At 51.1% G+C, this 57,671-nt stretch carries 52 protein-coding genes, 1 tRNA gene, 2 other RNA genes and 1 pseudogene (2 of these 56 running past the window's edge); 36 read left to right on the top strand and 20 right to left on the bottom strand.

Annotated elements, in window-relative coordinates; genetic code table 11:
• The 12 genes from SK36_RS20950 to SK36_RS20895 form a co-directional block, all read left to right on the top strand.
• Positions 1 to 1,166: the 3' portion of a PTS transporter subunit EIIC gene (locus tag SK36_RS20950; protein ID WP_045448763.1), read on the top strand. 373 nt of this gene lie to the left of the window's left edge; only the last 1,166 of its 1,539 coding nucleotides appear in the window; the start codon falls outside the window, past its left edge; it ends in the stop codon at positions 1,164 to 1,166.
• A 13-nt stretch (positions 1,167 to 1,179) separates the two neighbouring features.
• Positions 1,180 to 2,907, top strand: coding sequence for a sulfatase (locus SK36_RS20945; RefSeq protein ID WP_048223081.1), 1,728 nt, complete (start codon positions 1,180 to 1,182; stop codon positions 2,905 to 2,907).
• A 10-nt stretch (positions 2,908 to 2,917) separates the two neighbouring features.
• Entirely contained in the window at positions 2,918 to 3,781 is an 864-nt protein-coding gene (locus SK36_RS20940; protein WP_075261818.1) for an aldose epimerase family protein, read from the top strand.
• A 45-nt stretch (positions 3,782 to 3,826) separates the two neighbouring features.
• Positions 3,827 to 4,708: a MurR/RpiR family transcriptional regulator gene (locus SK36_RS20935; RefSeq protein ID WP_045448758.1), complete on the top strand. Its 882-nt coding sequence runs from the start codon at positions 3,827 to 3,829 to the stop codon at positions 4,706 to 4,708.
• Positions 4,692 to 5,072, top strand: coding sequence for a YidH family protein (locus tag SK36_RS20930; protein ID WP_045448756.1), 381 nt, complete (start codon positions 4,692 to 4,694; stop codon positions 5,070 to 5,072). The genes SK36_RS20935 and SK36_RS20930 overlap by 17 nt, the downstream gene beginning before the upstream one ends.
• Positions 5,063 to 5,350, top strand: a complete 288-nt coding sequence (locus SK36_RS20925) for a DUF202 domain-containing protein (protein WP_053069251.1) — start codon at positions 5,063 to 5,065, stop codon at positions 5,348 to 5,350. Before SK36_RS20930 ends, SK36_RS20925 begins: the two co-directional genes overlap by 10 nt.
• An 84-nt stretch (positions 5,351 to 5,434) precedes the next feature.
• On the top strand, positions 5,435 to 6,043 hold the full coding sequence (locus SK36_RS20920; protein ID WP_045448754.1) for a glutathione S-transferase: 609 nt from the start codon (positions 5,435 to 5,437) through the stop codon (positions 6,041 to 6,043).
• 201 nt (positions 6,044 to 6,244) lie between these two features.
• On the top strand, positions 6,245 to 7,636 hold the full coding sequence (gene selA, locus SK36_RS20915; protein WP_048223077.1) for an L-seryl-tRNA(Sec) selenium transferase: 1,392 nt from the start codon (positions 6,245 to 6,247) through the stop codon (positions 7,634 to 7,636).
• Entirely contained in the window at positions 7,633 to 9,480 is a 1,848-nt protein-coding gene (gene selB / locus SK36_RS20910) for a selenocysteine-specific translation elongation factor (protein ID WP_048223074.1), read from the top strand. Before selA ends, selB begins: the two co-directional genes overlap by 4 nt.
• A gap of 102 nt (positions 9,481 to 9,582) precedes the next feature.
• A complete protein-coding gene (gene aldB / locus SK36_RS20905; RefSeq protein ID WP_045448751.1) occupies positions 9,583 to 11,121 on the top strand; it encodes an aldehyde dehydrogenase AldB in 1,539 nt (512 codons plus the stop codon).
• Positions 11,122 to 11,341: 220 nt separating this feature from the next.
• The gene (locus SK36_RS20900; RefSeq protein ID WP_045448749.1) at positions 11,342 to 11,665 is read left to right on the top strand and encodes a DUF3302 domain-containing protein; all 324 of its coding nucleotides are present in this window, start codon (positions 11,342 to 11,344) and stop codon (positions 11,663 to 11,665) included.
• A gap of 5 nt (positions 11,666 to 11,670) precedes the next feature.
• Entirely contained in the window at positions 11,671 to 12,807 is a 1,137-nt protein-coding gene (locus SK36_RS20895; RefSeq protein WP_045448747.1) for an HlyD family secretion protein, read from the top strand.
• Between the two features lie 29 nt (positions 12,808 to 12,836).
• Here the strand turns inward: SK36_RS20895 and SK36_RS20890 are convergent, their stop codons facing one another.
• The gene (locus tag SK36_RS20890) at positions 12,837 to 13,790 is read right to left on the bottom strand and encodes a LysR family transcriptional regulator (RefSeq protein WP_045448746.1); all 954 of its coding nucleotides are present in this window, start codon (positions 13,788 to 13,790) and stop codon (positions 12,837 to 12,839) included.
• A gap of 121 nt (positions 13,791 to 13,911) precedes the next feature.
• Here SK36_RS20890 and SK36_RS20885 point away from each other — a divergent pair, with 121 nt between their 5' ends.
• Complete coding sequence (locus SK36_RS20885; protein ID WP_045448744.1) at positions 13,912 to 14,652, top strand: MipA/OmpV family protein; 741 nt, start codon at positions 13,912 to 13,914, stop codon at positions 14,650 to 14,652.
• Between the two features lie 108 nt (positions 14,653 to 14,760).
• Here SK36_RS20885 and SK36_RS24120 read toward each other — a convergent pair.
• A pseudogene (locus SK36_RS24120) lies at positions 14,761 to 14,859 on the bottom strand (class II aldolase/adducin family protein); the annotation flags it as partial.
• Positions 14,860 to 15,066: 207 nt separating this feature from the next.
• On the opposite strand from SK36_RS24120, the gene SK36_RS20880 reads away from it, so the two are divergent.
• Entirely contained in the window at positions 15,067 to 15,540 is a 474-nt protein-coding gene (locus SK36_RS20880; protein WP_048223070.1) for a 4Fe-4S binding protein, read from the top strand.
• Positions 15,541 to 15,576: 36 nt separating this feature from the next.
• On the opposite strand, the gene avtA is transcribed toward SK36_RS20880, so the two are convergent.
• Both avtA and malS read right to left on the bottom strand, forming a co-directional pair.
• A complete protein-coding gene (gene avtA / locus SK36_RS20875) occupies positions 15,577 to 16,827 on the bottom strand; it encodes a valine--pyruvate transaminase (RefSeq protein ID WP_048223067.1) in 1,251 nt (416 codons plus the stop codon).
• 176 nt (positions 16,828 to 17,003) lie between these two features.
• Positions 17,004 to 19,034 (bottom strand): alpha-amylase, encoded by a 2,031-nt coding sequence (gene malS / locus SK36_RS20870; protein WP_045449828.1) that lies wholly within the window; start codon positions 19,032 to 19,034, stop codon positions 17,004 to 17,006.
• 316 nt (positions 19,035 to 19,350) lie between these two features.
• Between malS and SK36_RS20865 the strand changes: the two genes are divergently transcribed.
• Positions 19,351 to 20,175 carry a protein bax gene (locus SK36_RS20865; protein WP_045448721.1) on the top strand — a complete coding sequence of 275 codons (825 nt, stop codon included), beginning with the start codon at positions 19,351 to 19,353 and terminating at the stop codon, positions 20,173 to 20,175.
• Between the two features lie 69 nt (positions 20,176 to 20,244).
• On the opposite strand, the gene xylR is transcribed toward SK36_RS20865, so the two are convergent.
• From xylR to xylF, 4 genes are all read right to left on the bottom strand, one after another.
• A complete protein-coding gene (gene xylR / locus SK36_RS20860; protein WP_045448719.1) occupies positions 20,245 to 21,423 on the bottom strand; it encodes a D-xylose utilization transcriptional activator XylR in 1,179 nt (392 codons plus the stop codon).
• A gap of 80 nt (positions 21,424 to 21,503) precedes the next feature.
• The gene (xylH, locus tag SK36_RS20855; RefSeq protein ID WP_048223065.1) at positions 21,504 to 22,685 is read right to left on the bottom strand and encodes a xylose ABC transporter permease XylH; all 1,182 of its coding nucleotides are present in this window, start codon (positions 22,683 to 22,685) and stop codon (positions 21,504 to 21,506) included.
• Positions 22,663 to 24,204: a xylose ABC transporter ATP-binding protein gene (locus tag SK36_RS20850; protein WP_048223063.1), complete on the bottom strand. Its 1,542-nt coding sequence runs from the start codon at positions 24,202 to 24,204 to the stop codon at positions 22,663 to 22,665. The genes xylH and SK36_RS20850 overlap by 23 nt, the downstream gene beginning before the upstream one ends.
• A gap of 109 nt (positions 24,205 to 24,313) precedes the next feature.
• Positions 24,314 to 25,306 (bottom strand): D-xylose ABC transporter substrate-binding protein, encoded by a 993-nt coding sequence (gene xylF, locus SK36_RS20845; RefSeq protein WP_045448714.1) that lies wholly within the window; start codon positions 25,304 to 25,306, stop codon positions 24,314 to 24,316.
• Between the two features lie 364 nt (positions 25,307 to 25,670).
• Between xylF and xylA the strand changes: the two genes are divergently transcribed.
• The 3 genes from xylA to yiaB all read left to right on the top strand — a co-directional run bounded on the left by xylA (position 25,671) and on the right by yiaB (position 29,054).
• The gene (gene xylA, locus SK36_RS20840) at positions 25,671 to 26,993 is read left to right on the top strand and encodes a xylose isomerase (protein ID WP_045448712.1); all 1,323 of its coding nucleotides are present in this window, start codon (positions 25,671 to 25,673) and stop codon (positions 26,991 to 26,993) included.
• A 72-nt stretch (positions 26,994 to 27,065) separates the two neighbouring features.
• Positions 27,066 to 28,520 (top strand): xylulokinase, encoded by a 1,455-nt coding sequence (gene xylB / locus SK36_RS20835; RefSeq protein WP_048223059.1) that lies wholly within the window; start codon positions 27,066 to 27,068, stop codon positions 28,518 to 28,520.
• Positions 28,521 to 28,688: 168 nt separating this feature from the next.
• Positions 28,689 to 29,054 carry an inner membrane protein YiaB gene (yiaB, locus tag SK36_RS20830; protein WP_045448707.1) on the top strand — a complete coding sequence of 122 codons (366 nt, stop codon included), beginning with the start codon at positions 28,689 to 28,691 and terminating at the stop codon, positions 29,052 to 29,054.
• Here yiaB and SK36_RS20825 read toward each other — a convergent pair.
• The gene (locus tag SK36_RS20825) at positions 29,051 to 30,046 is read right to left on the bottom strand and encodes an acyltransferase (protein ID WP_048223486.1); all 996 of its coding nucleotides are present in this window, start codon (positions 30,044 to 30,046) and stop codon (positions 29,051 to 29,053) included. The two genes, yiaB and SK36_RS20825, sit on opposite strands and share 4 nt — an antisense overlap.
• 177 nt (positions 30,047 to 30,223) lie before the next feature.
• Between SK36_RS20825 and SK36_RS20820 the strand changes: the two genes are divergently transcribed.
• The 3 genes from SK36_RS20820 (at position 30,224) to glyS (ending at position 33,621) form a co-directional block, all read left to right on the top strand.
• A complete protein-coding gene (locus SK36_RS20820) occupies positions 30,224 to 30,535 on the top strand; it encodes a YsaB family lipoprotein (RefSeq protein WP_048223056.1) in 312 nt (103 codons plus the stop codon).
• A 95-nt stretch (positions 30,536 to 30,630) separates the two neighbouring features.
• On the top strand, positions 30,631 to 31,542 hold the full coding sequence (gene glyQ, locus SK36_RS20815; RefSeq protein WP_048223052.1) for a glycine--tRNA ligase subunit alpha: 912 nt from the start codon (positions 30,631 to 30,633) through the stop codon (positions 31,540 to 31,542).
• Positions 31,543 to 31,551: 9 nt separating this feature from the next.
• Positions 31,552 to 33,621 (top strand): glycine--tRNA ligase subunit beta, encoded by a 2,070-nt coding sequence (gene glyS, locus SK36_RS20810; protein ID WP_045448701.1) that lies wholly within the window; start codon positions 31,552 to 31,554, stop codon positions 33,619 to 33,621.
• Between the two features lie 66 nt (positions 33,622 to 33,687).
• On the opposite strand, the gene cueP is transcribed toward glyS, so the two are convergent.
• From cueP to SK36_RS20795, 3 genes are all read right to left on the bottom strand, one after another.
• Complete coding sequence (cueP, locus tag SK36_RS20805) at positions 33,688 to 34,227, bottom strand: copper-binding periplasmic metallochaperone CueP (RefSeq protein WP_045448698.1); 540 nt, start codon at positions 34,225 to 34,227, stop codon at positions 33,688 to 33,690.
• 186 nt (positions 34,228 to 34,413) lie between these two features.
• Positions 34,414 to 34,626, bottom strand: coding sequence for a transcription antiterminator/RNA stability regulator CspE (gene cspE, locus SK36_RS20800; protein WP_000014594.1), 213 nt, complete (start codon positions 34,624 to 34,626; stop codon positions 34,414 to 34,416).
• A gap of 281 nt (positions 34,627 to 34,907) precedes the next feature.
• Positions 34,908 to 35,198 (bottom strand): HTH-type transcriptional regulator, encoded by a 291-nt coding sequence (locus SK36_RS20795; RefSeq protein ID WP_045448692.1) that lies wholly within the window; start codon positions 35,196 to 35,198, stop codon positions 34,908 to 34,910.
• 378 nt (positions 35,199 to 35,576) lie between these two features.
• Here SK36_RS20795 and SK36_RS20790 point away from each other — a divergent pair, with 378 nt between their 5' ends.
• Positions 35,577 to 36,287, top strand: a complete 711-nt coding sequence (locus SK36_RS20790; protein ID WP_045448690.1) for a DUF3053 domain-containing protein — start codon at positions 35,577 to 35,579, stop codon at positions 36,285 to 36,287.
• 88 nt (positions 36,288 to 36,375) lie between these two features.
• On the opposite strand, the gene ghrB is transcribed toward SK36_RS20790, so the two are convergent.
• From ghrB to SK36_RS20760, 6 genes are all read right to left on the bottom strand, one after another.
• Positions 36,376 to 37,350: a glyoxylate/hydroxypyruvate reductase GhrB gene (gene ghrB / locus SK36_RS20785; protein ID WP_048223048.1), complete on the bottom strand. Its 975-nt coding sequence runs from the start codon at positions 37,348 to 37,350 to the stop codon at positions 36,376 to 36,378.
• A gap of 22 nt (positions 37,351 to 37,372) precedes the next feature.
• Positions 37,373 to 38,659 (bottom strand): MFS transporter, encoded by a 1,287-nt coding sequence (locus SK36_RS20780; RefSeq protein WP_048223045.1) that lies wholly within the window; start codon positions 38,657 to 38,659, stop codon positions 37,373 to 37,375.
• 64 nt (positions 38,660 to 38,723) lie between these two features.
• Positions 38,724 to 39,662 carry a sugar kinase gene (locus SK36_RS20775; RefSeq protein WP_048223042.1) on the bottom strand — a complete coding sequence of 313 codons (939 nt, stop codon included), beginning with the start codon at positions 39,660 to 39,662 and terminating at the stop codon, positions 38,724 to 38,726.
• Between the two features lie 3 nt (positions 39,663 to 39,665).
• The gene (locus SK36_RS20770) at positions 39,666 to 40,415 is read right to left on the bottom strand and encodes a sugar phosphate isomerase/epimerase family protein (protein WP_048223039.1); all 750 of its coding nucleotides are present in this window, start codon (positions 40,413 to 40,415) and stop codon (positions 39,666 to 39,668) included.
• 100 nt (positions 40,416 to 40,515) lie between these two features.
• Positions 40,516 to 41,532 carry a LacI family DNA-binding transcriptional regulator gene (locus tag SK36_RS20765; RefSeq protein WP_048223036.1) on the bottom strand — a complete coding sequence of 339 codons (1,017 nt, stop codon included), beginning with the start codon at positions 41,530 to 41,532 and terminating at the stop codon, positions 40,516 to 40,518.
• Between the two features lie 112 nt (positions 41,533 to 41,644).
• The gene (locus tag SK36_RS20760) at positions 41,645 to 42,307 is read right to left on the bottom strand and encodes an OmpA family lipoprotein (RefSeq protein ID WP_045448680.1); all 663 of its coding nucleotides are present in this window, start codon (positions 42,305 to 42,307) and stop codon (positions 41,645 to 41,647) included.
• 161 nt (positions 42,308 to 42,468) lie between these two features.
• Here SK36_RS20760 and SK36_RS20755 point away from each other — a divergent pair, with 161 nt between their 5' ends.
• Entirely contained in the window at positions 42,469 to 44,802 is a 2,334-nt protein-coding gene (locus tag SK36_RS20755; protein ID WP_048223033.1) for a molybdopterin guanine dinucleotide-containing S/N-oxide reductase, read from the top strand.
• Here the strand turns inward: SK36_RS20755 and SK36_RS20750 are convergent.
• Together SK36_RS20750 and tag are read right to left on the bottom strand one after the other, a co-directional pair.
• Positions 44,771 to 45,211, bottom strand: a complete 441-nt coding sequence (locus tag SK36_RS20750; RefSeq protein WP_045448678.1) for an N-acetyltransferase — start codon at positions 45,209 to 45,211, stop codon at positions 44,771 to 44,773. The genes SK36_RS20755 and SK36_RS20750 overlap by 32 nt on opposite strands.
• On the bottom strand, positions 45,208 to 45,771 hold the full coding sequence (tag, locus tag SK36_RS20745) for a DNA-3-methyladenine glycosylase I (protein WP_048223029.1): 564 nt from the start codon (positions 45,769 to 45,771) through the stop codon (positions 45,208 to 45,210). Before tag ends, SK36_RS20750 begins: the two co-directional genes overlap by 4 nt.
• A 159-nt stretch (positions 45,772 to 45,930) precedes the next feature.
• Between tag and SK36_RS20740 the strand changes: the two genes are divergently transcribed.
• The 13 genes from SK36_RS20740 to SK36_RS20695 all read left to right on the top strand — a co-directional run.
• Positions 45,931 to 46,635, top strand: a complete 705-nt coding sequence (locus tag SK36_RS20740; protein ID WP_045448676.1) for an autotransporter outer membrane beta-barrel domain-containing protein — start codon at positions 45,931 to 45,933, stop codon at positions 46,633 to 46,635.
• 250 nt (positions 46,636 to 46,885) lie between these two features.
• Positions 46,886 to 48,088 carry an L-lactate MFS transporter gene (locus SK36_RS20735; protein ID WP_045448674.1) on the top strand — a complete coding sequence of 401 codons (1,203 nt, stop codon included), beginning with the start codon at positions 46,886 to 46,888 and terminating at the stop codon, positions 48,086 to 48,088.
• Between the two features lie 212 nt (positions 48,089 to 48,300).
• The gene (gene eptB / locus SK36_RS20730; protein ID WP_048223026.1) at positions 48,301 to 49,992 is read left to right on the top strand and encodes a kdo(2)-lipid A phosphoethanolamine 7''-transferase; all 1,692 of its coding nucleotides are present in this window, start codon (positions 48,301 to 48,303) and stop codon (positions 49,990 to 49,992) included.
• A 91-nt stretch (positions 49,993 to 50,083) separates the two neighbouring features.
• Positions 50,084 to 50,160 (top strand) — tRNA-Pro (locus tag SK36_RS20725).
• Between the two features lie 32 nt (positions 50,161 to 50,192).
• Positions 50,193 to 50,325: non-coding RNA, RtT sRNA (locus tag SK36_RS24110), on the top strand.
• Between the two features lie 32 nt (positions 50,326 to 50,357).
• A non-coding RNA gene (locus tag SK36_RS24105) (RtT sRNA) lies at positions 50,358 to 50,490 on the top strand.
• Positions 50,491 to 50,910: 420 nt separating this feature from the next.
• Complete coding sequence (locus SK36_RS24890) at positions 50,911 to 51,147, top strand: hypothetical protein (protein WP_162604169.1); 237 nt, start codon at positions 50,911 to 50,913, stop codon at positions 51,145 to 51,147.
• The gene (dppA, locus tag SK36_RS20720) at positions 51,062 to 52,669 is read left to right on the top strand and encodes a dipeptide ABC transporter periplasmic-binding protein DppA (RefSeq protein WP_048223024.1); all 1,608 of its coding nucleotides are present in this window, start codon (positions 51,062 to 51,064) and stop codon (positions 52,667 to 52,669) included. The genes SK36_RS24890 and dppA overlap by 86 nt, the downstream gene beginning before the upstream one ends.
• A 162-nt stretch (positions 52,670 to 52,831) precedes the next feature.
• The gene (gene dppB / locus SK36_RS20715; protein WP_045448668.1) at positions 52,832 to 53,851 is read left to right on the top strand and encodes a dipeptide ABC transporter permease DppB; all 1,020 of its coding nucleotides are present in this window, start codon (positions 52,832 to 52,834) and stop codon (positions 53,849 to 53,851) included.
• Between the two features lie 9 nt (positions 53,852 to 53,860).
• Entirely contained in the window at positions 53,861 to 54,763 is a 903-nt protein-coding gene (gene dppC / locus SK36_RS20710; protein ID WP_045448666.1) for a dipeptide ABC transporter permease DppC, read from the top strand.
• 10 nt (positions 54,764 to 54,773) lie between these two features.
• Positions 54,774 to 55,757: a dipeptide ABC transporter ATP-binding protein gene (gene dppD / locus SK36_RS20705; protein ID WP_045448664.1), complete on the top strand. Its 984-nt coding sequence runs from the start codon at positions 54,774 to 54,776 to the stop codon at positions 55,755 to 55,757.
• Positions 55,754 to 56,758, top strand: a complete 1,005-nt coding sequence (dppF, locus tag SK36_RS20700) for a dipeptide ABC transporter ATP-binding subunit DppF (RefSeq protein WP_045448662.1) — start codon at positions 55,754 to 55,756, stop codon at positions 56,756 to 56,758. The genes dppD and dppF overlap by 4 nt, the downstream gene beginning before the upstream one ends.
• 176 nt (positions 56,759 to 56,934) lie before the next feature.
• Positions 56,935 to 57,671, top strand: the 5' portion of a protein-coding gene (locus tag SK36_RS20695) for a sigma-54 interaction domain-containing protein (RefSeq protein ID WP_045448660.1). The gene runs 466 nt beyond the window's last position; the window shows 737 of its 1,203 coding nt (coding positions 1-737); its start codon is at positions 56,935 to 56,937; its stop codon lies off the right edge, out of view.

The raw sequence follows: 57,671 nt of genomic DNA, 5'->3' as shown, positions 1-57,671 counted from the left end.
AGGCGAGTGTTCTGGGGATCACGACGCTGCAAACCGGTGTGCTTGGTGGGGTGATGTGTGGGTTGCTAACCTCCTGGACACATAGCCGGTATGGAAAAACTCAGCTACCTAATATGCTGGCATTTTTTAGCGGTTCGCGCTTTGTCCCCATAATGACGTCGTTCTTTGCCATCTTTCTTGGCGTTGCGCTGTTCTGGGTCTGGCCGCACGTGCAGGCAGGGATTTCTCACCTTGGCATTCTTGTTGAAAAGACCGGTTATCTTGGTACGTTAATTTACGGCATGATCCTCAAATGCCTGATCCCTCTGGGGTTACATCATCTTTTCTACATGCCATTTTGGTTAACAAGCGTCGGTGGTGAAGCCGTTGTTAATGGCCATGTCGTCGAAGGCACACAGAATATCTTTTTCGCTCAACTGGCCGATCCTTCGGTAACGCAGTACTACATTGGTGTTTCACGCTTTATGGCCGGACGCTTTGCCGATTTCATGTTTGGTCTGCCGGGTGCTGCGTTGGCGATCTATCACTGCGCAAAACCGGAAAACAAAAAGAAAGTCGCCAGCTTGATGCTTTCTGCCGCATTGACCGCATTCGTGACCGGGATTACCGAACCACTCGAGTTCGCATTTATGTTCTGCGCACCGCTGCTTTACGCCGTGCATATCGTCTTAACCGGTGTTGCATTCATGCTGACGCATATCCTGGAGATTACGGTCGGTCAGACATTCTCCGGTGGGCTGGTGGACTTCCTGCTTTTTGGGGTGTTGCAGGGGAACGCCAAAACCAATTGGGTTTACATGCTGCCGCTGGGTGTTGTGATGTTCAGCGTCTATTACTTTACCTTCCGTTTCATCATTCAATGGCGGCAATTGAAAACGCCGGGTCGTGAAGATGAAAGCGAAGAAACGCCGGTCGTGAACGTGGCAACGGATGCACGTGCTGCCGGGATCGTTGAGGCGTTAGGCGGTCGCAGCAATATTGTCGATGTGGACTGCTGTGCAACTCGTTTGCGTATCACTGTAAATGAGCCGGAGAAGGTGAGGCTGGATGACTTCAAACAGCTTGGCAGTAAAGGCGCATTCATTCGCGGTCAGGGCGTACAGGTTGTTTATGGACCTCATGTCACGCTGATTAAAAACGAAATTGAAGAATTTATCGGTTCATAAAGAGAGCGGTCTTATGAAAGCAGTTATGTTGATGTTCGACACCCTAACCCGTAATCACCTTGCGCCCTATGGCGGTGATGCGATAACGCCGAATTTTACGCGTCTGGCGCAGGAGTCTGCCCAGTTCGATAACTTTTACGTAGGGAGCATGCCTTGCATGCCCGCACGACGTGAGCTGCATACCGGGCGCTATAATTTTCTGCATCGTAGCTGGGGACCGCTGGAACCTTTTGATTTCTCGGCGATGCAATCGTTGCGTCAGAATGGTGTGCATACACATATGGTTACTGACCATAAGCACTACTGGCGCGACGGTGGCGCGACGTATCATACGCGTTATTCCACGTTTGAGTTTATTCGCGGGCAAGAGGGGGATTGCTGGAAAGGACAGGTTGAAAAGCCACTAATCCACTGGCAGGGCAACGAGGATGAGGAGACGCTTCGTCGTCGTGCCGGACGTATGACCCAGGATTTAATCAATCGTGCTGCTATGCCTACCCAGCAGGAACATTTTACCCACCGCACGATTAGCGCGGGTATAGAGTTTCTCGAAACTAACCAACACCAGGATAACTGGTTTTTACAAATCGAGTGTTTTGATCCGCACGAACCGTTCTTCGTTCCTGAAAAGTACCTGGCGCAGTATGGCTGTAAACCCGGTGAATTCGACGGCTGGGTACCCTATTACTGTGGAGCGCCTGGCGGGTCAGAAGATCAGAAAGTCCGTAAGTTTTATCAGGCGCTAATCACCATGTGTGATGATTATCTTGGTCAGGTGATGGATAAACTTAAGGCGCTGGATCTGTGGGATGACACTCTATTTATCGTCTGTACCGACCATGGGTTCCTGCTGGGGGAGCACCAGTGGTGGGGTAAAAATATCATGCCGGTGTATAACGAAATCGCTAATACGCCGTTCTTTATCCGCGATCCGCGCAGTAAAACGCAGGGTGTCAGACGTAGCGCACTGGCGCAGACAATAGATATTCCGGCGACGTTACTGGAATATTTTGATATTCCTCGCCCGGTAACCATGACAGGAAAACCTCTGCGTCCGGCCATTGAACGTGATGAGTCGATCCGTGATTATGCGCTGTTTGGTTATTTTGGTGGCCATATCAATATCACCGATGGTGAATACGTTTATATGCGCTGCCCGCGCGAGCAGAATAAAACGAATCTGTATGAATATACGTTGATGCCTACGCGTATTGATAGCCCTTTTAAAATTGATGAGCTAAAGGATATTCGTATTCATCCGGGCTTCGATTTTACCCAGGGTGTACAGGTGATGCAGATCCCCGCCACCTTTGGTTATCTTAATCCATGGCGCTTTGGCGATAAGCTGTTCGATGTTAAAAACGATCCGGGACAGTTTCAGCCACTTAATGATGGAACCTTATCTCAACGCTATGCCGCCGCGTTGATCCCCATGATGCAACAGCATGATGCGCCGCCAGAATTGTATACGCGCTTCGAACTCGATCCACTCACGCCTGAGCGCGATGCGCAATTTATCCAACGACAACATGAACAGATCGCAGGGTATGCCTGTGCGCATCCTGGCGTTGCAGAGGCATTGGCGTTTTTGATCCGCAACAGCAGCGAAGACGCATTGGAACTGACCGCGGGGTGCAGTGTTGATGAAGCTGATATTTTCGCATTAATCGATAAGTTATTTACCGGTGATAAACATCGCGCCATGGTCTACCAGACGCGCTTATTACTGCGTACGGCATAGGAACGGGAAAGTGGAATGGAATTTAGAAAATGCCCGCTTTCGTATGACCGTGCAGGCAACCGGCGCGGAGCTTAGCTTGCTGTGGGATAACAAAGGCCAACGCAACTGGATATGGCAACCGCAACCAGACGTGTGGAATAACTCGGCGACGCAGCTTTTTCCCGTTGTAGGCCAGCTTATCCATAACGGGCTATGGCAGGGAGAGCGCTTTTTTCCGCTCTCCGCACACGGTTTTCTGCGTTATCAGATATTTGACTGCGTGGAGCAGGATGCAACTCACCTGGTGATTGAAGCTCATGATACGGCCAGCACACGCGAGGTGTGGCCATTTTCCTGGCAGGTTCGTATTGGATGGTATCTAGAATCCGACGGTATACGTGTGACATGGTCGGTATTCAATACAAGTGATGAAACGTGGGGCTATTCCTCTGGCTGGCATCCAGGATTTGCACTGCCTGTAGCGAGTGAACCAGGTTGGACGGTGCGATTCAATTCAGTGTGCACGGGGCCGTTTGCTACGCAGAAGAGGACATTGCAGATCAGCGATAATGCCCCCGGTATCGCGGCATTTCCGCTTCTGCCGGAGAGCTTTAACCATGGTGCCGTCTATTTTTCGCAGAGTGATGATAACCATTGGGCGGTTTGCTCGCCGGATGGCGTTGAACAGATAGTCTTTGCTGGAAACCAGCAATGGCTGGCCCTGTGGGGCATACCTGGCGCGAATTTATTGTGCGTGGAACCCTTATCTGGCACCACGGACGATCCCTGTTTTGACGGACAAATAGCGCATAAGAGAGGCATTCAATGGCTGAATGCAGGAGAGCAGCATAGCCATTGGCTCTCGGTCAGGTTCCCGGCAGACAGCGGACGGTAAGCGGGATAAACTACCTGACTTATCTCGCGGTCAGGAGAGCCCGTAATGAGTGTGAATAAAAAAAACGTGCGCGTTTATCTTGCGAATATCCTCGGTAGCCTTGGGGATACTGATGGAAAAATTGCCGGTTATATTTTGCAAAACCCGGGCCTGGTCGTGCAGCTACCAGTAAAGAAACTGGCGCTGGAAATTGGCGTCAGTGAAGCGACTATCGTGCGTTTTTGTAAGAAAGTGGGCTATGACGGGTTGCTGAACCTGAAGGCTGATCTCAAGCGGGAACTACTGACGGAAAGCGATCTGTCATTGCCATCTTCACCGGATATTTTTCTGGATGATTCGCGCAACGAAGTAGCACAAAAAATCGCCTTGATGATTGAGACCTCAAGTCGGGAGACGATTGACCTGCTGGATATGAAAGTGGTGAAGCCCGTTGTTGAGCGCTTTTTAGCGGCCCGGCGCGTGATGTTCGTTGGATTTGGCGCATCTGGACTGGCAGCGCTGGAGGCGCGCGACAAGATGAATCGTCTGGGAATTGACTCTGAAGCGTTTACCGATCGCTTCACGATGACCCTTAAGCTGGCCAATCTGAAGGCTGACGACCTGGTGGTCGCATTTTCCCATTCAGGAGAGACGCCAGAAGTAGTCAATGCGTTTCGTCTGGCTCAAAAAAGGGGCGCTTACACCCTGGCGATAACACATAGTCATCACTCACCGCTGAACGAGCTGGCGAATACATTCTGGCTGACAAGTGGTGAAGCAGGGCCGATGCAAGGGGATTCAATTTCTACGCGTATTTCGCAGTTGTTTATTATCGAGTTTTTATGTACCGAAATTACGCGTCACAACCTGCGGGATAGCGGAGTGACCGGATTGTCGATTAAAGAGTTGTTGATAAAAGAAAGGATTAAACGTGAGTCCTCAGGATAATGATTTTGCTCCAAAACCTGTTGGTAAATGGTGGCTGGCGGGTAAAAAACCCGATTATCGTTTTACACTTGCCAATGAACGTACTTTTCTTGCCTGGATCCGCACCGCTCTGGCATTAATGGCGGGTGCGGTGGGCGTTGATCAATTTTCTCCGCAGCTCTCCTCTCCTGGTTTACGCCACTCCCTTGCATTATTTCTTGTCATGGGCGGAGCCCTGCTTGGTGGTCTGGCGTGGCGGCGCTGGCGGCATAATGAATACGCTATGCGCCTGGACAGCCAGTTGTGCTATACCCGCTTTATCTTTGCGTTGTCTCTGTTTCTTGTTGTTGTGGCGGTATTACTGGGAATAATGCTGTGGGGGTAAGCGCCAACCGCGATCATGGACTTCAGCCTGAACGCACGGCACTTTCCTGGAGACGTACCGCGTTTTCAATGATGGTACCCGCCGTATTAACGCTGCGGGGATGGCTTCATTTTGGTGAATGGCCTTATGCGATTGCGACTTTTTTGTTGATGAGTTGCGCATCGATCATCCTGTTACATCAGCGCGGTAAAAATAAGCTATATGTCTCATTTTCAATCGTATTAAGTAGCCTGTTATTGGGATTTCTCTTCCTTTGCCGTCTTTTTGAAATCATCTGAGCCATACTAGGCTGTATCCCAAATTGTTCGCTTATGGGCAACCAGAGGCGCAGTCTATTTTTTTGTTGGCAAAAAGGACACGGTATGAAACTCATTGGCAGCTACACCAGCCCTTTTGTGCGAAAAATTTCTATTCTGTTGCTGGAAAAGGGCATCACTTTCGAATTTGTTAACGAACTCCCCTATAACGCTGAAAACGGCGTAGCACGATATAATCCGTTAGGAAAAGTACCCGCGCTGGTCACCGATGAGGGAGAGTTCTGGTTCGACTCCCCGATTATTGCGCAATACATTGAGCTGCTGGATATTGCGCCCGCCATGTTGCCGCGCGAACCGCTGGCGGCACTTAAGATTCGTCAGCTTGAAGCACTGGCTGACGGTGTTATGGATGCTGGGTTAGTCTCTGTTCGCGAACAGGCCCGCCCTGGTGCGCAGCAATCGGAAACCGAACTGTTGCGCCAGCGCGAGAAAATTACCCGCAGCCTGGATGTGCTGGAAGGTTATCTGGCAGACGGTACGCTTAAAACAGACTCGGTTAACCTTGCAACCATCGCCATTGCCTGCGCGGTGGGCTATCTCAATTTTCGTCGGATTGCCCCCGGTTGGTGTGTGGACCGGCCGCGGTTGGTCAAACTGGTGGAAACACTCTTTCAGCGAGAAAGCTTTGCCCGCACAGAGCCGCCGAAAGCTTGATAGGCATATACATCTCATCCATCAAGCTGCCTCTTTGTTGGCAACGTTCGTTCGCCCCTGGGGATTCATTCTCTTGGCACCTCGACGCATCTTGATTGATTTTGTGTATGTATGTCCGCATGAGTAAAGTCACGGTACAATCCTCCCTATATCGATAGCCCTCTCCACGGTGGAGAGGGCCACCAACAGCCAGGCCCTTTCATGACAACCGACATGCGTTCACTTTACAGCCAGCTTCCTGCTATCGATCGTTTATTGCGCGATAGCGCCTTTTCAGCCTTGCGTGAGTCCCATGGTCACACCCGGGTGGTTGACCTGCTTCGCCATATGCTCGACGAAGCCAGGGAAACGATTCGCGATGCACAAGCGCTTCCGGCATGGTGCAACGACTGGGCGCAAGAGGCCTGCACCCGGCTGGAACGGGAATCGCAAAGCGCGCTGCGTCCGGTTATCAACTTGACGGGGACAGTGCTGCACACCAACCTTGGGCGTGCATCGCAGGCGGAAGAAGCGATTGATGCTGTTGTGCAGGCTATGCGTACGCCGGTCACACTGGAATACGATCTGGACGGTGCAGGGCGCGGACATCGTGATCGTGCCCTGGCGGATTTGCTATGTCGCATTACCGGGGCGGAAGACGCTTGTATCGTAAATAACAACGCGGCAGCGGTGCTGTTAATGCTGGCCGCAACCGCCAGTGGCAAAGAGGTGGTGGTTTCACGCGGTGAGCTGGTGGAAATTGGCGGTGCGTTTCGTATTCCGGATGTCATGTCCCAGGCTGGGTGTGTGTTGCGTGAAGTTGGCACGACCAACCGTACCCACGACAGTGATTATCGCCAGGCAGTGAATGAAAACACAGCTCTGCTGATGAAAGTGCATACCAGTAATTACAGCATCGAAGGCTTTACCAAAGCGGTAGATGAGATGGAACTGGCGGTGATGGGTCAGGAGCTGGATATTCCGGTGGTGGCGGATCTGGGCAGCGGTTCGCTGGTCGATCTCAGCCAGTATGGTTTGCCGAAGGAACCAATGCCACAGCAGTTGATCGCCGCAGGCGTAAGCCTGGTCAGCTTCTCAGGCGACAAGCTGTTGGGCGGGCCACAGGCGGGGATTATCGTCGGTAAGAAAGAGATGATTGCCCGATTACAGCACCATCCGCTGAAACGCGCGTTACGGGCCGATAAAATGACCCTGGCGGCACTGGAAGCGACGCTGCGGCTCTATCTGCACCCGGAGGTGCTGGCAGAGAAATTACCGACGTTACGTTTGCTCACCCGTACTGAAGAGGCCATCCGCGCTCAGGCACAACGATTACAGGCGCGGCTGGAAGAACATTACGGCGACACGTTCGCACTGAACGTGATGCCTTGCTTGTCGCAGATTGGCAGCGGCTCGCTACCTGTTGATCGGCTGCCCAGTGCGGCATTAACGTTTACCCCGCATGACGGGCGCGGTAGCCGTCTTGAGGCGCTGGCCGCCCACTGGCGCGAGCTACCGGTGCCGGTCATTGGGCGGATTTATGATGGCCGCTTATGGCTGGATCTGCGCTGTCTTGAAGACGAGACCCGGTTTATGGAGATGATGCTGAAATGATTATTGCAACCGCCGGACACGTTGACCACGGAAAAACGACGTTATTACAGGCGATTACCGGCGTGAATGCCGACCGCCTGCCAGAAGAAAAAAAGCGCGGTATGACCATCGATCTCGGCTATGCCTACTGGCCGCAGCCTGACGGACGCGTACTTGGATTTATCGATGTTCCCGGACATGAAAAGTTTCTGTCCAACATGCTGGCGGGGGTCGGCGGTATCGACCACGCTCTGCTGGTGGTTGCCTGCGATGACGGCGTGATGGCGCAAACACGTGAGCATTTGCAGATCCTGCAACTGACGGGTAATCCGCAGCTTACTGTGGCACTGACGAAAGCCGATCGCGTGGATGAGGCGCGTATTAACGAGGTGCGTGCAGAGGTCCAAACAACGCTGGCTAACTATGGTTTTTCGGATGCAGCACTTTTTGTGACCGCCGCCAGTGAAGGGCGTGGGATCGATATCTTACGTGACCATTTGCTGCAATTACCTACGCGCGAGCATGCCAGCAATCACAGCTTCCGCCTGGCGATTGACCGTGCCTTTACGGTAAAAGGTGCAGGCCTGGTGGTAACAGGTACCGCGCTCAGTGGTGAAGTCAATGTGGGCGATTCGCTGTGGCTGACGGGCGTTAACAAACCGATGCGCGTGCGTAGCCTGCATGCGCAGAACCAGGCCTGTGAGCATGCCCACGCTGGTCAGCGTATTGCGCTGAATATTGTCGGAGATGCTGAAAAAGAACAGCTCAACCGTGGTGACTGGCTGCTTTCTGATGCGCCGCCGGAGGCTTTTACCCGTGTCATTGTTTCCTTAGAACATTCGGCCCCGCTAATGCAGTGGCAACCGTTACACATTCATCACGCGGCCAGCCACGTTACCGGGCGGATTTCTCTGCTCGAAGGAACGCTGGCAGAACTGGTTTTTGATACTCCGCTGTGGCTGGCTGATAACGACAGACTGGTGCTGCGTGACATTTCTGCGCGTACCACGTTAGCTGGCGCCCGCGTGGTAACGCTCAACCCGCCGCGTCGGGGCAAGCGTAAGCCGGAATACCTGCAGTGGCTGTCAGCATTGGAAAATGCGCAGGATGACGGCGACGCGCTGGCAATACATCTGACGCGCGGGGCGGTGAATATTCCTGATTTCGCGTGGGCGCGGCAACTCAATGGCAACGGTATGCGTCCGTTGATTGAGCAGCATGGCTTTATTCAGGCCGGCTACAGTCTGCTGAATGCGCCTGTTGCAGCACGCTGGCAGCGCAAAATCCTCGATACACTGGCAACGTACCATGAGCAGCATCGCGATGAGCCAGGACCGGGGCGTGAGCGTCTGCGGCGTATGGCCTTGCCGATGGAAGACGAAGCGCTGGTGCTGTTGCTGATTGAAAAAATGCGCGATAGCGGTGCTATCCATAGCCATCATGGTTGGCTGCATTTGCCGGATCATAAAGCTGGTTTCAGCGATGAACAGCAGGCTATCTGGCAAAAAGTCGAACCTCTTTTTGGTGATGAACCATGGTGGGTGCGGGATCTGGCGAAAGAGACGGGCACGGATGAGCAATCTATGCGTTTGGCGTTACGACAGGCAGCCCAGCAAGGCATCATTACTGCGATCGTTAAAGATCGCTATTACCGTAACGATCGGATTGTCGCCTTCGCTAATATGATCCGCGAACTCGATCAGGAAAGAGGATCGACGTGTGCCGCCGATTTCCGCGATCGGCTTAACGTGGGACGTAAACTGGCTATCCAGATTCTGGAATATTTTGACCGCATCGGTTTTACCCGTCGTCGGGGCAATGATCATTTACTGCGGGATGCGTTGCTATTCCCCGAAAAGAGTTGATGTCATTTAATCCGTGACCGCTGTCGTAAAGCAGTAAAAGGCTGGCGAATAATTCGCCAGCCCCATCTACCTTTGTAGTACCCCTACAGCAAGGAGATGGTCATGACTAATAACCCCCCTTCAACGCGTATTTATCCCGGCGAGTATGGTTACCCTCTGAAGTTAAAAGCTCGATACGATAACTTTATCGGCGGCGACTGGGTCGCACCTGCGGACGGTGAGTATTACCAGAACCTGACACCGGTAACCGGGCAATTACTGTGCGAAGTGGCCTCTTCCGGCAAGAAGGATATCGATCTGGCACTGGATGCCGCGCACAAAGTAAAAGATAAATGGGCGCATACCTCCGTGCAGGATCGTGCGGCGATTCTGTTCAAAATAGCCGATCGAATGGAGCAAAATCTCGAGCTGCTGGCGACCGCAGAAACCTGGGACAACGGTAAACCCATTCGCGAAACCAGTGCTGCTGACGTACCACTGGCAATTGACCATTTCCGCTATTTCGCCTCCTGTATTCGTGCGCAGGAAGGGGGGATCAGTGAAGTCGACAGCGATACGGTGGCGTATCACTTCCATGAACCCCTGGGCGTGGTTGGGCAGATTATCCCGTGGAACTTTCCGCTGTTGATGGCGAGCTGGAAAATGGCGCCTGCCCTGGCGGCAGGCAACTGCGTGGTGCTGAAACCTGCCCGCCTGACACCGCTGTCCGTACTGCTGCTAATGGAAGTGATCGGAGATCTGCTGCCGCCAGGCGTGGTGAACGTGGTCAACGGTGCTGGTGGAGAAATTGGCGAGTATCTGGCAACGTCAAAACGCATTGCGAAAGTGGCGTTTACCGGCTCAACGGAAGTGGGTCAGCAGATCATGCAGTACGCAACGCAAAACATCATTCCTGTTACGCTGGAGCTGGGCGGCAAATCGCCCAATATCTTCTTTGCTGACGTGATGGATGAAGAAGATGCGTTCTTTGACAAAGCGCTGGAAGGTTTTGCACTGTTTGCCTTTAACCAGGGCGAAGTGTGTACCTGCCCGAGCCGTGCGCTGGTGCAGGAATCTATATACGAACGTTTTATGGAGCGTGCTATTCGCCGCGTGGAGAGTATCCGCAGCGGTAACCCGCTTGATAGCGTAACGCAGATGGGGGCGCAGGTTTCGCATGGTCAACTGGAAACCATCCTCAACTATATCGATATTGGTAAAAAAGAAGGTGCTGATGTGCTGACCGGCGGGCGGCGTAAGCAGCTGGATGGAGAGTTAAAAGAGGGATATTACCTCGAGCCGACCATTCTGTACGGTAAGAACAATATGCGCGTATTCCAGGAGGAGATCTTTGGTCCGGTGCTGGCTGTCACGACCTTTAAAACCATGGAGGAAGCGCTGGAAATCGCTAACGATACTCAGTATGGACTTGGTGCTGGCGTCTGGAGCCGTAACGGCAATCTGGCATATAAGATGGGGCGTGGTATCCAGGCGGGGCGTGTATGGACCAACTGCTATCATGCTTACCCGGCACATGCGGCGTTCGGCGGCTATAAACAATCGGGCATTGGACGCGAGACCCACAAAATGATGCTGGAGCATTATCAGCAGACCAAGTGCCTGCTGGTGAGCTACTCTGATAAACCGTTGGGACTGTTTTAAATTCCCCTCAATCATTGCCCGGTATCGCTAAGCGATACCGGGCATATCGTTATGCTTTTCGTCTTCCTGCAACCCGAAATATTTAGAGTATATAGAAACCCATATATCGTTATATAAATAAGAGAATTGCATACGTTCTGGTCGTTCATCTATTATTCTTAACTCTATTGTTTAAAACAAATAGCAGACAAATTTATTAATTTAAATCCCTGAGGCAAATATGTTTCTTGATTATTTTGCATTAGGAGTGCTTATTTTTGTATTCCTGGTTATTTTTTATGGGGTTATTATTCTGCATGATATTCCCTATCTGATTGCAAAAAAACGTAACCATCCTCATGCCGATGCAATACATGTTGCGGGCTGGGTAAGTTTGTTTACTTTGCATGTTATTTGGCCATTTTTATGGATCTGGGCAACGCTTTATCGCCCGGAGCGAGGGTGGGGTATGCAGAGTGCTGATCCTTCCCTTAACCAGCTTCAGGCACGGGTAGCCGATCTGGAAAAGAAACTGGCCGAGGTTAAGACCTCCCCGGCGGAGTAATATTGATGGATTTACTGATCGTTCTGACCTATGTGGCGTGCGCATGGTCGATATTTAAAATATTTAAAATCCCTGTAAATAAATGGACCGTACCAACAGCAGCATTGGGCGGCATATTTATTGTTTGCGGACTTATATTACTGATGAATTATAACCATCCGTATACATTTAAGGCGCAAAAAGCAGTGGTTTCTATTCCCGTAGTGCCTCAGGTAACGGGTGTAGTAACAGAAGTGACGGATAAGAAGAATACGCTAATCAAAAAAGGCGAGGTCCTGTTTAAACTTAACCCTGGTCGCTATCAGGCGAGGGTTGACCGCCTGAAAGCTGATATTGTGACGGCACAGCATAAAGAGCAGGCTCTTGCCGCGCAGTTAGATGAAATGAAGGCTAACACGCAACAGGCAAAAGCCACGCGCGACAAGCTGGCGAAAGATTACCAGCGCTATGCGCAGGGTAGCCAGGCGAAGGTGAATCCTTTTTCTGAACGCGACATTGATGCGGCGCGGCAGAACTATCTGGCGCAGGAAGCGTCAGTGAAATCATCCGTGGCAGAGCAACAGCAAATACAGAGTCAGTTAGACAGCATGGTATTGGGGGAACATTCACAAATTGCCAGCCTGAAAGCCCAGTTGGCAGAAGCCGAATTTAACCTTGAGCAAACTGTGGTACGGGCGCCCAGCGATGGTTATATCACGCAGGTGCTGATTCGACCGGGTACCTATGCCGCAGCTCTGCCTATGCGTCCGGTAATGGTCTTTATTCCAGACCAAAAACGGCAAATTATTGCCCAGTTCCGTCAAAACTCGCTGCTGAGACTGGAACCGGGCGATGAAGCTGAAGTGGTGTTTAATGCGCTGCCGGGTAAGGTATTTAGTGGTAAGTTGACGGCGATTAGCCCTGCGGTTCCGGGTGGTACGTACCAGTCAAATGGGACGCTACAATCCTTAAACTCCACCCCCGGTTCTGAAGGCGTTATTGCTACGATAGATCTGAATGAAAATGAAGATTTAAACGCTTTGCCTGATGGTATTTATGCACAGGTAGCCGTCTATTCTGACCATTTTGCCCACGTGTCAGTGATGCGCAAGGTGCTGTTACGAATGACCAGTTGGGTGCATTACCTGTATCTCGACCACTAAGCGTAGGCTGTTCTGCTTGCCATTTTTGCCTACTCAGGTTGCTGCTGTTGCGCCTGAGTAAGCTGTTGGCGTATCTCATTTAACATCTCATCAAGAATAAACTGTACGCGCCAGGGTTGATATTCGCGCTTACGGAAAATAGCCACGAGATCCAGCCACCATTTATGTTGCTCAGAGAAGCAAGGGACCAGCAACCCGGACTGCGTTTCTTTTTGCACACTTTTATTCGGCGCAAAAACAATACCCAGATGGTTACGGGCCAGCGCCAGCGCTGACTGCGTATTGTCGCAGACGTAATTTCCCGTCACGCGATAATCTTGTATCTCTTTACCTTCGGCTGAGGTGAATCGCCAAATATTAGCATCATCAATCATCATTGAATCAATTAGAATACAGGAGTGATGCTCCAGCTCTTCAGGACTGGTAATAGGATGTTTTTTGAGATATTCCTCGCTGGCAAAAGCCGTGACGGCATATTTAGTAATGAAACTGGCAACCAGTGATTCATCTTTAGGATGTGCATAACTTATTAAAATATCACAGTCATCAGGGAATTCGGCGCCCTCATAAAATGCTTTACGTTCCAGATTATATGTTTTTAGAGAAAGAGTAATACCACCGATATTCTGTATTTTGGCAATAACATGCTGCGATAAGTAAGCAATAATCCCCGTAGGTGCATATACCGTTACCCGACCACGTTTTTCATGCTTATAATCAGCAATGAAATTATTCAACTGATCGTTTCTGTCCAACATGTCATTGATGTAAGGGAGTAGCGCTGTGCCAAAAGGCGTGAGGGTCAGGTGTCGGGTGGTTCGATCAAATACTTTCAACCCAACTTTTGATTCAAATTCAGCGAGATACTTGCTGACGTTGGCTTGCGCAATGCCGAGAACAGTCGCTGCATGGCTGATATTTTCACTGGCAGCAATGACAGAGATAATCTTCAGCTCCCGGTGTTTGAGTTGTAATTTATTCATCGCCAAACCCAATATATATATGAATTTATATATTACTATATAAATATGAATCTTGCACTGATGAAATTGTAAGCATTATTATGCTGGCGCTTTGTAGCTTATTTTAAAATGGAATGTTGGCATGTTAATTAAACGCAATATTGTGGCGCTATTTGCCTTTTCTTTTATGGCTAGTGCAACAGCCGCAGAATTTTCTATTGGCGGTGGGGCTGTATATAATGAATCTCCTTATCGTGGATATAATGATAATGTTCACGCAGTACCGCTTGTCAGTTATGAAAGTGAATCATTCTATTTTAGACAAACAACGTTAGGCTATATTCTGTCCAAGAGTAAAAGTAATGAATTTAGCATTACTGCCTCATGGATGCCGCTTGAGTTTGATCCTGCTGATAACGATGATCATGCTATGAAGCAACTGGACAAGCGCGACAGTACTGCGATGGCAGGGGCTGCGTGGTATCACCATGAGAATTGGGGCAGCGTAAAAGTTTCTGCTGCAGCGGATGTTCTGGACAACAGCAATGGCTGGATTGGAGAAGTGTCTCTGTTCCGCCAAATGCCGATGGACAGACTGACGCTCACCCCGGCCATTGGCGTTCTCTACTATGACGAGAATTTCAACGAATATTACTACGGCGTGTCTGGCAGTGAATCTCGCCGTAGCGGGTTATCAAGCTTTTCCCCTGGCGATAGCTGGACACCTTATGTCGGCCTGTCCGCAAAATATGCGTTAACCACAAACCTGACGTTGCTGGCCAGCGCCAATTATAGCGTGCTACCAGACGATATTAAGAATAGCCCAATGGTCGATCGCGACGACAGCTTCACTTTCCTGTCAGGGGTGAGCTGGCGTTTCTGATTCTCACCCGTTTGCCCTCACGGAAGAGGGTAATCTTTTCATGATGCTTTGACGGATAGCACTAACAGTCGCCATCCGTCATATTATTACAGCTATATGATTGCAGCGTCCGTAATAGGCGCATTCCTCAAGAACCACGGCGTTATGTACGGCGTCAGCAGCATTTTTACCCCAGGCAAACGGCCCGTGCGAATGCACTAATACCGCCGCCGGGACCTGTATTCTGCTTACCCGCGCTTATATCGCCAGCATATGCCGCTGTATTACTCAGCGATGGGCTTTACCGTTCGCGATTAGGCGTTTACCCATAGTCGTTCAGGCACCTGACAAAATTTAACCGATTCCCCTGTCTGATCAAGGCAGCCGGGGCGCGCTCTCTGGCACTCTGTGGTTTTAACGCAGAGGGAGGGGGCAATGAACCGGTTTATTATGGCTGATGCAGCGAAATGTATTGGGTGTCGAACCTGCGAAGTTGCCTGTGTGGTATCTCATCAGGAAAACCAGGATTGTGCGACGATCTCCTCCGACGCGTTTGTCCCACGCATTCAGGTCATTAAAGACAACGCATTTACCACTGCGGTCGCCTGTCATCAATGTGAAGATGCTCCCTGTGCCAATGTCTGCCCAACTCACGCTATTCGTCGCGAACATGGGCATATCTTCGTAGAACAGGAACGTTGTATCGGCTGTAAAAGCTGCATGCTGGCCTGCCCGTTCGGGGCGATGAATGTTGTCGCGCATACGTTACGGGTGCAGGCGATTAAATGCGATCTGTGCTGGCATCGTGAAGCTGGCCCGGCGTGTGTTGAAGCCTGCCCAACCAGTGCGTTGCAGTGTATGGATGCCAATAAGATTCAGCAGCAGCGTCTGCGTTCCCAGCCGTTGTAATGCGAAGCCCGACCTGTATTCCGGTCGGGTTTTCTGTCAGCCTTCAAGCCAGGCGCGTTCGATCTCTTCTGCCAGAATTTTCACGCCAGCCTCGATTTTTTCCGGATCCGGAACGTAGTTCATCCGCATGCACTGATGGGTATGTGGCCAGGGCTTATCCAACCCCGGGAAGAAGTAATCGCCGGGAACCATCAGGACACCGCGCGCTTTGAGGCGTTGATACAGCAGTTCGGTGGAGATCGGTAAATCCTTAAACCACAACCACAGGAAAATTGCCCCTTCTGGTTTATGAATCAGGCAGCGATCTTCGGATAAATAGCGACGAATGATCGCAATTGTCTCCTGAACGCGCTGATAATAAAACGGCTTGATAACGGTCTCTGACAGACGTAGCAGATCGTTGTGCTTAATCATCTCGCACATGATCGCCGGTCCCATACCGCCAGGCGCCAGGCTGATAATGCCGTTCATATTGGTGATGGCGGTGATGATTTTCTCATTAGCGATAATAATGCCGCAGCGGGAGCCTGGCAGGCCGAGCTTGGAAAGGCTCATGCACAGCACAATGTTTGGGTTCCACAGCGGGCGTGCTTCGCTAAAAATGATACCGGGGAACGGGACGCCATAGGCGTTATCAATCACCAACGGGATACCGTGCTGGTTGGCCAGACGATCCAGTTTCATCAACTCTTCGTCAGTGATCACATTACCAGTGGGGTTGGTTGGACGCGACACGCAAATCATGCCTGTCTCTTCACCAATGTGCAGGTGTTCAAAATCAACGTGATACTTGAACTGGCCTTCCGGTAACAGCTCAATGTTCGGCCGTGCCGACACGAAGAGCTCCTCTTCCAGCCCTGAATCAGCGTAGCCAATATATTCCGGTGCCAGGGGGAATAACACTTTTCGGGTGGTTCCGTCAGCGCGGCGTCCTGCGAAGAGATTGAATAAGTAGAAAAACGCGCTCTGACTGCCATTTGTCAGTGCAATATTTTGTGGTTCGATATCCCAGCCCAGTTGTTCGCGCAGCAGTTTCGCCAGCTCAGACAGTAGCTCGGTTTTACCTTGTGGACCGTCATAATTGCAAAGCGCATCAGTGACTTTGCCGTTTTCCAGCATCTCTGCCAGCAGAGTCTGGAAGTAATCCTGCATCTCCGGGATTTGCGCCGGATTGCCGCCGCCGAGCATGATGGCACCGGGGGTACGTAAACCGTCGTTGAGGTCCTCCATCAGGCGTGTGATGCCTGAATGGCGGGTAAATTTGTCGCCAAAAAGTGAGAATGTCATAGCAGGTGGTCTGTCGAACTCAGTATTAAAGTGGCTAACCATAACGCTCCCTATGGCAGGGTGCAAATCAGGTCCCGAAGTCCGAATTGATGTTTTGTGCTGCAGATTTTTGAATGGCTGGTTTTTTATATTGCATCCGGCTTCCCGCACTATCCGGTACGGGAAGCTCGGTGGGATCAGGGCTGGCCTGCCCAAACAACCATCACTTTATCGTCGCCATGTTCGCGTATAAATCCATATCCCTGCTGTAATGTGAGCGTGGTTTGTTTTCCTGCGCCGATGGCAGGATGTCTGGCTCTGAACTGACTGATTCGCTGCCAGTGTGCGACGTTGGCGGCTGATTTCCCGTTAATGTCCTGCCAGTTCATATCTGAGCGCGTGCCTTGCAATGGATCAGAACCGGTTGGTCCAAAAGGACGGGCGGATTCGTCACCATAGAAGAGTTGTACTGCCCCCGGAGCCAGCAGCAACAGCTCGGCGGCTTTATCCCCACCTTCGCGGAACAGACGCGTATCGTGCGATGAAAGATAGCTGAGTACATTGAAACTCTGCAATTTTTCCGCCATCTGCTGCCAGGTGAGATCCATATTGGCCAGGCAGTCGACAGCTTTGGCTGCCTGCTCCTGGTAATCAAAATTAATCATTGCATCGAAGCCGTGGCGGTAATAATCACTTTGCATGACGCCGTGTCCCCATGCCTCGCCAGTCATCCAGAAGGATTTATCATCCAGCGCTTTGTCAGGGTTAGCGTGCTTCCATTCAACCAACGCTGCGCTGGCCTGTGTTTTCAGTTGCTGCCAGGCGGGAAGTTCGACGTGCTTGGCTGTATCGATCCGGAATCCGTCAATACCGTAGTCTCGTACCCACTGACTGAGCCAGTGGGTCAAATAATCCCGTGGCGTATAGTCCGCGATAGCTTTGGCGCGAGTGTCTGGTTTGTTTTTGTAGAACACCGGCAAGCCGGAAGGTGTGGTGGATTCAGTTTTAAGATCGGGCAGGAAGGCCAGTGACATGGTCAGGTCGTCAAAACCCGGGTTGTCGTAGTTGCCAATGTCGGTGCGGATCCAGTTTTTCCCCCACCATTTTTCCCATGCGGCTTTATCGCTGAAATTAATGTAGTCATTAAAGCTGTGCCAGCTTTGCCCGGCGGCAGGCTTCCAGTCCGTCCAGCGTTCCCCGAGCGTTTTTTTTAGCTCATCACCTGATAAGTACAATGCGCCAAATTGATATTCCTGCATATCCGCAAGCGTGGCGTAACCGGTGTGGTTCATGACGACATCGAACAAAATACGGATGCCGCGTTGATGTGCGCCATCCACCAGTGCGCGCAGATCTGCTTCGTTGCCCATATTGGCGTCAAGTGTGGTCCAGTCCTGGGTGTAATAGCCGTGATAAGCGTAGTGGGGAAAATCTCCTTTTGTGCCGCCACCAACCCAACCGTGGATTTGCTCAAATGGTGCGCTGATCCATAGAGCATTGATCCCTAACTGTTGCAGATATTCCAGTTTGCTGGTGAGGCCGCGTAAGTCGCCACCGTGAAACGTCCCAATTTCCTGCATATCATCTTTATGGCGACCGTAGCTGTAGTCGTTGGTTGGGTCGCCGTTCTGAAAGCGATCCGTCAGCACGAAATAGACCGTGGCGTTATGCCAGTCGAATGCGGCGGGTGCGTTCGTTTCTGCTCTCTCGAGCAGTAACAGGCCGTTGCTGGTTGCGGCAGGCTGCAATGTAATCTGCCCGTTTTTTACGGTAGCTGTTTGCTGACTGTAGTAATCGCGTACGACGGTGTCTTCAGGAAAGGTCTGGCTTACGTCCAGCGTCAGCGGCGAACCATTCCATTTTGGACATTGTTGAATCTGAGCGGTGATGGGTTTTGCAGCGTTTTTTACCGAGAGCATCAGCGTCGGTGTTCCGGAACGGGTATCAACTTCCAGCGTGTAATTGCCGTCTTTGAATAAACGCCACTGTGGTGGTGTGCCCTCACAGGGTTTCAGTGACAGCATCTGGTTGAGTTTTATGGTATTGGCTGGCTGCCAGCACTGTTGGTCAAAATTTAGGATTAAAGGACGAGTACCCTTCGTCAACGCTGCATGGCTGACAAACTTACCCGTACCTTCTGTTTCGAAAACAGGGAAGCCTTGAGCAGTCCATGTTGAGGCGATTGTAATGCCGGGCAAGAGTGCCAGCGCAACGGCGGCCATTTTCATAATGCTGTCCTTGATGCTGCGATTTTCGCCAGTTTGCCAGTGAAATGGGGCCAGAAACTCATCCCTTGAGCGCATTCCGTCAGGATGAGGAGTGAGGGTGAGCGATCAAGTGCAAAAAACGCACGTATTTTGCGATAACCACCACATTTTCTTCGAATTAATGACAATCTTAACCGCTAGTGCGTGACATAGTTTCAGAATTGGACTATTCCTTTGGGTGCTCTTGACGGCTATTTTTGATATGATTTGAGATTCATCTCTCATTTTTGTGAAAAATATAAGGTGTTGGAATGTATAAATCCGACCAGGAGACCTAATGATATTGACTCCCATTCGACGATATGGGGCAATGATTCTCATGTTACTCACCATTGCATTTTCGGGTGAGGTGCTGGCAAAGACGCACACGACGACAACGAGTCAGAAGTCCCACATAACCAAGACAAGTATTAAACAGGTAAGCAGTAAACAAGAGTATTCTCGCAATAGTGCAAAGAGCAGTTCACTTCCTGATTTGCGAAAATACCCTTCCGGAACACCTAGAAAAAAAGCGTTTCTCCGGACGGTTATGCCTTTTATTACCAGTCAAAATGCTGCCATTACTGCTGAACGTAACTGGCTGATTTCAAAGCAGTACCAGAATCGCTGGTCGCCGACTGAACGTGCGCGTATGAAAGATATCGCCAAACGTTACAAGGTGAACTGGTCTGGTAACACGCGTAAAATTCCGTGGAATACGCTGCTTGAGCGTGTAGACATTATCCCAACCAGCATGGTGGCAACGATGGCCGCAGCAGAAAGTGGCTGGGGAACGTCTAAGCTGGCACGTAGCAATAACAACCTGTTTGGCATGAAATGCGGCAAAGGTCGTTGTAATAATGCACCGGGTAAGGTGAAAGGTTACTCACAGTTTGAATCGGTGAAAGAGTCGGTAAATGCCTATGTCATTAACCTGAATACGCATCCTGCTTACTCTTCCTTCCGTAAATCTCGCGCTCAGTTGCGTAAAGCCGATCAGGAAGTTACGGCAACCGCGATGATCCATAAGCTGAAGGGTTATTCCACTAAAGGGCAGAGCTACAATAACTATCTGTTCGCTATGTACCAGGATAATCAGCGCTTAATCGCTGCGCATATGTAAGCAGCTTTGCTTTAACAGGCCTGCGTGGTGAATGCGTAGACCTGTTAAGCTCAGCCTCCTCTGGCACGACTACAACAATACCTCACTGTATCGATCGCGGTACTCTTTCGGCGTTGTGTCGTACTCCTTCTTGAAGACAGAATAGAAGTACTGCAAGGACGGATAGCCGCACATCTGCGAAATCTCGTTTATTGATAATGTAGTGGAAATTAACAGGCTGCGTGCTTTTTCCAGCTTTTCAGCGTGGATCACGGCATGAATGGTCTCTCCGACCTCCTCTTTAAACCGCTTCTCCAGATTCGAACGCGAAATCCCAACAGAGTCCAGCACCTGATCAACCTTGATTCCTTTACAGGCATGATTGCGAATGTAATGCATGGCCTGGATGACAGCAGGGTCGGTGAGGGATCGATAGTCTGTAGACTGACGCTCAACAACGCGCACGGGAGGGACCAGGATGCGCTGTAGAGGCATCTCTTCGTTGGCCAGCAGTCGGTGCAGTAGTTTGGCTGCCTGATACCCCATTTGTCTTGCCCCCTGCGCAACAGATGACAATGCCACCCGCGACAGGTAGCGGGTCAGTTCTTCGTTATCAATACCAATGACACACAGCTTTTCTGGTACCGGGATGTGCAGATGCTCGCAGGCCTGTAGAACATGTCGAGCACGCGCATCTGTGACGGCAATAATACCGGTATGTGGCGGCAGGGTTTGTAGCCAGTCCGCCAGCCGGTTTTGAGCGTGCTGCCAGTATTCAGGTGCAGTTTCCAGGCCCTGATACACTACGCCACGGTATTTCTCTTCTGCAACCAACTGGCAAAACGCATATTCACGTTCTGCGGCCCAGCGCTTGCCGCTGGAGGCGGGGAGGCCATAGAACGCAAAGCGGTTAATCCCTTTTTCTTTCAGGTGCAGAAAGGCGCTTTCTACCAGAGCATGGTTATCGGTGGCGATGTAATGGACTGGTGGATAATGCTCAGGAAGATGGTAGGAGCCACCGACACCGATAATGGGAACGTCGACGTCAGCAAGCAGTTGCGCGATGTCATCGTCGTCGTAGTCGGCGATGACGCCATCCCCTAACCACTCTTTGATGTTATCAATGCGAGCACGAAAATCTTCCTCAATAAAGATATCCCACTCTGATTGTGATGCTTGTAAATACTCGCCCACACCCTCAACAACCTGGCGGTCGTAAGCTTTATTGGCATTAAATAACAGCGTGATGCGATGACGTTTATCAAACATGGTTCTTTTCCTGCTGAATCATGTAGAAAAGACAATGCCGGTTGCATTAACCGGCATTGCGACTCACCCACTTCTTAAATTCAGGCGCGGCGTTTAGTTGCTGAATCCATCCATACCGCCAGCAATAAAATCGCCCCTTTCACTATATACTGCCAGAAGGTGGGAACATCCATCATACTCATTCCATTATCCAGAGATGCCATAATAAATGCGCCCATGACGGCACCGGCAACACTTCCGATCCCTCCCGCCAGGCTGGTTCCTCCAATCACACATGCGGCAATGGCGTCCAGCTCGGCAATGTTTCCGGCAGAAGGAGAGCCTGCACCAAGTCGCGAGCTAAGAATTAACCCGGCAATGGCAACCATCAAACCGTTAATGGCAAAGACGGCCAGTTTGGTGCGCTCAACGTTGATGCCGGAAAGGCGGGCGGCTTCCAGGTTGCCACCAATCGCGTAGATCCGCCGACCAAATGCGGTTCGTGTTGCCATAAACATCCCCCCGAGCAACAGCAACGTCAGCAGTAGCACGGGAGTAGGGACACCGCGATAATCATTCAATAGCCAGATTGCCCCTAATACGATAATGGCGGTTAATGCCTGGCGACCCACAACCGACGTTGATGCGGGAGATTCAAGACCTAAAGCCTGACGACGCATACGCCCGCGCCACTGCCAGCCAATAAACGCCATTAAACCGAGAGCGCCGATGATAAAGCCTGTGCCGTCGGACAAGTAGCTCTGACCAATCTGAGACATTGCAGCGCTGGTGGGTGATACCGTTGTCCCGTTGGTTATCCCAATAAGAATACCGCGGAACGCCAGCATACCCGCGAGGGTAACAATAAACGACGGTACCTTGCGGTAGGCTACCCACCATCCATTCCATGCACCGAGGAGTAAGCCCAGAACCAGCGTGACGATCACAGTCAGTGGTAGCGGCCAGCCTAACCAGACGTCACAGATCGCCGCTACACCGCCCAGCAACCCCATCATTGAACCAACTGAAAGGTCGATTTCGGCGGAAATAATCACGAACACCATACCAACGGCAAGAATGCCGGTAATCGCGGTCTGTCTCAGCAGGTTAGAGACGTTACGTGCGCTCAGGTAAGCACCGTCCGTGGTCCAGGTGAAGAACAGCATAATCACGATGATTGCCGCAATCATGACGAAGACTTGTAAGTTAAGCGATTTAATTGCGGGGAAACCGCTTGCCTGTGGGGCTGAAAGTTTCGCGTCAGACGGATTGTTTTTCGACATGATGTTCGCTCCTTAATGCGGCTTCCATCACCTGCTCCTGAGTCAGGTTATGATTTACCAGGTTAGCTTTCAGTTTTCCTTCATGCATCACCAGGATGCGATCGCTCAGTCCGAGAACTTCAGGCAATTCAGAAGAGATGACAATCACGGCGATCCCTTCCTGAACGAGCTGATTGATCAGTTTGTAGATCTCATATTTGGCACCGATATCAATTCCCCTGGTGGGTTCATCAAGAATGAGGATTCGGGGATTTAGCAGGAGGCAACGGGCGAGTATCGCTTTTTGCTGGTTACCTCCGCTCAGACGCCCGATCGCAAGGTCGGGAGATGATGTTTTCACTTTGAGCTGTTGAAGAGACTCCAGAATACATTTTTGTTCTGCGGCATCATCAAGATGGCTCATACCCCCGGTAAATTTATCGAGCGCAGCCAGCGTGATATTTTTTCCCACCGCCATCACCGGAACAATGCCATCTCTTTTTCTGTCTTCGGGCACCATGGCAATACCTTGAGCAATCGCTTGCTGGCAATTACGGATATTCACCTGAGTGCCTTCGATAAATATCTTACCTTCCCAGCGACCCGGCCAGACGCCAAACAGACACTGTACGGCTTCGGTGCGTCCGGCGCCGACCAGCCCGGCAATGCCCAAAATTTCACCACGCTTGAGTGAGAAAGAAATATCGTTGACGCGCTTTATATGACGATTTACGGGATGCCAGGCGGTCAGGTGTTCAACCCGTAAAATCTCTTCTCCCGCCGTATGAGGCTCGCTGGGATAAAGCGCAGTGAGCTCACGGCCTACCATCATGGTGATAATATCGTCTTCACTCATGCTGGTGGCATCGCGCGTGCCGATGTGTTGACCATCGCGAATAACGCAAATGGTATTTGATATGGCTTTAACCTCATTCAGTTTGTGTGAAATGTAAATGCAGGCAATATCATGCTGCTGCAGGTCACGTATGATATTCAGCAGTATTGCGGTTTCTTGCTCGGTGAGCGAGGCGGTAGGTTCATCCAGAATAAGCAACCGAACTTGCTTATTCAGCGCCTTAGCAATTTCAACCAACTGTTGTTGGCCTAAACCTAAATCGCCCACGCGCGTATCTGGTGAGATAGACAAACTGACCTGAGCGAGTAATTTTTGGCAGCGTAGCGTCATCATGTCGTAATCAAGAACACCGTTAAGGGTGATTTCGCTGCCTAGGAAGATATTTTCCAGAACGGTCAGATCTTTAACCAGTGCTAATTCCTGGTGAATAATTGCAATACCCTTGCGTTCGGTATCACGAATATGGCTGGCCCTTATGGTTTCGCCGGAAAAAATGATATCGCCTTCGTAGGTTCCATGTGGATAAATACCACACAGCACTTTCATTAATGTCGATTTACCTGAACCATTTTCACCGCATAGTGAAACGATTTCGCCAGCATTCACCCTGAGGCTAACGTTATCAACAGCCTTCACTACGCCGAATGTCTTGGTAATGTTTTTCATTTCAAGAAGATATGGCATAACTGCTCCACATAAGCCAATAAGAGAACCCTGCGTGGACGTTCACGTATACCCGTGGCTATTTTGAAACCACGTTTGTTGCCCTCCGATTTTGCAGAGGGCATAACGCTTATAGATCGCTTTTCTTGTGGAATCCGTCTTTGATGACTGTCTCGTTAATATTGTCTTTGTTCACGTCAATTGGCGTTAGTAGCCGGGAAGGAACATCTTTCAGGCCATTATTCAGCGTGGAATCAGCTTTTGGCTGTTGGTCATTTCCGAGTTCGACTGCGATCTCTGCGGCAGTATTAGCGAGCAGAGTAATGGGTTTATAAACTGTCATCGTTTGTGTTCCGGCAACGATGCGTTTGATACCTGCAAGGTCTGCATCCTGTCCGGAAATAGCGACTTTTCCTGATAACCCTTGTGCGCTCAGCGCCTGGATCGCACCGCCAGCCGTTGCGTCATTTGAGGCAACCACTGCATCAATTTTGTTATTGTTGGCGGTTAACGCATTTTCCATAATCTTTAAGGCATTTTCAGGTAACCAACCGTCAACCCACTGATCGCCCACAACCTTAATTTTTCCGCTGTCGATATACGGTTTTAATACTTTCATTTGTCCGGCACGGAACAGTTTCGCATTATTATCGACTGGTGAACCGCCCATCAGAAAATAATTTCCTTGTGGTACGATATTGACTAATGATTGAGCCTGTAATTCTCCGACCTTTTCATTATCAAAAGAGATATAAAAGTCGATATCGGCATCATTGATCATGCGATCGTAAGCCAGTACTTTTATCCCTTCTTGTTTTGCTTCTTTGATAACGTTACTTAATACCTGGCCGTTGTAAGGGATTATCACAAGGACATCAACGCCTCGGTTGATCATGTTTTCAATCTGCGACATTTGGGTTTCTTCATTACCATTCGCCGATTGCACAAATACTTTCGCCCCGAGAGATTCAGCTTTGCTGACGAAAATATCGCGGTCTTTCTGCCAGCGTTCCAGACGGAGATCATCAATTGCCATACCGATTTTAACTTCTTTGGCATGACCTGCGACGCTGGTGAGTAAAAGAGAGGTACAGACAGTGAGTAAAATATTTTTCATCTTCATAATCGTGATGCCTTTTGTAGGGGATAGACAACAGTAAAAGTAACAATCACAGCGTAAGACGTAGCAGATTTTTAACAGGTAATGCACAGAAGGCAATTATAGATTTTTATCTTCCAGTTACGTTTTTTGGTTTATTTTCTAATTTATGACCGGGATCTTATTTTAAATGATTGACCAGCATGATTACATTTATCTTTGATAAGTAACGTTTTTTTAATTGAAGGTTTTTATTTTGAGAAGTGGCGCACACTTGTGAATTATCTCAATAGCAGTGTGAAATAACATAATTGAGCAATATGTGGGGAGTGCCCAATATTACGACATTATCAATCACCCGCCGCATTACCTGATTATGGAGCTCATTATGCAAGCCTATTTTGACCAGCTTGATCGTGTTCGTTATGAAGGCACTAAATCAACCAATCCATTAGCATTCCGCCACTACAACCCAGATGAAATTGTGTTGGGTAAGCGCATGGAAGATCATTTGCGATTTGCGGCCTGCTACTGGCATACCTTTTGCTGGAATGGTGCCGATATGTTTGGCGTTGGCGCGTTTAATCGCCCGTGGCAACAGCCTGGTGAAGCGCTGGAATTAGCGAAGCGGAAAGCGGATGTGGCATTTGAGTTTTTCCACAAACTGAACGTGCCTTACTACTGTTTCCACGATGTTGACGTCTCACCTGAAGGCGCCTCGCTGAAAGAGTATAAAAACAACTTTGCCCAGATGGTTGATGTTCTGGCGGAAAAACAGGAACAGAGCGGTGTAAAACTGCTGTGGGGTACGGCAAACTGCTTTACTAACCCGCGTTACGGCGCAGGCGCGGCCACTAATCCGGACCCGGAAGTTTTCAGTTGGGCGGCCACGCAGGTCGTGACTGCCATGGATGCCACGCATAAATTAGGCGGCGAGAACTATGTCCTGTGGGGCGGTCGTGAAGGTTATGAAACGCTGCTGAATACCGATCTGCGTCAGGAACGCGAGCAGATTGGACGCTTTATGCAACTGGTGGTGGAGCACAAACACAAAACTGGTTTTCAGGGGACGCTGCTGATCGAACCGAAGCCGCAGGAACCAACAAAACACCAGTACGATTACGATGCAGCGACTGTTTATGGCTTCCTGAAGCAGTTCGGTCTGGAAAAAGAGATCAAACTGAATATCGAAGCAAACCACGCCACACTGGCGGGTCACTCATTCCATCATGAGATCGCCACCGCTATCGCCCTTGGTCTGTTTGGCTCTGTCGATGCAAACCGCGGTGACGCGCAACTGGGCTGGGATACTGACCAGTTCCCGAACAGCGTGGAAGAGAATGCGCTGGTGATGTACGAAATCCTGAAAGCAGGTGGCTTCACCACCGGCGGTCTGAACTTTGATGCCAAAGTACGTCGCCAGAGCACCGATAAATACGATCTGTTCTATGGGCATATTGGTGCTATGGATACCATGGCGCTGTCGCTGAAAGTCGCGGCCCGTATGATTGAAGACGGTGGTCTGGATCAGCGAGTGGCAAAACGCTATGCCGGTTGGAATAGTGAGCTGGGCCAGCAAATTCTGAAAGGTCAGATGACGTTAACGGAAATTGCGCAGTACGCTGAACAACATAACCTGGCACCAGTGCACCAAAGCGGTCATCAGGAACTGCTGGAAAATCTGGTAAACCAGTATTTGTTCGACAAATAACAGGCCTCTGAGAGCGTGCGTAAGCCCGGATAGCTTTGCGCTACCGGGCATTTCTTTAAGGAAAGATACCCTATGTATATCGGGATAGATCTTGGTACATCAGGCGTAAAGGTAATCCTGCTGAACGAGCAGGGTGATGTGGTGGCCTCACAAGCGGAGAAGCTCACGGTCTCACGTCCTCATCCGTTATGGTCGGAGCAGGATCCTGAACAGTGGTGGCTGGCAACGGATCGCGCCGTAAAAGCGCTGTCTCAGCAACATTCACTCAGAGGGGTGAAGGCGCTAGGGATTGCCGGACAAATGCACGGTGCGACACTACTTGATAAGCAACAGAAGGTATTACGCCCGGCAATTTTGTGGAATGACGGACGCTGCGCTGAAGAGTGCGTGATGCTGGAAAATCTGATTCCGCAGTCCCGTAAGATCACGGGCAATCTGATGATGCCTGGTTTTACTGCGCCAAAACTGCTGTGGGTTCAACGCCATGAGCCGGAGATTTTCCGCCAGACTGAGAAAGTCCTGTTACCGAAAGATTATCTGCGTCTGCGCATGACCGGTGATTTTGCCAGCGATATGTCTGATGCGGCGGGTACGATGTGGCTGGATGTGGCGGAGCGTGACTGGAGTGATGTCATGCTGGAAGCATGTGGTCTGACCCGTGAGCATATGCCTGCTTTGTATGAAGGTAGCGAAATTACCGGGACACTGTTGCCTGCTGTTGCCCAATCATGGGGAATGTCGGAAGTCCCGGTCGTTGCTGGCGGTGGTGACAACGCGGCGGGAGCGGTTGGCGTAGGCATGATGAATGCTGGTCAGGCGATGCTCTCGCTGGGTACCTCTGGTGTCTATTTTGCGGTCAGTGATGGGTTCCTCAGCAAACCAGAAAGCGCGGTGCACAGTTTTTGCCACGCCTTACCTGAGCGCTGGCACCTGATGTCGGTTATGCTCAGCGCGGCGTCCTGCCTTGACTGGGCGGTGAAATTAACCGGGCTGGCGAACGTTCCGGCACTGATTAGCGCGGCGCAACAGGCGGATGACAACGCCGGTCCTGTCTGGTTTTTACCCTATCTGTCCGGTGAACGTACGCCGCACAACAACCCGCAGGCGAAGGGCGTGTTTTTTGGTTTGGCCCATCAACATGGTCCGGCTGAACTGGCTCAAGCTGTTCTGGAAGGGGTCGGTTTTGCGTTGGCAGACGGGATGGATGTGGTGCATGCCTGCGGCGTTAAACCGGCCAGCATTACGTTGATTGGTGGTGGGGCGCGCAGTGAATACTGGCGACAGATGCTGTCTGATATCAGTGGATTGCAACTGGATTACCGTACTGGTGGCGATGTCGGCCCTGCTTTGGGGGCGGCACGTTTGGCGCAAATTGCAATAAACCCCCGGAAGCCATTATCTGATTTACTGCCTCAGCTTGTGCTGGAGCAGTCGCATTACCCTGACGCAGAGCGCCATGCTCTCTTTCAGCAACGTCGCGAAACCTTCCGTCGTATCTACCAGCAATTGCTACCGCTAATGTCCTGACCTTATCCCTCTCTGCTCAGTAGAGGGGGATAAATCTTCTGTATGACTAAATCAAAACAATAGAAATTGAGTATGAATTAATTCTTAAATCTCAGCGTTGGCACTATTTCCTGTGTGATCTCCTTTGGGTACTTCATATCATCATCCCTGATGGATAAGGAGATCCCAATGAAGACTTTGAGGTTGTGGTCATGGATGTTATTCCTTTCTGGCGCACTTATTTACATTGTTGGTTTATGGCGGGCATGCCCACTGTTGAGTGGAAAAGGGTATTTTTTGGGTGTGTTGGTGACGGGGATGTTCGTTACGTATGCTTATCATCATGCTAAAAATCTTAATCAGAATGATGAACGCTTTTCCTCTGTATGTCAGATGGTGGCATTGATAACAACAGGATTACTGTTGGTAGGAATATGGAATGCCCCGTTATTACCTGTCGAAATGGGGCTGTATCCGGCGGCATTCGTAATGGGTTTACTGGGACAGATCCTGCTGTTGCGTCCGTTGAAAAAAGATCAACCTGATGAGACTTAACTCACCAGTCTGCGCGTATCTATTCGTTGCAACAGTATGGAAAGCAGCAAGCAACCTGCCAGGGTGGCGCTAAAAATCCACAGCATGTCCAGCGGGGGCCACGCTTTAAACTCGATCCCATTCGTGCGCAATGCATGAATGATCAGCGCATGGAAGCCATAAATACCCAGTGAATGGCGAGAAATAAGGCCAAGTACCGGTATGGTGCGCGTGCTGAGCGTATTTTTGATTAGTGTCAGCAGTGATATAGCGCAAATAAATACCATTGGACCGCAATAGAGATACCAGGTATCGGCAAAATTGCCTCGCCAGTGGAGTTCATGCAACGTCCCCCGAGAAATAATAACCACGCTAACGAGACACAGTAACGCACTGAGCCAGGTTAATGCGCGTTTTTGCGTCTCCATTATGCCAATTGCCCGCCCCAGCATGCCGTACAGAATGTAATAGAACGTATCGCCGTTGATGTATAAGTTGATGGGCAGCCACTCAAAACCGCTGATTTTTTGCGATACGGTGTTGGGATTGGCAATGACACCAAGTACAACCATTAGCGCCAGCAGCGTTTTCCCGCTGATATTCTTCACCTGAATCAGTGGTGATACCAGATAGATGACGGCGATGGCGAAGAAAAACCACAGGTGATAGAACACCGGTTTCTGCAACAGATTTATTAGCGATAGCCTGGCATTGATTGAGGTAAATAACAGGATGTAGGCCAGTGCTACGGAGCTGTAAAACAGAATGCAGAGTGCGATACGCACAAAATGTCGCGGCTGAGCACTTCGCTCGCCAAAAAAGAGATAACCCGAGATCATAAAAAACAACGGTACGCTGACGCGTGAGGCTGAATTTAGCACATTGGCAAGATCCCAGTTTACTGGGCTGACGATTTGCGCATTAGTGATGTACCAGGTAGTGGTATGAATCATAACTACCATTAAACAGGCAATCCCTCGCAGGTTATCAATCCAGAAAATTTTGGGCTGCATCAGTTCCTCTGTTTCCATTTAAAAATAATCTGACTGGCATTTTGTCGGCGTGTCTCACTGGAATAATCCGAGTTCTTACGCTAAAGCTTGTGGTGGTCCGAGGAGATTCTCACAATAGGAATCGAGTTTCAGACATAAATAATAATAAGACTGACCAGCAAAACAGGCGGTAATAAAATGATGATGAAGTATTTCTTTCCTGTGATGGTGACAACCTTCCTGTTGGCAGGATGCGCCGACCCTCAATCGTCCGTGGCCGAACAGAAGGCGCAAAAGGTCAAAGTCACTCCTACGCGTTCGCTGGATATGGAATCATTGTGCAAAAATGAGGCTGCCGAACGCTATAACACTGCGACCCAGAAAATTGATGTTACCGGCTTTGAACAATTCCAGGGTAGCTATGAGATGCGCGGTTCTACCTTCCGTAAAGAGAGTTTTGTCTGCTCATTTGATGCAGACGGGCAGTTTTTGCACCTTTCCATGCGCTAAGTGCACCCTTTTTCCCGTTTCGTACTGTATATCTTGCAGCCAGCGGGTATACTGACCGCTTCCTTTAAATCCACACGTATCCAGCACGAAATAATATGCAAAAGTTTGATACCAGGACCTTCCAGGGCTTGATCCTGACCTTACAGGATTACTGGGCTCGCCAGGGCTGCACCATTGTTCAACCATTGGACATGGAAGTCGGCGCGGGGACTTCTCACCCAATGACCTGCCTGCGCGCGCTGGGGCCGGAGCCGATGGCAACTGCTTATGTGCAGCCTTCTCGTCGTCCGACCGACGGTCGCTACGGCGAAAACCCGAACCGCTTACAGCACTACTATCAGTTCCAGGTCGTCATTAAGCCGTCACCGGACAATATTCAGGAACTGTACCTGGGCTCTCTGAAGGAGCTGGGTATGGACCCGACCATTCACGACATTCGTTTCGCGGAAGATAACTGGGAAAACCCAACGCTGGGTGCCTGGGGTCTGGGTTGGGAAGTGTGGCTGAACGGCATGGAAGTCACGCAGTTCACCTACTTCCAGCAGGTGGGTGGTCTGGAATGCAAGCCGGTGACCGGGGAAATTACCTACGGTCTGGAACGTCTGGCCATGTACATTCAGGGCGTAGACAGCGTTTACGACCTGGTCTGGAGCGACGGCCCGCTGGGTAAAACCACTTACGGCGACGTGTTCCATCAGAACGAAGTGGAGCAATCCACCTACAACTTCGAATACGCCGATGTGGATTTCCTGTTTACCTGCTTCGAGCAGTACGAGAAAGAAGCTCAGCAGTTGCTGGCACTGGAAAATCCGCTGCCGCTGCCTGCCTACGAGCGTATTCTGAAAGCCGCCCATAGCTTCAACCTGCTGGATGCGCGTAAAGCCATCTCCGTCACCGAGCGTCAGCGCTATATTTTGCGCATTCGCACCCTGACTAAAGCAGTGGCAGAAGCTTACTACGCTTCCCGTGAAGCCCTTGGCTTCCCGATGTGCAACAAAGACAAATAAGAGGCGGCCATGTCTGAGAAAACTTTTCTGGTGGAAATCGGCACTGAAGAGCTGCCACCAAAAGCACTGCGCAGCCTGGCAGAGTCCTTTGCTGCGAACTTTACCGCGGAGCTGGATAACGCCGGCCTCGCGCACGGCAATGTTGAGTGGTTTGCCGCCCCGCGTCGTCTGGCGCTGAAGGTAGCCGCTCTGGCTGAGTCTCAACCTGACCGCGAAGTTGAAAAACGCGGTCCGGCAATTGCCCAGGCATTTGATGCCAGCGGTAATCCGAGCAAAGCGGCAGAGGGTTGGGCGCGTGGTTGCGGCATCACTGTTGATCAGGCTGAACGCCTGACCACTGATAAAGGTGAGTGGTTGCTGTATCGTGCGCATGTGAAAGGCGAAAGTGCTGAAACGCTGCTGCCTGACATGATCGCCACCTCGCTGGCTAAGCTGCCGATCCCGAAACTGATGCGTTGGGGTGCGTCTGATGTTCACTTTGTGCGTCCGGTTCACACTGTGACCTTGCTGTTGGGCGACAAAGTTATTCCGGCAACGATCCTGGGTATTCAGTCCGATCGCGTGATTCGTGGCCACCGCTTTATGGGCGAGCCGGAATTCACCATCGACAATGCCGATCAGTATCCTGAAATCCTGCGTCAGCGCGGTAAAGTGATTGCCGATTACGCCGAGCGTAAGGCAAAAATTAAAGCCGATGCCGAAGAAGCGGCGCGTAAGATTGGTGGTAACGCCGATCTGAGCGAAAGTCTGCTGGAAGAAGTCGCCTCTCTGGTTGAATGGCCAGTGGTGCTGACGGCAAAATTTGAAGAAAAATTCCTCGCCGTACCTTCTGAAGCGCTGGTCCACACCATGAAAGGTGACCAGAAGTACTTCCCGGTATATGCGAACGACGGCAAACTGCTGCCGAACTTTATCTTCGTTGCCAATATCGAGTCTAAAGATCCACAGCAAATCATCTCCGGTAACGAGAAAGTGGTTCGTCCGCGTCTGGCTGATGCCGAGTTCTTCTTCAATACCGACCGCAAAAAACGTCTGGAAGACCATTTGCCGCGCCTGCAAACCGTGCTGTTCCAACAGCAACTGGGTACGTTGCGTGATAAGACCGATCGTATTCAGGCGCTGGCGGGCTGGATTGCCGGTCAGATTGGCGCTGATGTTAATCATGCGACCCGTGCGGGCCTGCTGTCAAAATGTGACCTGATGACCAACATGGTCTTCGAGTTCACTGACACTCAGGGCGTGATGGGCATGCACTACGCACGTCATGATGGCGAAGCGGAAGATGTTGCTGTGGCGCTGAACGAACAGTATCAGCCTCGCTTTGCCGGCGATGAGTTGCCGTCCAACCCGGTTGCCTGTGCGGTAGCGATTGCCGATAAGATGGACACCCTGGCGGGTATCTTCGGTATCGGCCAGCATCCGAAAGGTGACAAAGACCCGTTTGCACTGCGTCGTGCTGCGCTGGGCGTACTGCGTATCATTGTTGAGAAAAACCTGACTTTGGATCTGCAAACGCTGACCGAAGAAGCGGTTCGTCTGTACGGTGATAAGCTGACTAACGCCAATGTGGTTGATGACGTTATCGACTTTATGCTCGGCCGCTTCCGCGCCTGGTATCAGGATGAAGGTTACAGCGTTGATACCATTCAGGCTGTGCTGGCGCGTCGTCCGACTCGTCCGGCTGATTTCGACGCACGCATGAAGGCGGTTTCGCACTTCCGTACGCTGGAAGCCGCATCTGCGCTGGCTGCTGCCAACAAACGTGTATCGAACATTCTGGCGAAGTCAGAAGAGAAGCTGAATGACCGCGTGAATGCGTCAACGCTGAAAGAGCCGGAAGAGATTGCGCTGGCGATGCAGGTTGTCGTGCTGCGTGACAAGCTCGAGCCGTTCTTCGCTGAAGGCCGCTACCAGGAAGCGCTGGTTGAGCTGGCTGAACTGCGTGAGCCTGTGGATGCTTTCTTCGAGAAAGTGATGGTGAACGTCGAGGATAAAGAGCTACGTATTAACCGTCTCTCTATGCTCGAAAAACTGCGCGAGCTGTTCCTGCGCGTGGCGGATATTTCACTGCTGCAGTAATTGTCGTGAAATGACTTAGAAAATGCCGGATAAGCAAAATTGCGCTATCCGGCATTTTTTATGCTATCAGCGCAGTTGCAATTCTGTCAGGCAGGTCTGGCTATCATTCATCGTCTTAATGGAATGAGCCGCACTTTTACCGTTATAACTCACTTCGATCGTGCCTTCTATATTGCGCGGTAGCCATACGCCGATAAATCCATTACGGCCGCTTTTCATCTCTTTTTGTACGACAACATCACCTTTGTTATCCGTCACTTTGACATCAAAAGTCTTCTCAGGCATTTCGCCCTGGCAGCCAGAGAGACTGTGGTTAAAGCAGGGGTGCGTTTGCCATTCATAAGGGGCAAAGGACAGGTAGAACTTATCGCCGAGCGGCAGTGTATAAACCTGCTCACCGGAAGACAGCTTAAGAGCCGTACTGGTAACGGAAGCAGAGTAGGGTAATGGACGACTCTGAGGCGACTGGTCAATGGTTTCTACCATTTGTTCGACGGATTTCCCGCTAAGCCCATGTTGCGCCAGAAAGGTTGACTCTGGGGTTGCTGCAAATACGTTACTGGCTGTGAATAAACCCAAAAGCAGCAGCAGTGAGGATTTCGACATAGCTTCAATTCCTTGTGAAAATTGTGGAATACATGCCGACGTACTATAAAGCTTGCCCTTAGGGAAAGGTCAAAGGTGTAGTGGGTAAAGTAATGCAAAGAAGAGAGGAGAGGGATTTATCGCAACGTGCAAATAAAAAAATCCCCGCCATTTGGCAGGGATCTTGAATTCTGAGCTTTTTTAAGCTTACAGGCTGGTTACGTTGCCAGCTGCCGGGCCTTTAGCGCCGCTTTCGATGGTGAAGGAAACTTTCTGACCTTCGTCCAGGGATTTGTAGCCATCGTTCTGGATAGCAGAGAAGTGTACGAACACGTCTTTAGAGCCATCGTCAGGAGTGATGAAGCCGAAACCTTTGTCAGCGTTGAACCATTTTACGATACCAGTCATTTTACCGGACATAGTGTATTACCTTTTAAAAAATAAGTGTGCCTTTCGGCGATATGGCGTGCTTTACAGATTTTTTAACAGTAAAGGAAATGCTCACTACGAAGGGTATCAACGATAACTCTTGAAGGGACTTGCCTTACTAAACTGCTTTAATGGTCTGTACGTCAAACCGTTGAGTGCATTAACTCATTTTACGCATAGGGATGCAACTACTATTTTCTTTTTTGTGGATAGCGACGGCGAGAAAACGGCCCTTTTTCAGGGCCGTTCTTAAATCAAATGTGAAAAATGTTCTAATCCATCAACTGCTTACTTAATCTTGGGTCCGCCTGTATCAGGCGCATCAATTTCAATTCAGTGCTGGAAGGCTTTACGCGTTTAGACTCCCACTCATGGACCATCGCGACCGTCACGCCCATTACACGGGCAAAATCATCTGTTTTTAATCCAGTCCCTCGTCGTAGCTGTTCAAATTCGGTGAAAGGGTTGGATTTTTGCGTCAGGGTTACCGTCTGCGATACATCTTTAAAAACAATCTGTTCCAGACTGCTCAGCAGTTCAAACATAGGATCTTTGTATTCCATTGAGAACTCCTAAAATCACACAACGGGATCGTGAATTTGATCAAAGCTCATTAAGAATAGTCGTAAAAAATGAAGGCGGACTGAAGGTTCTGGTTATGGATTCGTTTCAGCGTCTCGCGTGGGGCAACCTGTAGTTTGCTAACGATTTGATAACGGTCGGGATCTCCAGACAACGGATCCCAATTGTAAAGATTACTAAAAAATTACACCGTGCGAGGAATGGAACATTGGTTAGTAAAGGAAGGACGATGGGAAGGGGGATTTTCCCTTACAAGATTATGTGGAAAGGGTATCTTGCGGGGCTGACCTGGACTATCCTTGTCATCGTCAGGCACGCGGGTGTCGTTGTGCGCATTTTTGGGTGAAAGGAGTATTAAAATGGCGACAGGTAAGTCCTGCTCTCGCTGGTTTGCGCCTGTTTTGGCGCTCTTAATGGTAGTTGGCCTGAGTGGGTGTTTTGATAAAGAAGGCGATCAGCGTAAAGCGTTTATCGATTTTCTGCAGAATACTGCAATGCGTAGTGGGGAGCGTTTACCGACGCTTACCGCCGATCAGAAAAAACAGTTTGGCCCGTTTGTGTCCGATTACGCGATTCTTTACGGCTATTCGCAGCAGGTAAATCAGGCGATGGACTCCGGTCTGCGTCCGGTTGTTGATAGCGTCAATGCAATTCGTGTTCCTCAGGATTATGTGACTCAGCGTGAACCGCTACGTCAGGCAAATGGTGCGCTGGGTGTGTTAGGACAGCAGTTGCAGAACGCGAAACTCCAGGCCGATGCTGCACACGGTGCGTTGAAGCAGAGCGACGACCTGAAGCCTGTTTTTGATCAGGTCTACAACAAAGTGGTAACCGCGCCTGCTGAGGCGTTACAGCCGCTGATACCTGCCGCGCAAATCTTCACGCAGCAGTTGGTACAGGTAGGTGATTTTGTGGCGCAACAGGATACGCAGGTGAGCTTTGTTGCGAACGGTATCCAGTTCCCAACATCACAACAGGCAAGTCAGTACAATACGCTGATTGGCCCGCTGGCTTCTCAGCACCAGGCCTTTACTCAAGCCTGGACTGCTGCGGTGAGTGCAGCCCAGTAATGGCAGTGTGCCGGATGGCGGCTTCGCCTTGTCCGGCCTATAGCTATATACAAAATGCCGGGTATGCGTTAACGCAACCCGGTATTTTTTACCCCAAAATCTGCGGGTTCACGCAGTTTTTCTCGACCTTTCCTTGTAGCGCATCGATTAAGTTATCTACCGCACAGGCCGCCATGTTATAGCGTGTTTCATGGGTTGCTGAGCCAATATGCGGTACTGCCACTACGTTTGGCAGTGACAGCAGCGGTGAGTCTACCGACAGCGGTTCCTGCTCAAACACATCCAGACCTGCCGCATGAATCTCCCCGTTTTTTAGAGCAGCAATCAGCGCGGTTTCATCCACGACCGGACCACGACCCGCATTGATGAAAATGGCGGAGGACTTCATTTTGGCAAACTGCTCTGTACTAAACAGGTGATGCGTTTCTTCTGTTAACGGCAGAATCAGGCAGACAAAGTCAGACTCCTGCAGCAGTGTGTCCAGATCGCAGTAACGCGCGTTGAAGCGCTCTTCTGCTTCCTTATGGTGGCGTCGCGCGTTGTAGAGAATCGGCATGCCAAAACCGAAATGAGCACGTTGCGCCAGAGCCAGCCCAATGCGGCCCATGCCGACAATCCCCAGCGTTTTGTGGTGCACATCGGTGCCAAACCAATCTGGGCCAATACTTTTGGTCCATTCACCGACTTTCACTCGTTCAGCTACTTCAACCACGCGGCGGGCTGTGCTTAGCACCAGCGCCATCACCGTATCAGCGACGGTTTCTGTCAGCACTGTTGGCGTGTGCATCAACAGCACCTTATGTGCGTTGAGAGCATCGACGTCAAAATTGTCATAGCCGACGGAGATTGTTGATGTCGCACGCAGTTTGGGCATTTTCTCCAGCAGGGCGGTATTGACGGTTTCACTTGAGCCTAACAGTCCCTCCGCGCTGGCAAAGGCCTGTGCGTGCTGTGTTACTGTTTCCGGGCGCAAGTTGGGCACCTGAGTCACAGTAAAATGCTCTTCCAGGCGTTGCAGCAAATCGTCAGGTAACGCTTTGTAGAGAATAATGGACGGCTTCATACGAATCTCCGTAAGTTAGTGTTTAAGCGTGGTGCGCGCCAGTTGGAAGTTGCTGATTATTAGCAGAACTTGGTCTGACAATCAGAGTTAGCCATACTGAGGCAAAAAGCGCTACCCCCATAAAAATGTATGAGGCGGAAGGGCTGCCGGTGGTGCCATTGAGGTAGCCGACAAACCAGGAACCAAAGAATGAGCCTAATGCGCCCATGCTGTTAATCAGTGCCATTGCTCCCCCGGCAACGTTACGAGGCAGCATTTCTGGAATGATGGCGAAGAAGGGACCGTAAGGAGCGTACATTGCCGCACCTGCAATCACCAACAAGGTGTATGAAACCCAGAAGTGGTCAGCACCAACGGCCCAGGAGCCGATAAAGGCGAAAGCGGCGATCAGTAACAGCGGCCAGACAAACAGTTTACGGTTTTGCAGTTTATCTGAAGCCCATGAGACCAGAATCATCGCTGCCGTTGCTGCCAGATAAGGTACTGATGAAAGCCAACCGACCTCCACCATACCTAAATTTGCGCCACCACTACGGATGATGGACGGGAGCCACAGGACGAAGCCGTAGACGCCAATACTCCAGGTAAAATACTGCAGGCACAACAAGATCACGTTACGTGAGCGGAAAGCTTCACTGTAATTACGTACGGCTTTAATACCCTGCTGCTCTTTTTCCAGTTGGGCCTGCAGCGCCGCTTTCTCGGATTCCGACAACCAGCCCACCTGTGAAGGTTTGTCTTTTACCAGCACCCACCAGCAAAACGCCCAGATGATGGCCGGGAAGCCCTCAATGATGAACATTTCACGCCAGCCCAGCGCTTGAATCAGATAACCGGAAACAACGGACATCCACAGGACGGTTACCGGATTGCCGAGGATCAGGAAGGTATTGGCGCGTGAACGTTCGGACTTCGTAAACCAGTTACTGATATAAATCAGCATCGCGGGCATGACCGCGGCTTCAACAACGCCAAGAATGAAGCGAATGGCAGCGAGCATGGGGATGTTACTGACCATACCGGTCAGTGACGCGCAGGCTCCCCACAGGATCAGGCAGATAAAAATCAGTTTTCGTACGCTACGGCGCTCGGCGTAAATCGCTCCAGGGATCTGGAAGAAGAAATAACCGAGGAAAAACAGGGCACCCAGCAGGGAGGAAATCCCTTTGGTAATGCCGAGATCTTCGTTGATTCCGGCGGCGGATGCGAAGCTGAAGTTCGCGCGATCAAGGTACGCCAGACTGTACGTGATAAACACGATCGGCATGATGTACCACCAGCGTTTTGCTGCATTTGTTGAGCTATTCATAGATTGCCCTCTGGTTATGCTGTTATGCCGCCTCTGCATGTAGGGTACAGAGAGGGTCGGGGGTTTATTCCCCTAATTGTTCACGTGTGGGTAAGCCTTCGCTGTCGCCCTGAACCTGAATGGCCAGTGCACCAATTTTGTTGCCTCGGGTTACTGCCTGATGCAGAGAGCGTCCTTCCAGTAGTGCACTGATTACACCCACGGCAAAACCATCGCCCGCGCCAACGGTGTCGACAACGTTGTCGACTCTCACTGGCGCGACACTACCGTGCTCGCCATTGGCGGCTTTATACCAGGCGCCATCGGCCCCGGTTTTGATGATCACTGCCTTGACGCCGTGGCGCAGATAAAAGTCTGCGATGCCTTCAGGGGTCTGTTGCCCGGTTAAAATCATGCCCTCTTTTAACCCCGGTAGAACCCAGTCAGCCTGAAAGGCTAATCGATTGAGTTTCTCCACCATTTCTGTTTCGCTTTTCCACAGCACCGGGCGTAGGTTCGGGTCAAATGAGATTGTCTTACCCATCGCTTTCATGGTGCGGGCAGTATGAGACAGCAGCGCATATGAACTTGCTGACAGTGCTGCCGCAACGCCGCTCAGGTGCAGATGACGCGCGCTGGAGAAGTATCCATCGTGATAATCCTCAACACTGAGGTGGCTGGCGGCGGAGCCTTTGCGGAAATACTCCACAATGGGATCGGTTCCATTTTCGGTTTTAGATTTTAACTGAAAGCCGGTTGCGTAGCGCCCGTCCTGGGTAACTCCCTGCGCATCAATCCCTTCTTTCGCCAGCGACTTAAGAATAAAACGACCAAAACTGTCGTTACCCACGCGACTCACCCAGCCGACCTTCAAGCCCAGGCGGGCAAGGCCGGTTGCCACATTGAGTTCAGCGCCCGCTACGCGCTTGATAAACTGCTCTACGTCCGCCAAATCACCCGTTTGCGTGGCGACAAACATCGCCATCGCTTCACCAATGGTGACGACATCCAGTGAATTTTTCATGCGTTACTCCTTGCGTAACAGATCGACGTAGTGACGGGTTACCGCCGCCAAATCTTGCCCTTCCAGGGGAAACTCAATGCCGCGCGGCACATCTGCGGGCAGTTTGTTTAGCAGCGTCATCCAGCGTGAGTCTGCTTCATCAGGCGGCACAGCACGATAGCTGTCGTGATGTGGTGTGGCGGCTTTCACATGGATATATCCCACGGCAGATGCCAGCTGCTGCGCTGCTTCTTCCGGGGTGTCGCCTACCCACAACCAGTTGCCCATATCGAAGGTCAGAGTTACCGGCAGGTTCAGGGTCTGGCAGGCTTCGTTAAAACGCTGCATTGGTTGCAGGCGGCCACAAGGTGTTTGATCATTTTCGACGACCAGCTCCATACCACTGGTATCCAGCCAGTTACGCAATGTGTCGAACTGATCTGTATGGGAAAAATGTCCGAGGGATACTTTTAACCACAGCGCCTGCAGGACCTGTGCTTCCTGAAGCAGTGATGGGATCCGGGGATTGAGACTACCATCTTCAAGGAACAGCGGCTCTGGTGCGGAGTAGCAGGCCAGCAGACCAAAAATTTCAATAGCTGACGCCATGGTTGACAGCGTGTTGAGCTCGGTGTTGGTCAACATTTCGCGGCGAATTTCGACGCCGTCCGCGCCAGCTTCTGCAATGACGGGCAATATCGCGGTTTGCCCACCGGCTGCGCGTACCTGGTCATAGCCGTAGGCGGCGGTGACCACCATAATTTTTCTGTTCATGGAAACTCCAAAACTATCGCTCTTGCTATAACGCTAAATGGAACCGGTTCCAAAGAAAAGGGCATGATGCCGAATTTATGATCACCATCACGAAGGAAATTTAGCGGGCGGTGGAGCCGCGAACGATCAGTTCACCGGAGAAAACCTGCTCCTGAATGGCATCGGATCCACCATTAATCCGGCGCACAACCTGCTCTACGGCGGTATAACCAATCTGCCACGTCGGCTGTTTCAAAGTAGTAATGCCCACGCCTGCCAGCTCGGCCCATTCCAGCTCATCAAAACCGAGCAGGCCGATGTCGCTGCCCCAATTGAGGCCAATCCGCTTCAGTGCGCGGGCAACCTGTAGCGTGAGGGCGCCGTTGGCTGAGATAACAGCTTTGCGCATTCCCCGATGTTGTTGGTGAAACTGGCGCAGCGTGTCATCCAGTTGCATATTTTCCGCCAACGGGACTTCGGCATTTTCTGCGATGACGCCAGGGTATTGTGCCAGCGTCGCGCGAAAGGCACTCAGGCGCTCGCGGCGAGTATTAACCATGCCTAAAGGTTCGCTGAGAAACAGAATAGCTTCAAAACCTTGTTCGACCAGGTGCTCAGTGGCGACCGTTGCTGCCTGAGTGTTATCGAGCCCGACCATGTCGCAGGCGAAATCAGGGATTTTACGGTCAATTAGCACCATCGGTAGTGCGGACTGTTGCAGGCGGTTTAACCCCTCTTCACGCATGCCTACAGCATTCACCACAATTCCTTCAACCTGGTAGCTTCGCAGCAGGTCGAGATAATGCAGTTCCTGATCCACTTCGTTGTTGGTGTTACAGACCAGAGGGGTAAAACCTTTTTCGCGACAGGCCGCTTCAATACCGCTCAGGACATTAACGGAGTAGGGATTGGTAATATCGGCGATAATCAGTCCGATCAGACGGGTACGGCCATGTTTCAGGCCTCGCGCCATCAGGCTGGGGCGATAGTCGAGATCGGCAATGGCTTGTTCAATACGGGCCAACAGCGCGTCGGATAGCAGATGTTTCTCACCGTTAAGGTAACGTGAAATGCTGGTCTTACCCGTTTTAGCGGCTTTTGCCACATCGCTGATGGTTGGGCGTGCTGATTTTGCCATTAAGGTTCCCTCGCCAGAAAGTGAGAACACCTTAACGCGAAAATTGACGATGGCAAGTGCTTCCTGCCGGACGTAGGCCGGGCAAGGCGGAGCCTCCACCCGGCGCATACGTTTACTGGATTGGGCTTAAGGTGATCTCTACACGACGGTTCTGTGCTTTGCCTTCGGCGGTGCTGTTGCTGGCGATCGGGTTCGCCGGGCCCATACCACGGGTGCGAATACGGTTTGCTTCCACACCCTGAGTGATCAGGGCACTGGCTACAGAGTCAGCACGCTGTTGTGACAGGCGCATATTCAGATCCTGGCTGCCGGTGCTGTCAGTAAAGCCTAATACGTTTACTGCGGTTTTATTGTACTCTTTCAGCACCATTGCCACGCCGGTAAGGGTGTTTGCCCCTGCTGGTTTCAGGTTAGCGCTACTGCTGTCGAAGGTGACGTTATTTGGCATATTCAGAATGATGTTATCGCCACTGCGCGTCACGCTTACGCCAGTTCCCTGCATTTTTTCGCGTAGTTTCGCTTCCTGCACATCCATGTAATAACCAATGCCACCACCAACAGCAGCACCTGCTGCTGCACCAATCAGCGCGCCTTTGCCGCGATCTTTCTTCGACGAGGAGAGCGCGCCAATGCCAGCGCCAACAAGCGAACCAATGCCCGCACCCATGCCGGATTTACCCGCTTCGCGCTCACCGGTATATGGGTTTGTTGTGCAGCCAGAAACTGCCAGGGCGCCGCTCACGATGGCAGCAATCACAAATACACGTTTCTTCATCTCAATTCCTTAATGACTTTTTTCTTCTTTACCACAGCGACCGTGGCGGATGATTATGACGTGTGAACATGAAGAAAATTCCAGGGAAGACTCTGAAATTTGTAAGTAACATTGAACGGCATAATAAATATCCCCGTCACATCGCATTCAGGAGTGCCATCTTGGCTAATTCACCCGCACGTTACTCGGTATTAACCGCCGCACACTGGGGACCCATTCTCGTGGAGACAGATGGCGATACCGTGTTCTCCTCCCGTGGCGCACTGCCCACATCCCACCCCAACTCTTTGCAAACCGTTGTATGCGATCAGGTACACAGCAAAACGCGGGTGCGTTTTCCTATGGTACGTAAAGGGTTTCTCGCCTCGCCAGAGGCTCCGCTGGGCGTGCGTGGGCAGGATGAGTTTGTCCGCGTAAGCTGGGATGACGCGCTGAATCTTATTCATACGCAGCATAAACGCATCCGTGAGAGCTACGGACCTGCTTCGATTTTTGCCGGCTCGTATGGCTGGCGTTCAAATGGTGTGTTACACAAAGCATCAACTTTGTTGCAGCGTTACATGGCGCTGGCAGGGGGGTATACCGGGCATCTGGGGGATTACTCTACCGGGGCTGCACAGGCCATCATGCCGTATGTGGTGGGTGGAAACGAAGTTTACCAGCAGCAGACCAGCTGGCCGGTGGTGCTGGAACACAGCGATGTGGTGGTGTTATGGAGCGCTAATCCGCTCAACACTCTGAAGATTGCCTGGAATGCCTCTGACGAACAAGGGCTGACGTACTTTGAGGCATTGCGAAACAGCGGCAAGCGGTTGATCTGCATTGATCCAATGCGATCGGAAAGCGTCGATTTCTTCGGTGACAAGATGGAATGGATAGCCCCACATATGGGGACCGACGTTGCGCTGATGCTGGGGATTGCGCATACGCTGGTGGAGAACGGCTGGCATGACGAGGCCTTCCTGGCTCGCTGTACTACCGGTTATGAACGGTTTGCTGATTATCTACTGGGAAAAACCGATGATATGGCCAAAACAGCAGAGTGGGCAGCGGATATTTGTGGAATTCAGGCGGTGAAAATACGCGAACTTGCCGAAATATTTCACCAAAATACCACTATGTTGATGGCTGGATGGGGTATGCAACGCCAGCAGTATGGTGAGCAAAAGCACTGGATGATTGTCACACTTGCCGCCATGCTCGGCCAAATTGGCACTCCTGGCGGAGGGTTTGGCCTCTCGTACCATTTTGCTAATGGCGGTAATCCGACACGTCGCGCTGCTGTCCTGGCCTCGATGCAGGGGAACGTAAAAGGCGGCACTGATGCGGTGGATAAAATTCCGGTGGCGCGTATTGTCGAAGCGCTGGAGAACCCCGGAGGTTTCTATCAGCACAACGGTATGGACAGACATTTTCCCGACATCCGTTTTCTCTGGTGGGCGGGCGGAGCAAACTTCACCCATCACCAGGACACGAATCGCCTGATCCGTGCCTGGCAAAAGCCAGAGCTGGTGGTTATCTCGGAGTGTTTCTGGACTGCGGCAGCCAGGCACGCCGATATTGTATTACCCGCAACGACCTCTTTTGAGCGCAACGATTTAACCATGACCGGGGATTACAGCAATCAGCATCTGGTGCCGATGAAACAGGTTGTTGCGCCGCGTGATGAAGCACGCAATGATTTTGATGTTTTTGCCGAACTGAGCGAGCGCTGGGAGCAAGGCGGTTACGAACGGTTTACGGAAGGCAAAAGCGAGCTGGAGTGGCTGGAGACTTTTTACAACATTGCCGGGCAACGCGGTGCCAGCCAGCAGGTGACGTTGCCACCATTCACCGAATTCTGGCAGGGAAATACACTCATCGAAATGCCGGAAGAATCAGCCAATGCGCAGTTTATCCGTTTTGCCGATTTTCGCCGAGACCCGCATAAGTATCCATTGAAAACGGAGAGCGGAAAGATCGAAATTTACTCGCAGAAGATTGCGGGTTACGGCTATGCAGATTGTTTGGGACACCCTATGTGGCTGGAGCCGGATGAATGGTTCGGGAATGCTGAACCCGACCAGTTGCAGGTGCTTTCAGCCCATCCGGCACACCGTTTGCACAGCCAGCTGAATTACAGTGCGCTACGTGAGAAGTATGCGGTAGCAGATCGGGAGCCAGTGACAATTCACCCACAGGATGCGCAAGCGCGTGGCATCGTGGATGGCGATACGGTCAGAGTGTGGAATCATCGCGGCCATATTCTGGCCGGTGCGGTGGTGACGGAAGGCATTAAAGCTGGAGTCATTTGTATTCACGAAGGTGCCTGGCCTGATTTAGATCTGTCTGCCGGGGGGATCTGTAAAAATGGTGCGGTGAATGTACTGACCAAAGATCTCCCCAGCTCAAAGCTGGGGAACGGCTGCGCGGGTAATACCGCGGTGGCGTGGCTCGAAAAGTACAGCGGGCCTGCGCTTGCGCTTACGGCGTTTGATCCGCCTGCCAGCTCATAATCCATGTTGGATGGTGAGTCTCTTCCTGCCATGCGCTGTCTTCTATTCGAAAACCCAGCGCATGGTAGAAATTCACCGCAGATTGATTCTTCTGGTAGACCTCCAGGCTGAGTAATGAAAAGCGCTGTTGCACATACTGCACCAGCGCTTTACCGATCCCACTTCTGATGGCGGCAGGCTCAACAAACAGTGCGCCCAAAAAGCGTTCTTCAATCACGCTGGCGAAGCCTTTTAGCACACCGTTTTCCTCCCATACCCAGGTTTGTGCGGCTGGCAAATAGACATCGCGTACAACGGACTCACTTTCGCGCCAGTAGCGTTCATCGATAAAGGGGTGGGCATAAATAGTGCTTTCCATCCATAGCGCCAGAATCGGTGCAAGATCGTCAGCCTTTGATTCGCGAATCATGTAGATCCTCCCGGGTAACAAATACAACCGGTGACATGGTCGTTAACCAGGCCGCAGGCCTGCATAAAGGAATAACAAATAGTGGTGCCAACAAACTTGAACCCGCGTTTTTTTAATGCCTTAGAGAGTGCGTCAGACTCAGGGGTGGAGGTGGGAATTTCGCTCAGACTGGCGGCGCGCGTCACCTGCGGTTGATTATTGACGAATGACCAGACGAACTCGTTAAAGGGTTCACCGTTTTTCTCCATCGCCAGGTATGCACGCGCGTTGCCAATAATGGCCTGAATTTTTCCGCGATGGCGAATAATGCCGGCATCCAGTACCAGCCTTTCTACGTCATCTTCGGTCATTGCTGCAACGGTTGCTGGCTCGAAGTGGTGAAAAGCGTGGCGATAGTTTTCCCGCTTCTTCAATACGGTGATCCACGACAATCCAGCCTGCTGTCCCTCCAGACAGATCATCTCGAACAGCTTTTTGCTATCGTTTTCGGGGACGCCCCATTCCTTGTCGTGATAGGCAATGTAAAGTGGATCCTGACTGACCCAGCCGCAACGCTGCATATTCTTCCTCGCTGTTTTTACTGGCGTAAAAAATTCATTCGGCCCGCCTTGACGCGCCAGCTAAAAAGACAATATTTAATACAGGGCCTGATGTGCCCGATATCCTTCACACAATGACAATAATATCGCCGAATTCGGCTCTTTTCTGGAGTCGCGTTGATGATTATAAGAAACAGTAGTGGTCGCCAGAGGTTAAGCTTTCTGGTGAGCGTCGTAGTATGTGCATTGTCCACCAATACCGCATATGGCTGGCAACAAGAATATATCGTTGATGCTATGTCAGGTCATACGGCTGAACGTTATACATGGGACAGCGATCACCAACCGCGTTATAACGACGTACTGGAAGAGCGCATTCGCTCCACTCAGAACGTAGCAGGACCGGTGATGAATATGGCGGACCAAAAGACTCTGGATGCAACCAGCGGTATGAGCATGGGCTGGAATTTTCCCCTGGCCAGGCAGGTAACTACTGGTCCGGTTGCTGCCCTGCATTATGACGGTTCAACAACCTCTACCTATAACGAGTTTGGGGACAGCGCGACCTCTGTGACACAAATCGATCCGCTGTGGCATGCCAGCGTGAGTACAGTTGGCTGGCGGGTAGATTCGCAGTTTGGCGATGTTAGACCGTGGGCGCAAATCAGCTATAACCAGCAGTTTGGCGAGAATATCTGGAAGGCGCAGTCTGGCCTCAGCCGTATGACGGCAGCGAGCCAGGACGGTAACTGGCTGGATGTCACCGTGGGGGCAGATATGCTGCTCAACCCGCACATGGCTGCTTATGCAGCGCTCTCTCAGGCGGAAAAAAGTACAAATAATAGTGACTATATGTACACCATGGGGGTGAGTGCCAAATTTTAACGAGATGATGCGTAACTAAAACAACTTTTTTACATATTTAGATCAATAATCGCACGCCTTCCAGCGATAGTGTGTACTAACTCATGCGAGAAAACTCAGTCCCCCGACTTTTTGTCTAGTCATTCATTCCGCAATCCAGGCATTTCATTCCGTCCTGATGGCATCTCATGCCTTTTTCTCCCTGCATAAACTGCACTTCGTTATGGTTGTCAGCAGAGAATTTCCCTTTTGTTTATGCAGGAAGACTGCCATGAAAACTTCTGATTATCAGCGTACCCGCTGGCTGACACTTATCGGCACTATCATTACCCAATTTGCCTTAGGTTCTGTTTATACCTGGAGCCTGTTTAATGGCGCGCTCTCCTCGAAGCTGGATGCGCCTGTCAGCCAGGTCGCATTTTCCTTTGGCTTGCTGAGCCTGGGCCTGGCGATTTCTTCTTCTGTCGCCGGTAAACTTCAGGAACGTTTTGGCGTGAAACGCGTCACCATGGCATCCGGTATCCTGCTGGGCGTGGGCTTTTTCTTAACGGCACACTCAGACAGCCTGATTATGTTGTGGCTGAGCGCAGGGGTATTGGTCGGCCTGGCGGACGGCGCTGGATATCTGTTAACGCTTTCTAACTGCGTAAAATGGTTCCCTGAGCGTAAAGGGCTGATTTCCGCCTTTGCTATCGGCTCTTATGGTCTGGGCAGCCTCGGGTTTAAATTTATCGACACCCATTTGCTGGCCACCGTTGGACTGGAAAAAACGTTCATCATCTGGGGTGCAATTGCGTTGGTGATGATTGTCTTTGGTTCCACGCTGATGAAAGATGCACCAAATCAGGAAGTGAAGTCAGTAAATGGCGTTGTTGAGAACGACTACACCCTGGCACAGTCCATGCGTAAACCACAGTACTGGATGTTGGCAGTGATGTTCCTGACAGCGTGTATGAGTGGTCTGTATGTGATTGGTGTGGCGAAAGATATCGCACAAAGCCTGGCGCATATGGATGTGGCGACGGCGGCCAATGCGGTAACGGTGATTTCTATCGCTAACCTGTCAGGTCGTCTGGTGCTGGGTATTCTGTCTGACAAAATTTCCCGTATTCGTGTTATCACCATTGGTCAGGTTGTTTCTCTGGTCGGTATGGCGGCACTGCTTTTCGCTCCGCTTAATAGCACGACCTTTTTTGCAGCGATTGCCTGTGTGGCGTTTAACTTTGGTGGCACCATTACCGTGTTCCCGTCACTGGTAAGTGAGTTCTTCGGCCTGAATAATCTGGCGAAAAACTATGGTGTTATCTACCTTGGCTTTGGGATCGGCAGCATTTGCGGTTCAATCATCGCCTCGCTGTTTGGCGGCTTCTATGTGACCTTCTGTGTTATCTTCGCGCTGCTTATCATCTCACTGGCACTGTCTACCACCATTCGTCAGCCACAGCGAAGCGTATTTACCGAGGCGCACGCCTAATCTTATTTAGTCGTCTGATTAATACACGGCGCATATATTTACAAAAATATGTGCGCTGTTTGCATTCTCCATAAGCACTTTTGCTCCCTCCTGTGGTCTACTTACCCGCGCTTGTAGACATTTCATCTCTGCTGTTGTCGCATCTTTCACCTGTCTGGTCTGATTGACTGTTGCACAGGGTGTTTTTATCCCGATTTCCAGGGTTTTTTTGCATGAGATATATTAAGTCGATGACGCAGCAAAAGCTTAGCTTCTTGCTTGCGCTCTATATCGGTCTGTTTATGAACTGCGCAGTTTTTTATCGCCGATTCGGCAGCTTTGCGCAGGAATTTACCGCCTGGAAAGGAATCTCTGCGGTCGTTGAATTAGCTGGCGCGGTGCTGGCGACCTTCTTTTTACTTCGTGTTCTCTCTTTATTTGGTCGACGCGTCTGGCGTGTAATGGCCACCTTTGTAGTGCTTTGCTCCGCAGGTGCAAGCTATTACATGACCTTCCTGAATGTGGTGATTGGTTACGGCATTATTGCCTCGGTAATAACCACAGATATTGATTTATCGAAGGAAGTTGTGGGCTGGCATTTCATCGCCTGGCTGGTTTCTGTCAGCGTTTTTCCTTTGCTCCTGATCTGGAGTAATCGCTGTCGTTACACCCTGTTAAAACAGGTTCGTACGCCAGGACAAAGGTGGCGTAGCGTGGCCGTGGTCGTGCTGGCTGGCCTGATGGTGTGGGCGCCGATTCGTCTGCTTGGTATGCAGCAGAAAACGGTTGAACGCGAAACGGGAATTGATTTACCCAGCTACGGCGGCGTAGTGGCGAACTCCTATCTGCCTTCAAACTGGCTTTCCGCGCTTGGATTGTATGCCTGGGCACAGGTTGATGAGTCTTCAGATAACAAATCGTTGATGAATCCGGCGAAGAAGTTTACCTACGTTGCACCAAAGAATATCGATGATACCTATGTCGTCTTTATTATCGGTGAAACGACGCGCTGGGATCACATGGGTATTTTTGGTTACGAGCGAAATACCACCCCAAGACTGGCTCAGGAAAAAAACCTCGCGGCATTCCGTGGCTATTCGTGTGATACCGCAACCAAGCTTTCACTGCGCTGTATGTTCGTACGTGAGGGTGGGGCAGACGATAACCCGCAGCGTACTCTGAAAGAACAAAACATCTTTTCCGTTCTCAGTCAGTTAGGGTTTAGTACCGATCTTTACGCGATGCAAAGTGAGATGTGGTTCTACAGCAATACGATGGCGGAAAACATCGCCTATCGTGAGCAGATTGGCGCTGAACCACGGAACCGTGGCAAAACGGTTGACGATATGCTGCTGATTGATGAGATGCAGCAATCCTTAAAGCAGGATGATAATGGCAAGCATCTGATTATTCTGCATACCAAAGGATCGCACTTTAACTACACGCAGCGCTACACCCGCGATTATGCCCAATGGAAGCCAGAGTGTGTCGATGTTGATAGCGGCTGCTCGAAGGCGCAGATGATCAACTCGTTTGATAACTCGGTGACCTATGTTGATCACTTTATTACCAAAGTGTATGACCAGTTGCGAGATAAGAAAGCGATAGTGTTCTACGCCGCGGACCACGGTGAGTCGATTAACGAGCGTGAGCATTTGCACGGTACGCCGCGTAAAATGGCTCCGCCAGAGCAGTTCCGCGTTCCCATGCTGGTGTGGATGTCTGACAAGTATCTGGAAGATCCCGAGCATGCGAAGGCGTTTGCCCACCTGAAGCAAGAGGCCGATATGAAGGTGCCGCGTCGCCATGTGGAACTGTATGACACCATTTTAGGTTGCCTTGGTTATACCTCGCCAAATGGTGGTATTAACGAGAACAATAACTGGTGTCGTATCCCGGACGAACAGAAGGCTACGGCTCAGTAACGGGGCTGCTGACTTTCTCGCCGATCGAATGCCATTTTGTGACGTAGGGATTGACGGGCGCGCACCTGCGCAGTAAGATGCGCCCCGCATTCGGTGATTGGCGCAGCCTGGTAGCGCACTTCGTTCGGGACGAAGGGGTCGGAGGTTCGAATCCTCTATCACCGACCAAATTTAAAACCCTGCTCAACGAGCAGGGTTTTTTGCATTTGTAGCCGTGAGGATGAGAACCTCCGGGGGCAAGAGGTTCGACTCGAGCAGCGCGAGAGAACGTTGCAACAGCAACGGCCCGCAGGGCGAGCCACGAAGTGGCGAGTAGTCCTCTATCACCGACCAAATTTAAAACCCTGCTCAACGAGCAGGGTTTTTTGCATTTGTAGCCGTGAGGATGAGAACCTCCGGGGGTAAGAGGTTCGACTCGAGCAGCGCGAGAGAACGTTGCAACAGCAACGGCCTGCAGGGCGAGGCACGAAGTGGCGAGTAGTCCTCTATCACCGACTAAAAACTTACCTTCATTTCATCTGCAAAAATTGTGCACCACTTCCCACTGACAGTTAACGATTCTGTGACATATTCCATTGTCTTTTTTTATATTAGCTTGAATCTTTTTTTGCGTTACTTATGGCTGAACCTAGCATTTTCCGCTGTGCGTTTTAACGTTCATGGTATTAATCGCTCAGATATGCAGCATTAATTTAGAAATTTTTCATAATCTGCATAAATGTTAATCACCAAATGTTGCTAAATATGAAGATATTTATTCTGGCATAGTACGCGTAGCACAAATTTCCCTGCTGAAAATATCAGTCTGCACTTTTTTTAATCTTTGTTTGCGAATTCTCACCCTTGGTGTAAATCACGGTTACCTGTATTGACGTTTTCACATTCTGTTGACAGATTGTAGGGCATGAGGGGCATTTCATGGAGAATCCGCACTGCAACTCAGTCGCTTATGTGAACGGAATCCCTATCCTCTTAACGCCGACCCGGCCGGGTAAAAAACAAAAAAGGCCAGGCGGTGCAAACCCACTGCAAAGGGTAAAACAACAAACATCACATTTGGAGCAGAAGAATGAGTATTTCCTTGAAGAAGTCAGGGATGCTGAAGCTTGGTCTGAGCCTGGTGGCTATGACCGTCGCAGCAAGCGTACAGGCTAAAACTCTGGTTTATTGTTCAGAAGGATCTCCTGAAGGCTTTAACCCACAGCTTTTCACCTCTGGTACCACTTATGACGCCAGCTCAGTGCCGATTTATAACCGCCTGGTTGAATTCAAAACTGGTACGACTGAAGTTATTCCGGGCCTTGCTGAGAAGTGGGAAATCAGCGAAGACGGTAAAACATATACCTTCCACCTGCGTCAGGGTGTGAAGTGGCAGGACAATAAAGAATTTAAACCAACGCGTGATTTTAACGCCGATGACGTGGTGTTCTCTTTCGATCGTCAGAAAAATGCTCACAACCCGTACCATAAAGTGTCTGGCGGCAGCTATGAATACTTCGAAGGAATGGGCCTGCCAGACCTGATAAGCGAAGTGAAGAAAGTTGACGATAAAACCGTTCAGTTCGTGCTGACGCGTCCTGAAGCGCCGTTCCTTGCGGACCTGGCTATGGACTTCGCCTCTATTCTTTCCAAAGAATATGCTGACAACATGCTGAAAGCGGGCTCCCCGGAGAAAGTGGATCTGAACCCAATCGGTACCGGTCCGTTCCAGCTGCAGCAGTACCAGAAAGACTCCCGTATTCTGTATAAAGCATTCGAAGGCTACTGGGGCACCAAACCACAGATCGACCGTCTGGTCTTCTCCATTACGCCTGACGCTTCTGTGCGTTATGCCAAACTGCAGAAGAATGAGTGCCAGGTAATGCCATACCCGAATCCGGCTGATATCGCACGTATGAAGCAGGATAAAAACATCAATCTGATGGAGCAGGCGGGTCTGAACGTTGGCTATCTCTCTTTCAACACCGAGAAAAAACCGTTTGATGACGTGAAAGTCCGTCAGGCGCTGACCTACGCGGTGAACAAAGAAGCAATCATCAAAGCCGTTTATCAGGGTGCAGGTGTTGCTGCGAAAAACCTGATCCCACCAACTATGTGGGGCTACAACGATGACGTTAAAGACTACAGCTACGATCCAGAGAAAGCCAAAGCGCTGCTGAAAGAAGCGGGTCAGGACAAAGGCTTCACTGTTGAGCTGTGGGCAATGCCGGTACAGCGTCCGTACAACCCGAACGCACGCCGTATGGCTGAGATGATCCAGGCTGACTGGGCGAAAATTGGCGTTCAGGCCAAGATTGTCACCTACGAGTGGGGCGAGTACCTCAAGCGCGCCAAATCTGGTGAGCACCAGGCCGTTATGATGGGCTGGACCGGCGACAACGGGGATCCGGATAACTTCTTCGCTACGCTGTTCAGCTGTGCAGCAGCGAAAGATGGTTCCAACTACTCTCGCTGGTGCTACAAGCCGTTTGAAGATTTGATTCAGCCGGCGCGTGCGACCGACGATCACAATAAGCGTATTGAACTCTACAAACAGGCTCAGGTGGTGATGCATGACCAGGCTCCGGCACTGATTATCGCTCACTCCACCGTATATGAGCCGGTGCGTAAAGAAGTCAAAGGCTATGTGGTTGATCCATTAGGCAAACACCACTTCGAAAATGTCTCTGTCGAATAATTAAAAGCAAGCCAGGCCGCGTTACGTACCGTTAAGTCGGACCCGCGTAACGCGATCTGGCAGTAATGCTTTATCTCCTTCTCGCTTGAGGGGGAGATAAGATTTGTGAGCAATACAGACGTGCTGTCACCAGGCTGCACGTCATTAGAGAGAATCCGGGTTATGTTGCAGTTCATTCTCCGACGTTTGGGACTCGTCATCCCCACGTTTATCGGTATCACTCTTCTCACCTTTGCCTTCGTCCATATGATCCCCGGTGATCCGGTGATGATCATGGCAGGTGAACGTGGTATCTCCCCTGAGCGCCATGCTCAACTCTTAGCTGAACTCGGTCTGGATAAGCCGATGTGGCAACAATACCTCCATTATATTTGGGGGGTGATGCATGGCGATTTGGGTATCTCACTGAAAAGCCGTTTACCGGTGTGGGAAGAGTTTGTGCCTCGCTTTAAAGCGACGCTGGAGTTAGGCGTCTGCGCCATGATTTTTGCTACCGCAGTGGGAATTCCAGTCGGTGTACTCGCTGCTGTTAAGCGTGGTTCCATTTTCGACCATACCGCAGTTGGCCTGGCTCTGACCGGTTATTCCATGCCTATCTTCTGGTGGGGCATGATGCTGATCATGCTGGTCTCCGTGCAGTGGAATCTGACGCCTGTTTCCGGGCGGGTAAGCGACATGGTGTTCCTTGATGATTCCAATCCACTCACCGGTTTCATGCTGATCGACACCGCCATCTGGGGTGAAGAGGGCAACTTCATTGATGCCGTGGTGCATATGATCCTGCCTGCGATGGTGCTGGGGACAATTCCGCTGGCGGTGATAGTGCGTATGACCCGTTCGTCAATGCTGGAGGTGTTGGGTGAAGATTATATTCGCACTGCTCGCGCCAAAGGTTTGACGCGGATGCGTGTAATCATCATTCATGCGCTGCGCAATGCCATGCTGCCCGTCGTGACCGTTATCGGCCTGCAGGTCGGTACGCTGCTGGCAGGGGCAATCCTGACCGAAACCATATTTTCGTGGCCGGGTCTGGGGCGCTGGCTGATTGATGCGTTGCAACGCCGCGATTATCCGGTTGTGCAGGGCGGCGTATTGCTGGTGGCGACGATGATTATTCTCGTCAACCTGCTGGTAGACCTGCTGTACGGCGTGGTGAACCCGCGTATTCGGCATAAGAAGTAAGGGGCCATCATGTCACAGGTTACTGAAAATAAAGTTATTACTGCACCGGTGCCCATGACCCCGTTGCAGGAGTTCTGGCACTATTTCAAACGCAACAAAGGTGCGGTTGTTGGGTTGGTATACGTTGTTGTGATGATCCTGATTGCGGTCTTTGCAAACGTCCTCGCGCCGTACAACCCGGCTGATCAGTTCCGCGATACGCTGCTGGCTCCGCCTGCATGGCAGGAAGGCGGTACGATGGCGCATTTGTTTGGTACGGATGACGTAGGGCGCGATGTGTTGTCTCGCCTGATGTACGGTGCTCGTCTGTCGCTGCTGGTCGGCTGTCTGGTGGTAGTACTCTCCTTGATGATGGGAGTGGTCCTGGGGCTGGTTGCGGGCTACTTCGGCGGTATTGTTGATAACATCATCATGCGCGTAGTGGATATCATGCTGGCGCTGCCGAGCCTGTTACTGGCGTTGGTGCTGGTAGCGGTATTTGGTCCGTCTATCGGTAACGCCGCGCTGGCGCTGACGTTTGTGGCATTGCCACACTATGTGCGTCTGACGCGCGCCGCCGTACTGGTGGAAGTCAACCGCGACTATGTTACCGCTTCCCGTGTGGCGGGGGCCGGAGCGATGCGCCAGATGTTCGTTAATATTCTTCCTAACTGTCTTGCGCCGCTGATTGTTCAGGCGTCGCTCGGCTTCTCTAACGCCATTCTCGATATGGCCGCGCTTGGCTTCCTTGGCATGGGTGCGCAACCGCCGACGCCGGAGTGGGGCACCATGCTCTCCGACGTGTTGCAGTTCGCGCAAAGTGCATGGTGGGTCGTGACCTTCCCGGGTCTGGCGATCCTGCTGACGGTGCTGGCATTTAACCTGATGGGTGACGGTCTGCGTGACGCGCTCGATCCCAAACTGAAGCAGTAAGAGGTTCGAGATGGCGTTATTAAATGTAGATAAATTATCAGTGCATTTCGGCGATGTGGGTTCCGAGTTCCGCGCTGTAGACCGCATTAGCTACAGTGTAAACCAGGGTGAAGTGGTTGGCATTGTGGGGGAATCCGGCTCGGGTAAATCCGTCAGCTCGCTGGCGATTATGGGGCTGATTGACTACCCTGGCCGCGTAATGGCTGAGGCGCTGGAGTTTAACGGTCGCGACCTGAAGCGTATCTCTGAGAAAGAGCGCCGTCAGTTGGTGGGCGCAGAAGTGGCGATGATCTTCCAGGATCCGATGACCAGCCTGAACCCGTGCTATACCGTTGGCTACCAGATTATGGAAGCCATAAAGGTTCATCAGGGTGGTAACAAGAAAACCCGCATTCAGCGGGCGATTGACCTGCTGACGCTGGTGGGCATCCCCGATCCCGCCTCGCGTCTGGATGTTTATCCGCACCAGCTTTCCGGTGGTATGAGCCAGCGTGTGATGATCGCGATGGCGATTGCCTGCCGTCCGAAGTTGCTGATTGCCGATGAACCGACAACGGCGCTGGATGTGACCATCCAGGCGCAAATCATTGAGTTGCTGCTGGAGCTACAGCAGAAAGAAAATATGGCGCTGGTGTTGATTACTCACGATCTGGCGCTGGTGGCTGAGTCGGCGCACAAAATCATTGTGATGTATGCGGGCCAGGTGGTGGAAACCGGGGCTGCGCACGATATTTTCCGCGCTCCTCGGCATCCGTACACTCAGGCATTGTTGCGTGCGCTACCGGAGTTTGCCCAGGATAAAGCGCGTCTGGCATCGCTGTCGGGCGTGGTTCCGGGTAAATACGATCGTCCGAACGGCTGTCTGCTGAACCCGCGCTGCCCGTATGCAACGGATAAGTGCCGTAGCGTTGAACCGGAGCTGAACATATTGGGCGACGGTCGCCAGTCGAAATGCCATTACCCACTCGATGATGCCGGGAGGCCTGGGCTATGAGTACGCATGATGCCACCTCGCAACAACCATTGTTGCAGGCAATTGACCTGAAAAAACATTACCCGGTGAAGAAGGGCATGTTCGCTCCGGAGCGCCTGGTGAAAGCGCTGGACGGTGTGTCTTTCACCCTTGAACGCGGTAAAACGCTGGCAGTGGTCGGAGAGTCAGGCTGTGGGAAATCGACGCTCGGTCGCCTGCTGACGATGATTGAAGTTCCAACCGGCGGTGAGCTGTATTACCAGGGACAGGATCTGCTTAAACACGACCCGCAGGCGCAAAAACTGCGTCGACAGAAAATCCAGATTGTGTTCCAGAACCCGTATGGTTCTCTGAATCCGCGTAAAAAAGTGGGGCAGATTCTGGAGGAGCCGTTGCTGATCAACACCTCGCTCAGCAAAGAACAGCGTCGTGAAAAAGCGCTGGCGATGATGGCGAAAGTGGGTCTCAAAACTGAGCACTATGACCGCTACCCGCATATGTTCTCCGGCGGTCAACGTCAGCGCATCGCGATTGCCCGTGGTCTGATGCTTGATCCGGACGTGGTGATTGCCGATGAACCTGTTTCCGCGCTCGACGTATCCGTACGCGCACAGGTACTGAATCTGATGATGGATCTGCAGCAGGATCTGGGGCTGTCCTATGTCTTTATCTCCCACGATTTGTCGGTAGTGGAACATATTGCCGATGAAGTCATGGTGATGTACCTCGGCCGCTGTGTGGAGAAAGGAACCAAGGATCAAATCTTCAATAATCCGCGTCATCCTTATACGCAGGCTTTGCTCTCCGCGACGCCACGGCTGAACCCGGATGACCGCCGGGAGCGTATTAAGCTGACCGGCGAACTGCCAAGCCCATTGAACCCACCGCCGGGCTGCGCGTTTAATGCCCGTTGCCGCCGTCGTTTTGGTCCTTGTACTCAGCTACAACCCCAGCTTAAAGACTATGGTGGTCAGTTGGTGGCATGCTTTGCCGTCGACCAGGATGAGAACCCACAGCAATAAACGTGGGTTATGACCTGATAACCGGAGCCTTGTGCTCCGGTTTTTTATATCTTTGTTTTTATCCCCACAGTGTGAGGTCATTGGCAGAACATTCTGCCGTGTCGGCTAGAATGTGTTCAGTACTGTAAGCATCACAGAAATATCTACTTCGCAGTTGCTAACTATTTGGAGCAAATGTGGTTACGATACGCTGGGATATTAAAACAATTGACCGCCTGTCTATGGTTGAGGACGTTCTTAAGGAGTTCTCTTTCTGTGACATTAATATCATTTCAATGAAAGTGACGACGGGCAGGATCCTGATTAAGTCGTGGTGTCGTCAACTGCAGGATATTTCTGGCGTTGAATCTCGTTTAAACCAGCGTACTGATATTATTAACGTTGCCTGGCTTTCTGAAGAGATTGCAGGGCTATCGTCACCGGATCTGACTCGCCCGCGTTATTTTTCAGACATTATTTGCAGCAGCCAGAGCATGCAGTTGCTGATTGAAAAGGCGATCAGAATCGCGGATAGCAAATATACCGTTTTAATCCGGGGTGAAACCGGTACCGGAAAAGAGCTGCTGGCCCGGGCTATCCATAATTCCGGGCATCGGCGCTTTTACCCGTTTATTCCCGTTAACTGCTCAGCGTTACCAGAGGCGCTGATGGAAAGTGAATTCTTCGGCTATGAAAGAGGGGCCTTCAGCGGTGCTGACTGCAAAGGTAAAAAGGGGCTGTTTGAAATGGCTGATAAAGGCACCCTGTTTCTGGATGAATTTGGTGAAATGCCGTTGAGTTTACAGGCTAAATTGCTGCGTGTTCTTCAGGATGGCGGGATACGTCGCGTTGGTGGGGCACAAATTATTCCAGTAAATGTGCGCATTATTGTGGCAACTAACGCAAATCTGGAGGAAATGGTCGAACAACGCCT

This window comes from Citrobacter sp. MGH106 (genome assembly GCF_001037495.1).
Taxonomy (GTDB): domain Bacteria; phylum Pseudomonadota; class Gammaproteobacteria; order Enterobacterales; family Enterobacteriaceae; genus Citrobacter; species Citrobacter murliniae.
This window is presented reverse-complemented; position numbering and strand designations above follow the sequence as displayed.

Excerpts from the sequence above, each read along its gene's own strand:
- SK36_RS20945 (WP_048223081.1), top strand. The coding sequence starts at position 1,180 with ATGAAAGCAGTTATGTTGATGTTCGACACCCTAACCCGTAATCACCTT.
- SK36_RS20935 (WP_045448758.1), top strand. The coding sequence starts at position 3,827 with ATGAGTGTGAATAAAAAAAACGTGCGCGTTTATCTTGCGAATATCCTC.
- SK36_RS20920 (WP_045448754.1), top strand. The coding sequence starts at position 5,435 with ATGAAACTCATTGGCAGCTACACCAGCCCTTTTGTGCGAAAAATTTCT.
- selA (WP_048223077.1), top strand. The coding sequence starts at position 6,245 with ATGACAACCGACATGCGTTCACTTTACAGCCAGCTTCCTGCTATCGAT.
- selB (WP_048223074.1), top strand. The coding sequence starts at position 7,633 with ATGATTATTGCAACCGCCGGACACGTTGACCACGGAAAAACGACGTTA.
- aldB (WP_045448751.1), top strand. The coding sequence starts at position 9,583 with ATGACTAATAACCCCCCTTCAACGCGTATTTATCCCGGCGAGTATGGT.
- SK36_RS20900 (WP_045448749.1), top strand. The coding sequence starts at position 11,342 with ATGTTTCTTGATTATTTTGCATTAGGAGTGCTTATTTTTGTATTCCTG.
- SK36_RS20895 (WP_045448747.1), top strand. The coding sequence starts at position 11,671 with ATGGATTTACTGATCGTTCTGACCTATGTGGCGTGCGCATGGTCGATA.
- SK36_RS20890 (WP_045448746.1), bottom strand. The coding sequence starts at position 13,790 with ATGAATAAATTACAACTCAAACACCGGGAGCTGAAGATTATCTCTGTC.
- SK36_RS20885 (WP_045448744.1), top strand. The coding sequence starts at position 13,912 with ATGTTAATTAAACGCAATATTGTGGCGCTATTTGCCTTTTCTTTTATG.
- SK36_RS20880 (WP_048223070.1), top strand. The coding sequence starts at position 15,067 with ATGAACCGGTTTATTATGGCTGATGCAGCGAAATGTATTGGGTGTCGA.
- avtA (WP_048223067.1), bottom strand. The coding sequence starts at position 16,827 with ATGACATTCTCACTTTTTGGCGACAAATTTACCCGCCATTCAGGCATC.
- malS (WP_045449828.1), bottom strand. The coding sequence starts at position 19,034 with ATGAAAATGGCCGCCGTTGCGCTGGCACTCTTGCCCGGCATTACAATC.
- SK36_RS20865 (WP_045448721.1), top strand. The coding sequence starts at position 19,351 with ATGATATTGACTCCCATTCGACGATATGGGGCAATGATTCTCATGTTA.
- xylR (WP_045448719.1), bottom strand. The coding sequence starts at position 21,423 with ATGTTTGATAAACGTCATCGCATCACGCTGTTATTTAATGCCAATAAA.
- xylH (WP_048223065.1), bottom strand. The coding sequence starts at position 22,685 with ATGTCGAAAAACAATCCGTCTGACGCGAAACTTTCAGCCCCACAGGCA.
- SK36_RS20850 (WP_048223063.1), bottom strand. The coding sequence starts at position 24,204 with ATGCCATATCTTCTTGAAATGAAAAACATTACCAAGACATTCGGCGTA.
- xylF (WP_045448714.1), bottom strand. The coding sequence starts at position 25,306 with ATGAAGATGAAAAATATTTTACTCACTGTCTGTACCTCTCTTTTACTC.
- xylA (WP_045448712.1), top strand. The coding sequence starts at position 25,671 with ATGCAAGCCTATTTTGACCAGCTTGATCGTGTTCGTTATGAAGGCACT.
- xylB (WP_048223059.1), top strand. The coding sequence starts at position 27,066 with ATGTATATCGGGATAGATCTTGGTACATCAGGCGTAAAGGTAATCCTG.
- yiaB (WP_045448707.1), top strand. The coding sequence starts at position 28,689 with ATGAAGACTTTGAGGTTGTGGTCATGGATGTTATTCCTTTCTGGCGCA.
- SK36_RS20825 (WP_048223486.1), bottom strand. The coding sequence starts at position 30,046 with ATGCAGCCCAAAATTTTCTGGATTGATAACCTGCGAGGGATTGCCTGT.
- SK36_RS20820 (WP_048223056.1), top strand. The coding sequence starts at position 30,224 with ATGATGATGAAGTATTTCTTTCCTGTGATGGTGACAACCTTCCTGTTG.
- glyQ (WP_048223052.1), top strand. The coding sequence starts at position 30,631 with ATGCAAAAGTTTGATACCAGGACCTTCCAGGGCTTGATCCTGACCTTA.
- glyS (WP_045448701.1), top strand. The coding sequence starts at position 31,552 with ATGTCTGAGAAAACTTTTCTGGTGGAAATCGGCACTGAAGAGCTGCCA.
- cueP (WP_045448698.1), bottom strand. The coding sequence starts at position 34,227 with ATGTCGAAATCCTCACTGCTGCTGCTTTTGGGTTTATTCACAGCCAGT.
- cspE (WP_000014594.1), bottom strand. The coding sequence starts at position 34,626 with ATGTCCGGTAAAATGACTGGTATCGTAAAATGGTTCAACGCTGACAAA.
- SK36_RS20795 (WP_045448692.1), bottom strand. The coding sequence starts at position 35,198 with ATGGAATACAAAGATCCTATGTTTGAACTGCTGAGCAGTCTGGAACAG.
- SK36_RS20790 (WP_045448690.1), top strand. The coding sequence starts at position 35,577 with ATGGCGACAGGTAAGTCCTGCTCTCGCTGGTTTGCGCCTGTTTTGGCG.
- ghrB (WP_048223048.1), bottom strand. The coding sequence starts at position 37,350 with ATGAAGCCGTCCATTATTCTCTACAAAGCGTTACCTGACGATTTGCTG.
- SK36_RS20780 (WP_048223045.1), bottom strand. The coding sequence starts at position 38,659 with ATGAATAGCTCAACAAATGCAGCAAAACGCTGGTGGTACATCATGCCG.
- SK36_RS20775 (WP_048223042.1), bottom strand. The coding sequence starts at position 39,662 with ATGAAAAATTCACTGGATGTCGTCACCATTGGTGAAGCGATGGCGATG.
- SK36_RS20770 (WP_048223039.1), bottom strand. The coding sequence starts at position 40,415 with ATGAACAGAAAAATTATGGTGGTCACCGCCGCCTACGGCTATGACCAG.
- SK36_RS20765 (WP_048223036.1), bottom strand. The coding sequence starts at position 41,532 with ATGGCAAAATCAGCACGCCCAACCATCAGCGATGTGGCAAAAGCCGCT.
- SK36_RS20760 (WP_045448680.1), bottom strand. The coding sequence starts at position 42,307 with ATGAAGAAACGTGTATTTGTGATTGCTGCCATCGTGAGCGGCGCCCTG.
- SK36_RS20750 (WP_045448678.1), bottom strand. The coding sequence starts at position 45,211 with ATGATTCGCGAATCAAAGGCTGACGATCTTGCACCGATTCTGGCGCTA.
- tag (WP_048223029.1), bottom strand. The coding sequence starts at position 45,771 with ATGCAGCGTTGCGGCTGGGTCAGTCAGGATCCACTTTACATTGCCTAT.
- SK36_RS20740 (WP_045448676.1), top strand. The coding sequence starts at position 45,931 with ATGATTATAAGAAACAGTAGTGGTCGCCAGAGGTTAAGCTTTCTGGTG.
- SK36_RS20735 (WP_045448674.1), top strand. The coding sequence starts at position 46,886 with ATGAAAACTTCTGATTATCAGCGTACCCGCTGGCTGACACTTATCGGC.
- eptB (WP_048223026.1), top strand. The coding sequence starts at position 48,301 with ATGAGATATATTAAGTCGATGACGCAGCAAAAGCTTAGCTTCTTGCTT.
- SK36_RS24890 (WP_162604169.1), top strand. The coding sequence starts at position 50,911 with ATGGAGAATCCGCACTGCAACTCAGTCGCTTATGTGAACGGAATCCCT.
- dppA (WP_048223024.1), top strand. The coding sequence starts at position 51,062 with ATGAGTATTTCCTTGAAGAAGTCAGGGATGCTGAAGCTTGGTCTGAGC.
- dppB (WP_045448668.1), top strand. The coding sequence starts at position 52,832 with ATGTTGCAGTTCATTCTCCGACGTTTGGGACTCGTCATCCCCACGTTT.
- dppC (WP_045448666.1), top strand. The coding sequence starts at position 53,861 with ATGTCACAGGTTACTGAAAATAAAGTTATTACTGCACCGGTGCCCATG.
- dppD (WP_045448664.1), top strand. The coding sequence starts at position 54,774 with ATGGCGTTATTAAATGTAGATAAATTATCAGTGCATTTCGGCGATGTG.
- dppF (WP_045448662.1), top strand. The coding sequence starts at position 55,754 with ATGAGTACGCATGATGCCACCTCGCAACAACCATTGTTGCAGGCAATT.